Annotated in this window: 54 protein-coding genes (2 of these 54 running past the window's edge); 25 read left to right on the top strand and 29 right to left on the bottom strand. The window is 55.3% G+C overall.

The window, feature by feature from the left end:
- From umuC to FCL49_RS01400, 3 genes are all read left to right on the top strand, one after another.
- On the top strand, positions 1-851 hold the 3' portion of the coding sequence (gene umuC, locus FCL49_RS01410) for a translesion error-prone DNA polymerase V subunit UmuC (RefSeq protein WP_174352102.1). 418 nt of this gene lie to the left of the window's left edge; only the last 851 of its 1269 coding nucleotides appear in the window; its start codon lies off the left edge, out of view; it ends in the stop codon at positions 849-851.
- Positions 852-978: 127 nt separating this feature from the next.
- A complete protein-coding gene (gene ttcA, locus FCL49_RS01405; RefSeq protein ID WP_174352101.1) occupies positions 979-1911 on the top strand; it encodes a tRNA 2-thiocytidine(32) synthetase TtcA in 933 nt (310 codons plus the stop codon).
- A 139-nt stretch (positions 1912-2050) separates the two neighbouring features.
- Positions 2051-2449: a VOC family protein gene (locus FCL49_RS01400; RefSeq protein ID WP_174352100.1), complete on the top strand. Its 399-nt coding sequence runs from the start codon at positions 2051-2053 to the stop codon at positions 2447-2449.
- Between the two features lie 216 nt (positions 2450-2665).
- Here FCL49_RS01400 and zntB read toward each other — a convergent pair whose 3' ends face one another.
- Positions 2666-3649: a zinc transporter ZntB gene (gene zntB / locus FCL49_RS01395; protein WP_174352099.1), complete on the bottom strand. Its 984-nt coding sequence runs from the start codon at positions 3647-3649 to the stop codon at positions 2666-2668.
- 145 nt (positions 3650-3794) lie between these two features.
- Between zntB and FCL49_RS01390 the strand changes: the two genes are divergently transcribed.
- Positions 3795-4871, top strand: coding sequence for a hypothetical protein (locus FCL49_RS01390; RefSeq protein ID WP_174352098.1), 1077 nt, complete (start codon positions 3795-3797; stop codon positions 4869-4871).
- Between the two features lie 69 nt (positions 4872-4940).
- On the opposite strand, the gene FCL49_RS01385 is transcribed toward FCL49_RS01390, so the two are convergent.
- The 3 genes from FCL49_RS01385 to FCL49_RS01375 form a co-directional block, all read right to left on the bottom strand.
- Positions 4941-6575, bottom strand: coding sequence for a peptide ABC transporter substrate-binding protein (locus FCL49_RS01385; protein WP_174352097.1), 1635 nt, complete (start codon positions 6573-6575; stop codon positions 4941-4943).
- A 160-nt stretch (positions 6576-6735) separates the two neighbouring features.
- On the bottom strand, positions 6736-7086 hold the full coding sequence (locus FCL49_RS01380; protein WP_012145340.1) for a hypothetical protein: 351 nt from the start codon (positions 7084-7086) through the stop codon (positions 6736-6738).
- 85 nt (positions 7087-7171) lie between these two features.
- Positions 7172-8122, bottom strand: a complete 951-nt coding sequence (locus tag FCL49_RS01375; protein WP_174352096.1) for an NADP-dependent oxidoreductase — start codon at positions 8120-8122, stop codon at positions 7172-7174.
- Positions 8123-8332: 210 nt separating this feature from the next.
- Here FCL49_RS01375 and mpaA point away from each other — a divergent pair, with 210 nt between their 5' ends.
- Positions 8333-9040, top strand: a complete 708-nt coding sequence (gene mpaA, locus FCL49_RS01370; protein WP_174352095.1) for a murein tripeptide amidase MpaA — start codon at positions 8333-8335, stop codon at positions 9038-9040.
- Between the two features lie 5 nt (positions 9041-9045).
- Here mpaA and ycjG read toward each other — a convergent pair whose 3' ends face one another.
- Positions 9046-10017, bottom strand: coding sequence for an L-Ala-D/L-Glu epimerase (ycjG, locus tag FCL49_RS01365; RefSeq protein ID WP_174352094.1), 972 nt, complete (start codon positions 10015-10017; stop codon positions 9046-9048).
- Positions 10018-10240: 223 nt separating this feature from the next.
- Between ycjG and tpx the strand changes: the two genes are divergently transcribed.
- The gene (gene tpx / locus FCL49_RS01360) at positions 10241-10744 is read left to right on the top strand and encodes a thiol peroxidase (protein ID WP_174352093.1); all 504 of its coding nucleotides are present in this window, start codon (positions 10241-10243) and stop codon (positions 10742-10744) included.
- Positions 10745-10808: 64 nt separating this feature from the next.
- Here tpx and tyrR read toward each other — a convergent pair whose 3' ends face one another.
- The 7 genes from tyrR to pspA form a co-directional block, all read right to left on the bottom strand.
- Positions 10809-12380: a transcriptional regulator TyrR gene (gene tyrR / locus FCL49_RS01355; RefSeq protein WP_174352092.1), complete on the bottom strand. Its 1572-nt coding sequence runs from the start codon at positions 12378-12380 to the stop codon at positions 10809-10811.
- Positions 12381-12709: 329 nt separating this feature from the next.
- Positions 12710-13771, bottom strand: a complete 1062-nt coding sequence (locus FCL49_RS01350) for a YcjF family protein (RefSeq protein WP_012145346.1) — start codon at positions 13769-13771, stop codon at positions 12710-12712.
- On the bottom strand, positions 13768-15165 hold the full coding sequence (locus tag FCL49_RS01345) for a YcjX family protein (RefSeq protein WP_153860273.1): 1398 nt from the start codon (positions 15163-15165) through the stop codon (positions 13768-13770). The genes FCL49_RS01350 and FCL49_RS01345 overlap by 4 nt, the downstream gene beginning before the upstream one ends.
- Positions 15146-15412 carry a phage shock protein PspD gene (gene pspD / locus FCL49_RS01340; RefSeq protein ID WP_017892999.1) on the bottom strand — a complete coding sequence of 89 codons (267 nt, stop codon included), beginning with the start codon at positions 15410-15412 and terminating at the stop codon, positions 15146-15148. Before pspD ends, FCL49_RS01345 begins: the two co-directional genes overlap by 20 nt.
- Before the next feature lie 96 nt (positions 15413-15508).
- On the bottom strand, positions 15509-15868 hold the full coding sequence (gene pspC, locus FCL49_RS01335; RefSeq protein ID WP_012145350.1) for an envelope stress response membrane protein PspC: 360 nt from the start codon (positions 15866-15868) through the stop codon (positions 15509-15511).
- The gene (gene pspB / locus FCL49_RS01330) at positions 15868-16095 is read right to left on the bottom strand and encodes an envelope stress response membrane protein PspB (RefSeq protein ID WP_174352091.1); all 228 of its coding nucleotides are present in this window, start codon (positions 16093-16095) and stop codon (positions 15868-15870) included. The genes pspC and pspB overlap by 1 nt, the downstream gene beginning before the upstream one ends.
- Positions 16096-16152: 57 nt before the next feature.
- Positions 16153-16818 (bottom strand): phage shock protein PspA, encoded by a 666-nt coding sequence (gene pspA, locus FCL49_RS01325; protein WP_115184563.1) that lies wholly within the window; start codon positions 16816-16818, stop codon positions 16153-16155.
- A 184-nt stretch (positions 16819-17002) separates the two neighbouring features.
- Between pspA and pspF the strand changes: the two genes are divergently transcribed.
- A complete protein-coding gene (gene pspF / locus FCL49_RS01320; protein WP_174352090.1) occupies positions 17003-18010 on the top strand; it encodes a phage shock protein operon transcriptional activator in 1008 nt (335 codons plus the stop codon).
- Between the two features lie 193 nt (positions 18011-18203).
- Here the strand turns inward: pspF and zigA are convergent, their stop codons facing one another.
- The 3 genes from zigA to folE2 are packed head-to-tail and all read right to left on the bottom strand — an operon-like array spanning position 18204 to position 20883.
- The gene (gene zigA / locus FCL49_RS01315; RefSeq protein WP_135316763.1) at positions 18204-19391 is read right to left on the bottom strand and encodes a zinc metallochaperone GTPase ZigA; all 1188 of its coding nucleotides are present in this window, start codon (positions 19389-19391) and stop codon (positions 18204-18206) included.
- 12 nt (positions 19392-19403) lie between these two features.
- Entirely contained in the window at positions 19404-19964 is a 561-nt protein-coding gene (locus tag FCL49_RS01310) for a carbonate dehydratase (RefSeq protein ID WP_174352089.1), read from the bottom strand.
- Complete coding sequence (gene folE2, locus FCL49_RS01305) at positions 19954-20883, bottom strand: GTP cyclohydrolase FolE2 (protein WP_174352088.1); 930 nt, start codon at positions 20881-20883, stop codon at positions 19954-19956. The genes FCL49_RS01310 and folE2 overlap by 11 nt, the downstream gene beginning before the upstream one ends.
- A gap of 205 nt (positions 20884-21088) precedes the next feature.
- Between folE2 and sapA the strand changes: the two genes are divergently transcribed.
- The 6 genes from sapA to FCL49_RS01275 all read left to right on the top strand — a co-directional run bounded on the left by sapA (position 21089) and on the right by FCL49_RS01275 (position 28050).
- Entirely contained in the window at positions 21089-22741 is a 1653-nt protein-coding gene (gene sapA / locus FCL49_RS01300; RefSeq protein WP_174352087.1) for an ABC transporter substrate-binding protein SapA, read from the top strand.
- Positions 22738-23703 (top strand): putrescine export ABC transporter permease SapB, encoded by a 966-nt coding sequence (gene sapB, locus FCL49_RS01295; RefSeq protein ID WP_135316767.1) that lies wholly within the window; start codon positions 22738-22740, stop codon positions 23701-23703. The genes sapA and sapB overlap by 4 nt, the downstream gene beginning before the upstream one ends.
- Complete coding sequence (gene sapC, locus FCL49_RS01290; RefSeq protein ID WP_012145359.1) at positions 23690-24580, top strand: putrescine export ABC transporter permease SapC; 891 nt, start codon at positions 23690-23692, stop codon at positions 24578-24580. Before sapB ends, sapC begins: the two co-directional genes overlap by 14 nt.
- The gene (gene sapD / locus FCL49_RS01285) at positions 24580-25572 is read left to right on the top strand and encodes a putrescine export ABC transporter ATP-binding protein SapD (RefSeq protein WP_012145360.1); all 993 of its coding nucleotides are present in this window, start codon (positions 24580-24582) and stop codon (positions 25570-25572) included. Before sapC ends, sapD begins: the two co-directional genes overlap by 1 nt.
- A 1-nt stretch (position 25573) precedes the next feature.
- Entirely contained in the window at positions 25574-26386 is an 813-nt protein-coding gene (gene sapF / locus FCL49_RS01280) for a putrescine export ABC transporter ATP-binding protein SapF (RefSeq protein ID WP_099062884.1), read from the top strand.
- Between the two features lie 473 nt (positions 26387-26859).
- Positions 26860-28050 carry a CMD domain-containing protein gene (locus FCL49_RS01275; RefSeq protein WP_174352086.1) on the top strand — a complete coding sequence of 397 codons (1191 nt, stop codon included), beginning with the start codon at positions 26860-26862 and terminating at the stop codon, positions 28048-28050.
- Here FCL49_RS01275 and FCL49_RS01270 read toward each other — a convergent pair whose 3' ends face one another.
- The 3 genes from FCL49_RS01270 to dacD form a co-directional block, all read right to left on the bottom strand.
- The gene (locus tag FCL49_RS01270) at positions 28051-28947 is read right to left on the bottom strand and encodes a LysR family transcriptional regulator (RefSeq protein WP_174353427.1); all 897 of its coding nucleotides are present in this window, start codon (positions 28945-28947) and stop codon (positions 28051-28053) included.
- A 218-nt stretch (positions 28948-29165) separates the two neighbouring features.
- Positions 29166-29975 carry a DUF6694 family lipoprotein gene (locus FCL49_RS01265; protein ID WP_174352085.1) on the bottom strand — a complete coding sequence of 270 codons (810 nt, stop codon included), beginning with the start codon at positions 29973-29975 and terminating at the stop codon, positions 29166-29168.
- Between the two features lie 251 nt (positions 29976-30226).
- The gene (gene dacD / locus FCL49_RS01260; RefSeq protein WP_174352084.1) at positions 30227-31396 is read right to left on the bottom strand and encodes a serine-type D-Ala-D-Ala carboxypeptidase DacD; all 1170 of its coding nucleotides are present in this window, start codon (positions 31394-31396) and stop codon (positions 30227-30229) included.
- Between the two features lie 281 nt (positions 31397-31677).
- Between dacD and FCL49_RS01255 the strand changes: the two genes are divergently transcribed.
- Positions 31678-33984 carry an FdhF/YdeP family oxidoreductase gene (locus tag FCL49_RS01255; protein WP_174352083.1) on the top strand — a complete coding sequence of 769 codons (2307 nt, stop codon included), beginning with the start codon at positions 31678-31680 and terminating at the stop codon, positions 33982-33984.
- A 15-nt stretch (positions 33985-33999) separates the two neighbouring features.
- Here the strand turns inward: FCL49_RS01255 and FCL49_RS01250 are convergent, their stop codons facing one another.
- On the bottom strand, positions 34000-34854 hold the full coding sequence (locus tag FCL49_RS01250; protein WP_174352082.1) for a LysR family transcriptional regulator: 855 nt from the start codon (positions 34852-34854) through the stop codon (positions 34000-34002).
- 99 nt (positions 34855-34953) lie between these two features.
- Here FCL49_RS01250 and gloA point away from each other — a divergent pair, with 99 nt between their 5' ends.
- From gloA to FCL49_RS01235, 3 genes are all read left to right on the top strand, one after another.
- Positions 34954-35481, top strand: a complete 528-nt coding sequence (gene gloA / locus FCL49_RS01245) for a lactoylglutathione lyase (RefSeq protein WP_174352081.1) — start codon at positions 34954-34956, stop codon at positions 35479-35481.
- A gap of 185 nt (positions 35482-35666) precedes the next feature.
- Positions 35667-37601, top strand: coding sequence for an exoribonuclease II (locus FCL49_RS01240; protein WP_174352080.1), 1935 nt, complete (start codon positions 35667-35669; stop codon positions 37599-37601).
- A gap of 275 nt (positions 37602-37876) precedes the next feature.
- The gene (locus tag FCL49_RS01235) at positions 37877-39934 is read left to right on the top strand and encodes a carbon starvation CstA family protein (protein ID WP_174352079.1); all 2058 of its coding nucleotides are present in this window, start codon (positions 37877-37879) and stop codon (positions 39932-39934) included.
- A gap of 82 nt (positions 39935-40016) precedes the next feature.
- On the opposite strand, the gene fsa is transcribed toward FCL49_RS01235, so the two are convergent.
- Complete coding sequence (gene fsa, locus FCL49_RS01230) at positions 40017-40682, bottom strand: fructose-6-phosphate aldolase (protein ID WP_174352078.1); 666 nt, start codon at positions 40680-40682, stop codon at positions 40017-40019.
- 146 nt (positions 40683-40828) lie between these two features.
- Here fsa and FCL49_RS01225 point away from each other — a divergent pair, with 146 nt between their 5' ends.
- The 3 genes from FCL49_RS01225 to FCL49_RS01215 are packed head-to-tail and all read left to right on the top strand — an operon-like array spanning position 40829 to position 44960.
- Positions 40829-41728, top strand: coding sequence for a glycyl-radical enzyme activating protein (locus FCL49_RS01225; protein ID WP_174352077.1), 900 nt, complete (start codon positions 40829-40831; stop codon positions 41726-41728).
- Positions 41729-41732: 4 nt separating this feature from the next.
- A complete protein-coding gene (locus tag FCL49_RS01220; RefSeq protein ID WP_174352076.1) occupies positions 41733-44165 on the top strand; it encodes a formate C-acetyltransferase/glycerol dehydratase family glycyl radical enzyme in 2433 nt (810 codons plus the stop codon).
- A 48-nt stretch (positions 44166-44213) separates the two neighbouring features.
- Complete coding sequence (locus FCL49_RS01215; protein ID WP_135316781.1) at positions 44214-44960, top strand: DeoR/GlpR family DNA-binding transcription regulator; 747 nt, start codon at positions 44214-44216, stop codon at positions 44958-44960.
- A gap of 48 nt (positions 44961-45008) precedes the next feature.
- Here the strand turns inward: FCL49_RS01215 and araD are convergent, their stop codons facing one another.
- The gene (gene araD, locus FCL49_RS01210; RefSeq protein WP_174352075.1) at positions 45009-45704 is read right to left on the bottom strand and encodes an L-ribulose-5-phosphate 4-epimerase; all 696 of its coding nucleotides are present in this window, start codon (positions 45702-45704) and stop codon (positions 45009-45011) included.
- Between the two features lie 363 nt (positions 45705-46067).
- Here araD and osmB point away from each other — a divergent pair, with 363 nt between their 5' ends.
- The gene (gene osmB, locus FCL49_RS01205) at positions 46068-46286 is read left to right on the top strand and encodes an osmotically-inducible lipoprotein OsmB (protein WP_004945176.1); all 219 of its coding nucleotides are present in this window, start codon (positions 46068-46070) and stop codon (positions 46284-46286) included.
- Positions 46287-46476: 190 nt separating this feature from the next.
- Here osmB and yciH read toward each other — a convergent pair whose 3' ends face one another.
- Entirely contained in the window at positions 46477-46803 is a 327-nt protein-coding gene (gene yciH / locus FCL49_RS01200; RefSeq protein ID WP_099062873.1) for a stress response translation initiation inhibitor YciH, read from the bottom strand.
- A 10-nt stretch (positions 46804-46813) separates the two neighbouring features.
- Positions 46814-47542, bottom strand: coding sequence for an orotidine-5'-phosphate decarboxylase (gene pyrF, locus FCL49_RS01195; RefSeq protein WP_174352074.1), 729 nt, complete (start codon positions 47540-47542; stop codon positions 46814-46816).
- A gap of 328 nt (positions 47543-47870) precedes the next feature.
- On the opposite strand from pyrF, the gene bhsA reads away from it, so the two are divergent.
- Complete coding sequence (gene bhsA, locus FCL49_RS01190; protein ID WP_135316785.1) at positions 47871-48131, top strand: multiple stress resistance protein BhsA; 261 nt, start codon at positions 47871-47873, stop codon at positions 48129-48131.
- A 173-nt stretch (positions 48132-48304) separates the two neighbouring features.
- Complete coding sequence (locus FCL49_RS01185; protein WP_174352073.1) at positions 48305-48592, top strand: Arc family DNA-binding protein; 288 nt, start codon at positions 48305-48307, stop codon at positions 48590-48592.
- Between the two features lie 54 nt (positions 48593-48646).
- Here FCL49_RS01185 and lapB read toward each other — a convergent pair whose 3' ends face one another.
- The 3 genes from lapB to pgpB form a co-directional block, all read right to left on the bottom strand.
- A complete protein-coding gene (gene lapB / locus FCL49_RS01180) occupies positions 48647-49816 on the bottom strand; it encodes a lipopolysaccharide assembly protein LapB (protein ID WP_112362439.1) in 1170 nt (389 codons plus the stop codon).
- A gap of 6 nt (positions 49817-49822) precedes the next feature.
- Positions 49823-50125, bottom strand: a complete 303-nt coding sequence (locus FCL49_RS01175; protein WP_174352072.1) for a LapA family protein — start codon at positions 50123-50125, stop codon at positions 49823-49825.
- A 413-nt stretch (positions 50126-50538) separates the two neighbouring features.
- Positions 50539-51309 (bottom strand): phosphatidylglycerophosphatase B, encoded by a 771-nt coding sequence (gene pgpB, locus FCL49_RS01170; protein ID WP_174352071.1) that lies wholly within the window; start codon positions 51307-51309, stop codon positions 50539-50541.
- A gap of 277 nt (positions 51310-51586) precedes the next feature.
- Here pgpB and ribA point away from each other — a divergent pair, with 277 nt between their 5' ends.
- Positions 51587-52180, top strand: a complete 594-nt coding sequence (ribA, locus tag FCL49_RS01165; protein WP_012145380.1) for a GTP cyclohydrolase II — start codon at positions 51587-51589, stop codon at positions 52178-52180.
- A 51-nt stretch (positions 52181-52231) separates the two neighbouring features.
- Here the strand turns inward: ribA and acnA are convergent, their stop codons facing one another.
- Positions 52232-54904, bottom strand: a complete 2673-nt coding sequence (acnA, locus tag FCL49_RS01160) for an aconitate hydratase AcnA (RefSeq protein WP_174352070.1) — start codon at positions 54902-54904, stop codon at positions 52232-52234.
- A gap of 321 nt (positions 54905-55225) precedes the next feature.
- Between acnA and FCL49_RS01155 the strand changes: the two genes are divergently transcribed.
- A complete protein-coding gene (locus FCL49_RS01155) occupies positions 55226-55825 on the top strand; it encodes a hypothetical protein (protein WP_174352069.1) in 600 nt (199 codons plus the stop codon).
- A gap of 116 nt (positions 55826-55941) precedes the next feature.
- Here FCL49_RS01155 and cysB read toward each other — a convergent pair whose 3' ends face one another.
- Both cysB and topA read right to left on the bottom strand, forming a co-directional pair.
- Positions 55942-56916, bottom strand: coding sequence for an HTH-type transcriptional regulator CysB (cysB, locus tag FCL49_RS01150; protein WP_174352068.1), 975 nt, complete (start codon positions 56914-56916; stop codon positions 55942-55944).
- A 359-nt stretch (positions 56917-57275) separates the two neighbouring features.
- A protein-coding gene (gene topA, locus FCL49_RS01145) for a type I DNA topoisomerase (protein WP_135316793.1) crosses the window boundary here: on the bottom strand, positions 57276-57671 show its end. 2202 nt of this gene lie beyond the right edge of the window; 396 of the gene's 2598 nt are visible here — the last part of the coding sequence; its start codon lies beyond the right edge, outside the window — the gene reads right to left on this strand; its stop codon occupies positions 57276-57278.

Raw genomic sequence — 57671 nt, 5'->3', positions numbered from 1 at the left:
CCCAGACCAAGACGCTGGCAAAGCTGGCGAACTACGCGGCGAAAAAATGGAGTCAGACCCAAGGCGTGGTTGACCTTTCCAACCTGGAGCGGCAGCGAAAATTAATGGATAAAGTACCGGTAGCAGAAGTCTGGGGCATCGGTCGGCGCATAACCAAAGAATTGCAAAATATGGGGATCGAAAGCGCACTGCAGTTGGCGGATGCAAGTACCACGATGATCCGCAAGCATTTCAGCGTGGTGGTTGAACGCACGGTTCGTGAACTGCGCGGTGAACCCTGTTTGTCACTCGAGGAGTTTGCCCCCAGCAAACAGCAGATCATTTGCAGCAGGTCTTTTGGCGAACGCGTCACTGAATACCAGGATATGCATCAGGCGATCTGTATGCACGCTTCCCGTGCGGCAGAGAAACTGCGTGCGGAACACCAGTATTGCCGAAATATCAATGCATGGGTTAAAACCAGTCCCTTCTCGGCCAATGAAAAGTATTACGGCAACACCGCGAGCATCAGGCTCAATACGCCGACGCAGGATACGCGCGACATCATCGCCGCTGCGATTCGATGCCTTGACAAGATTTGGCAGCCCGGTCACCGTTATCTAAAAGCCGGCGTTATGCTACAAGACTTTTACTCGCAAGGCGTCGCTCAGTTGGACCTGTTCGATGAGTATCAGCCACGGCCTAACAGCGCACGCTTAATGGCCGCTTTGGATAAAATCAATCAGTCAGGCCATGCCGGGATCTGGTTTGCCGGGCAAGGAAACCAACAGACATGGTCGATGAAGCGTGAGTTTCTCTCTCCCGCTTACACCACGCGGGTGGCCGATTTGCCGCGTGCCCGCGTGTACTGAGGCAAGCAAACCGCCTTTGCGGCCTGGGGTGTATGGATGAAATACCCAAGCAGCCCATAGAATGCTAAACTCGCTGCCTAAAACTTTATGCCCATAGTGCCCCCAATTGAGAACGAGCACGATTTAAATGTCAGAACAACAAACAGTTAGTCAAAAAGAACAGTACAATCTGAACAAATTGCAAAAGCGCCTGCGTCGTAACGTGGGCCAGGCGATCGCCGATTTCAACATGATTGAGGAAGGCGACCGCATCATGGTTTGCCTGTCCGGCGGCAAAGACAGCTACACCATGCTGGAGATTTTGCGCAACCTGCAGCAGAGCGCACCGGTCAATTTCTCGCTGATTGCGGTCAACCTCGATCAAAAACAACCTGGTTTCCCCGAGCATATTCTGCCGGCCTATCTGGAAAGCCTGGGGGTGGAATACCAGATTGTTGAGGAAAACACCTACAGCATCGTCAAGGACAAGATCCCTGAGGGCAAAACCACCTGCTCACTGTGTTCACGCCTGCGCCGCGGTATCCTTTACCGCACCGCTACCGAGCTGGGGGCCACCAAAATTGCCCTTGGCCACCACCGTGACGACATTCTGCAGACGCTGTTCCTCAACATGTTCTACGGCGGCAAGCTGAAAGGTATGCCACCCAAGTTGATGAGCGACGATGGCAAACACGTGGTGATTCGCCCGCTGGCTTATTGCCGTGAAAAAGACATTGAGCGTTTCTCGGTTGCCAAAGGCTTCCCGATTATCCCGTGCAACCTGTGCGGCTCGCAGCCTAATCTGCAACGCCAGGTCATTGGCGACATGCTGCGCGACTGGGATAAACGTTATCCTGGCCGCCTGGAAACCATGTTCAGCGCGATGCAAAACGTCGTGCCTTCGCACCTGAGCGACTACAACCTGTTTGATTTCAAAGGGATTCAGCACGGCAGCGAAGTGGTTGACGGTGGCGATCTGGCCTTTGACCGTGAAGATATTCCGATGCAACCGATCGGCTGGCAACCGGAGGATGCGGATGACGCCGTCCCGGTGCGCTTAGACGTACTCGAAATCAAGTAAGTCGTTATTCCGCCCGCACGCTGTGGGCGGAAATTTCCCTTCATCAGTTTTCGATCCCGCTCGCAATTTCAGCAGAATTCATCGGACAGTGCCGTTTTTATTCTATACTGTGTTTTTATACAGTCACTGGAGATTACCGATGAACATTACTCCCTGCTTGTCTCACGTTTCGCTCGGCAGCAACAATTTTGACGCCGCAGCCGACTTCTACGATCGAACCCTTGCCGCACTAGGTTGCCGACGGGTATTGGAACACCCAGGTGCCATTGGTTATGGGCGTGACTATCCGGAATTCTGGTTGCAGGTACCGATCGACGGTAAACCGGCCACTACCGGCAATGGCCTGCACGTGGGGTTTTTCGCCACCAGCAAACAGCAGGTCGATGATTTCTACCGCCAGGCGTTGCAGGCCGGTGCGACAGATGAAGGTGCTCCCGGTTCACGACCACACTATGGCGAAGCCTATTACGGCTGTTTTGTTCGGGATCTGGACGGACACAAGATCGAGGCCAGTTTCTGGGATGAGAGTGCGGCCTGACGGGCAAATTGCAGACAAAAAAATGCCGGTGATTAAACCGGCATCGTATGAATCAATGTGCTATGCAGTAATTCTAAATATAAGAAAGTAAGACAATTATGGAGCACAACGCCCATCGCTTGACGTTGTATTCACCTGCGAGATAGATCATGCCCCATTTCCCCCCGGCAAAAGTTGATATCGCTCAATGTTAACCGGGTTATCAGCGCTTTTTGGCTACAGCCAGCGGCGTCGCTTCAGCCACCAGCCCAGACCGAACACCAATCCGGTCAGCGTCAGGCAAAACGCAGCAAAACCAAAAGGGTTACCGCCGCCCGGAATGCCACCCAGGTTGACGCCGAACAACCCGGTCAAAAAGGTCGTCGGCAAAAACACCATCGCCAATAATGACATGGTGTAGGTGCGGCGGTTCATGGCATCGGCCATCACGGTGGTGATTTCGTCAGAAAGGATCGCGGTACGGGCAATGCTGCCGTCCAGATCATCCAGGCCGCGCCCTAACCGATCGGCAATATCCTGCATGCGACGACGGTCGTCATCATTCATCCAGGGCAGACGATCGCTGGCCAGCCGGGAGAATACATCACGCTGCGGTGCCATATAGCGGCGCAGTACGATCAGTTGTTTGCGGATCAGCGCCAGTTGCCCGCGTTCGGGAACCTGCTGCTCCAACAGCGAATCCTCCAGATCGATGATCTTGTCATGCAGATCCTCGATAAACTCACTGGCGTGATCGGTCAGCGCATCCGATATTTCCACCAGCCAATTACCGCTGTTGGTCGGCCCGCTACCGCTTTGCAGGTCATTCACCACCTGGTCAATGGAATAAACTTTGCGATGGCGGGTGGAAACAATCAGTTTATCCGTCATGTAGACGCGAATGGTCACCAACTGATCCGGCCGCGAGTTGGCGTTAAAATTAATGCTGCGCAGTGTGATCATGGTGCCATCGCCCACCTTGCTGACGCGCGGCCGCGAACTTTCGCCAGACAACGCCTCTCTGACCGCATCCGGCAGCAGTGGCGTGGTGGCCAGCCATTCGGCGCTGGCAGGGTGCGCATAATCGAGATGCAGCCAGCAAGGCTCATCGCAGGTGACTTTGTCATCGTAATCAATCGATGTTACCCCGCCCTTGCCATCAAGCTGGTAGGCATACACTGCGTCAGGAACCTGTAACTCGCGCCCCTCAATGACTTCCATTCCTCATCCCCCTCTGCTTTCAGTTATCCCAGAGTCTAGCGTTAATGCCAGGCGGATCAAAGATGAAGCCGTGCGAATGCTGCACCAGGAAGAGCCTTATGCGCTAACATGGATAAATAACGCACAATGCGCGGCCGGGCATCCAATGAAATCCACTTCGACATTCTTGTTAGCCTCTGTTTTGGCGTTTGCTCCAGCACCGTTTCATTTGCTGTTTGCCGCCGATAACTCACTCAACACTATCGCTGATGCATACCGGGTCAAACTAGCGGACTCAGCGGGTGATTTGCCTTACTTCGTCGCAAAATCTCATGGCCCCACACCACACAGCGCGTTAATCGTTATGCACGGGCATCCCAGAGATGCAGGCAAAACGCTGGCCGCTGCCTTAACGGCGGCCCAGCGTACCGCCAAAACCAATAACCGGCTGCTGGTTGCCCCGCTGTTCCCGGTTAGCGATGCGCAAGCCGCACACTGTCATTCCCCCGGAGTGCCCCCCGCGCAGGCAGGTGACGCACTCTGGAGCTGCAGTTCCTGGATCGAAGGGGGGCTGGACAGCCAGGGGAATACCGGCTCATTTGCTGCACTGGATAGTCTGCTTACCGAGCTGAAAACAAAATGGCCAACGGTACAGTCAGTGACCATCGCCGGCTTCTCCGCCGGGGCACAGTTTGTGCAGCACTATGTCGGGTTCGCCCATCCGCCGGCCGGCGTGAAGCTGCGTTACGTCATCGCCGACCCCGGCAGTTGGCTCTATTTCGATAGTCGACGGCCGCAGCCGGTAAAGAATGGTCGCCCTGCCGACTGGCGCGACTGTAATCAACAAGGTGACTGTAGCTTTGATTGGGTTGAGGTCAGGAACGATGCCTGCCCGAACGTCGATCGTTGGAAATACGGTATTGAAACGGTTCCGACCTTTCTCGACCAAAACCGTGCAAGGGTGCGCCAGCGCTATGCAACGGCGGATATCACCTATCTTGAAGGCGAGAAGGATACCGGCAGCGCACCCGGCACTTTCTACAAAATACTCGATAAGTCTTGCGCAGCGCAGGCGCAAGGCCCCTACCGACTGCAGCGCGGTATCGCCTATGCCGCTTACGACCGTCACTTTATTGCGCCGCACGCCAAACGTGATTTACTGATCGTTCCCAGCTGTGCCCACGACGTCGCTTGCGTATTTCCATCGACGACAGGCCGCAGCGCATTGTTTGATGCCCCCTAATCCTGCCACCTAAGTAAAAACCCCGCTGATGCGGGGTTTGATAGCAACACATGGGATTACCGCGATAGATCAATGCTTCAAAATATACATCGTCTGGCTGTAAGCCACGTCTTCCGGATTGGTGATCGGGTAGCCTTTCACCCAGGGTTTGATCAGTCGGCCATTGGTGTACTGATAAATTGGCGCGATCGGTGCCTGTTCGGCGATGATCTGCTCAAGTTTGTTGTAGTCAGTGGTCAAGGCTGCCGGACTGGTTTCACGGCTGGCCTGCGCTAGCAGCTTGTCGTAATCTGCACTCTTGAATTTGGCAATATTACCGCTGTGAGTGGAGCTTAACAGCGACAGGAAGGTCGAAGCTTCATTGTAATCGCCGACCCAGGAAGCACGCACCACGTCGAAATTGCCGGTGTTACGGCTATCGATATAGGTTTTCCATTCCTGGTTTTGCAGCTTGACGTCAATACCGAGCGTTTTCTTCCACATGGAAGCCACGGCAATCGCAATTTTCTGATGACTTTCCGAAGTATTGTACAACAGCGTCAGTTTCAGCGGATTGTTCGGGCCATAGCCGGCCGCCTGCATCAACGCCTTGGCCTGCGCATCCAGTTCCGCCTGTGATTGCTGTTGTAACAGGCTCACTTCCGGCTTAAACCCGGCGGTGACATCCGGAGTGAAGTGGTACGCCGGTTTTTCACCGGTCCCCAACACTTTTTCGGCGATAATTTTGCGATCGATAGCGTAAGACAATGCCTTGCGCACCCGCACATCGTTAGTCGGCGCACGTTGGGTATTAAAAGCATAATAATAGGTGCCGAGCTGATCCGGGGTATAGACCTGGTCCGGGATGTCTTTCAGCAGCTTTTGGTACATGTTTTTCGGGAAGGACTCGGTGATGTCGATATCGCCGGCCAGATAACGCTTGGTGGCGTTGGATTCCTGGTTGATCGGCACAAAGGTCACTTTGGTCAGCACCGTGTGCGCATGATCCCAATAGTGATCGTTTGGTGTCAGCACCAGCTTCTCGTTAACGACCCGCTCCTGCAGTTTAAACGCCCCGTTACCGACCAAATTGCCGACCTTGGTCCAGTCGTTGCCAAATTTCTCTACCACTGCCTTGTTGGCCGGGAACAGGCTGAAGTTAGCCGTCAGGCTGACAAAATACGGCACCGGTTTATTCAACTGTACTTTGAAGGTGTAATCATCCAGCGCGGTTACGCCAAGCTTATCGGCGGGCAGTTTGCCGGTAATAATCTCATCGGCGTTTTGGATGCCGGCCAGTTGGGCAAACCAGGCAAAAGGTGACAAGTTCTTTGGCTCAACCAAGCGTTGCCAGCTATAAACAAAATCTTTCGCCGTGACAGGGTCACCATTAGACCAGCGTGCATCTTTACGCAGGGTGAAAATATAGGTTTGGTTATCCGTGGTTTGCCAGCGGGTGGCGACGCCTGGGATCACCTTGCCGTTGGCATCCTGGTTTACCAGCCCTTCAAACAGATCACGCGCCAATTGCGCTTCCGGCAGGCCCACCGCTTTGATGGGATCAAGTGAGGCCGGCTCATCTTTGATATGGCGAACAATTTCCTGTTTCTCCGCCAGCGTGGTACCTGGGGGAACCTGAGCCGCCATTGCGCTGCTCAACCCTGCGCCAATCGCCACGGCACACAGCGCCAAACGAAAACCCTGTTGAATTTTTTTTCTCGTCATTCTGATCCATCCCCCGTTAACCATCTGAATTTTTTATCTTATAGCACAAGATTAGTCTCACCTAGAGTTCCCGGCGGACAAGATGTAAAAACTGGGGGCCAGGCAATAAAAATGCCCGCACGACGGTGTCGATACGGGCATTTTCTGTTAGCCGACTTTATTAGTCGTAAAGGTGAATGCTATTGATGCGGTAGCTAAATTCCTCACCCTCTTCTTCATCAAAAATGGTGAAGAAGCCTTTCTCGGCCAACGGTTTGGCATGAATATCGGTTTTCTGCATCTGGCGCGACTCGGCATCGTCAAAACCATAGTCGAGATAGAAGCTGTTTTTCTGGTAATCGACGTGCAGGGTAAACGGATAGTTGGACTCATCGCCACGCCCGTCGTCGTTTTTCACCACGCCAAACCATTCCCCCTGACGGATCTGGTTTTCTTCGTCCACGCCGCACAACAGCGTGATGGTATCCTTATCATTTTCGCTATAGCTGGCAACTATTCTGGCTACTGGCATGTTAAATCCCCTGTTTGGTTATTGGGTTAGCTTTGCCGATAGTATAACAACAGCGAACAAAATAGCTGGCGTGGTTTTATTGGCTTCACCAATCAATGTTCAGCACGGTTTTGCCGCGTGAGCCACCGGCTTTGCTCTGCGCCAGCATTTCCGGTGCCTGTTTGATCGATACCAGACGTTCCACAGGCACCTGCAACTCACCGCGCGCTACGCTCTGCAACAGCTGCTCCAGCTCATCCGCGCTGATTTGCGCCTCAAGATTGCCGCCACGCAGGCCTTGTTGCAGCATCTGCTCCGGTGCTGCCGACCAAATGGTGCTCAGCGCCACGCCGCCCTTACGCAGAATCACCAGCAAGGCGCTGAATGCTTCGGCATTGCTGACCAGATCGATCATACCGTCAATGCCCTGCGGATACTGTTGTTGAACCTGCTGCAGCACGGGTGCCTGGTGATGATCAATCACCTTCTCCGCCCCCAACTCACGCAATGCTGCCTCGGCATCAGCACCACCGGTGGCGATCACTTTCAGCCCCTGGCGCTTGGCCAATTGGATAACGAAGCGCCCAACGCCGCCGGTCGCCCCCACCACCAGCAGCGTCGCCCCCGCGGTCAGTTGCAGTTTCTCAACCAGTTTCAGCGCGGTACCGGCCGCAATCGGCAGGGCCGCTGCCTTGGTCAAACTCACCTCATCGGGCACCTTTGCCAACACCGCACGTTGGTCGATCGCCGCATACTGGGCGTAGCTGCCGGCACCGACAACGCCGAACATAAACTTGCCGGCCACCCGTTCGTTGACGCTGAAGCCGGTGACATCATCGGCGACCGCCTCCACTACGCCTGCACCGTCAGTACCGATCACCAAGGGGAAAACGTGGGGCAATTTCCCCTGCAGCATGCCGTCGGCAATCCGCCAGTCAACCGGGTTTAGCCCGGCAGCGGCCATTTTGACCAGGATCTGGCCGGGTTGTAGCGAAGGTTTGGCGATCTCTACCTGTTCTGGCGTAGCACCGAGTTGTTTGACTGCAATGGCTTTCATGAGGAACTCCAGTTTATCTGTTCATAATAGGAGTCAGTGTAGCGAACCCAAGATCGTCCGCCAGCCATCAATAATCGGATTCACTGTTCAGAAATTTATGACAATCAATTTTGTCACCGGGTGAGAAATTGCTCTGGGAAAGTTAAGTGAAAGCGTAATACACTGAATAAAATGATAATCACTCTCGACCTTTAAATCAGGGACTACATCATGATCCAGCATCGACCGCGCAGTGAACGTGGCCAATTGGCCGTTGCAGGAGAGAATTACGGCAGTTCGCTGTTGGGTGCACCACTGCTCTATTTCCCGGCGGCCGTCAGCAGCCCGGAAACCGGGTTGATTATTGCCGGTACCCACGGCGATGAGAGCGCCGCTATCGTCACCCTATCCTGCGCGCTGCGCAGCATTGCGCCAAACCAACTGCGCCACCACGTGGTACTGGCGGTCAATCCCGACGGTTGCCAGCTCGGGTTACGTGCCAACGCTAACGGGGTAGATTTGAACCGTAACTTCCCGGCGGCCAACTGGCGTTCGAGGGATACGGTTTATCGTTGGAACAGCGCCGCAGAGGCGCGGGATGTAAAACTCTCTACCGGCGGCCGCCCAGGCTCCGAACCGGAAACCCAGGGGCTGTGTCATCTGATCCATCGGTTGAAACCACACTGGGTGGTGTCGTTCCACGAGCCATTGGCCTGCATTGAAGACCCGGCCAGTTCACAGCTTGGCGTCTGGCTTTCGCATAAGTTTGCTCTGCCGCTGGTCACCAGCGTCGGTTACGAGACACCGGGATCATTCGGCAGTTGGTGCGCCGATTTGTCACTGCCTTGTATTACCGCAGAGTTCCCGCCGATCTCGGCCGATGCGGCCAGCGAAAAATACCTCAACGCGATGGTAGAATTGCTGACTTACCCAGGCTAAACCGGCTATGGGGCGAGATTAATCGCCCCACATTCAAAATTCAGCCCCGGTTCAACGTCATTCGCCAGCCAGGTCGGGCCGTCCAAATCGACGAATCGCGCGCCCGGTGCCAGCGGCAATGCGGCGTTTATCGCCCGCGAAGTGCACAACATGCAGCCGAGCATAATAGCGAACCCTTGTTGTCGCGCTTCCTGCGCCAGCGCCAACCCTTCAGTCAGGCCGCCGGTTTTATCCAGCTTGATATTGACCATCTGATAACGACCGGCCAGCTTGGGTAAATCGCCGCGGGTGTGGCAACTTTCATCGGCGCAAATAGGCAACGGGTGAATAAAGTTTTCCAGTGCGCTGTCATCCGTCGCCGGCAGCGGTTGCTCCAGCATCGCCACGCCCAAATCAGCCAACAGTTGGCAGCGCGCCGCCAGCCCTTCCGCCTGCCAGGACTCATTGGCATCGACAATCAACGTGGTATCCGGCACCGCCGCACGGATCGCCACCAGCCGTTCGCTGATCAGATGGTTGTCCAGTTTGATTTTCAGCAAGCGTGCCCCTTGCTGCTCAAGTTCACGCGCGGCGAAGGCCATGGCTTCCGGAGAACCTATGCTAACGGTTTGCGCCATCAGAATGCGTTCCGGCTCGGCAACAGCGCTGCGTTGCCAGCGACTCTGGCCGCTCAGTTGACACTCCAAATCCCACAAGGCGGAATCTACTGCATTACGTGCCGCGCCGGCCGGCATCAGCTGTTGCAATTGTTCACGCGTCACGCCCTGTTCGACCGCCGCCGCCACTTCAGCCAGCAGTTCCATCACCGAAGTTTCGCTTTCACCGTAGCGCGGATAAGGCGTGCATTCACCAATGCCCCGCACACCCTGCTGCTCAATTTCGACCACCACTACTTTGGCTTCGGTGCGGCTGCCGCGAGCAATAACAAAGGCGGTATGCAGCGGCCAGGCTTCTGGGTAAAAACGCATGCTTCTCATAACGGCTCCTGAGCGGAAATTACGTAGAAAATCGGGCTGACGCGTGGGTGTTTTTTTGGACACACTCTAATATATACAACTATTTAGCAAACTTTATCTATTCAACCCACAATTGTTGACATAAACTGAGGCCAGGGTGTGAACCTAATGTTAAAAGCGGCCCAAAGGCCCTCTTATTAGGCTCATGCCCTTTGTATAAACACCTGTAAAAGGAATCAAGCTAATGACTCAGACAGTACATTTTCAAGGCAACCCGGTTAGCGTTGCAGGCCACCTGCCACAGTCCGGCGAACAAGCCAAAGCCTTCTCACTGGTTGCCAAAGACTTGTCAGACGTGGCGCTGAGCAGCTTCGCGGGTCAACGCAAAGTTCTGAACATTTTCCCAAGTATCGATACCGGCGTTTGCGCGACTTCGGTACGTACCTTCAACCAACTGGCCAGCGGCCTGGATAACACCGTAGTGCTGTGCATCTCGGCCGACCTGCCGTTCGCCCAATCACGTTTCTGCGGTGCAGAAGGCCTGGACAACGTAGTCACCCTGTCCACCCTGCGTGGCGCTGAATTCAAACAGGCCTACGGCGTTGAAATCGCTGAAGGCCCACTGGCAGGCCTGACCGCACGCGCGGTTGTGGTGCTGGATGGCCAGGACAACGTGTTGTACAGCGAGTTGGTGAATGAAATCACCACCGAGCCGAACTACGATGCGGCGCTGGCTGCACTGAAGTAATGCCAGGAGGCCGACGAATGCCGGCCTCTAAAAGTTGAAACGGGCGCTTATGGCGCCCGTTTTTTTATTCTTCGCTTTCCCCACCAGGCTTACGGCTACTGAGCCCATATTCGCGCAACTTATTGGCGATCGCGGTATGCGAAACCCCCAGGCGTTTCGCCAGTTTTCTGGTGCTCGGGTAGGTACGGTACAAACGGGTCAGCACCGAACGTTCGAAACGCTTGCTGATGTCGTCAAGCGAGCCGTCCATCACCTCATCACCCAGCGACATTTCAACCTCGAACTCCGGCAGTACAATGTCCTGCGGACGAAGTTCGAAACCTTCGGTTTGCGTCAACGCCCGGTAAATGGCGTTTTTTAACTGTCGTACGTTGCCAGGCCAGCCATATTTGCTGAGGAAACTGCCCAGATCACTGGCCAGCTTCGGTCGCGCTACTCCCTGCTCATCGGCAAAACGCGCCACAAACAGTTCGGTCAGCGGCATGATGTCCTGTGGACGCTCACGCAGCGGCGGAATGGTGATGGTCAACACGTTAAGGCGATAGTAGAGATCTTCACGGAACTCACCACGCTGCACCAGTTCGGTCAGGTTTTTCTGCGTCGCGCAAATTACCCGCACATCCACATGGACCTCGTGTTCTTCACCTACGCGGCGGAAAGTGCCATCGTTAATGAAACGCAGCAGTTTGGTCTGCATGCGCGGCGACATCTCACCGATTTCATCCAGCAGCACCGAACCACCGTGCGCCTGTTCGAAGAAGCCCTTCTTGCCTTCCAGCGCATTCGGGTAAGCTCCCGGCGCATGGCCGAACAGCTCACTTTCCGCGACGTCATCCGGCAATGCGGCACAGTTCAGCGCCAGGAACGGCTGCTTGCCACGCGGGCTGCGTAAATGGCAGGCCCGGGCCAGAATATCTTTGCCAGTGCCGGTGTCGCCCACGATCAACAGTGGCGCATCCAGCATCGCCAATTTGCGCGCTTGCTCCAGCACGTGGCGCATTTTCGGGCTGGCGGCAACGATATGATCAAACTCGGTATCATCGTTTACCGACAGATTCTGTAGCTGACGCCCCATCCGGGCCGTGGATTTCAGCATCACTACCGCGCCTACGGCGGCGTTCTGCTGGTTTTCGTCTTCCAGGTAGATGGGCGTGATATCCATCAGGAAGTCCTGACTGCGGATCACCACCCGCTCCGATTGTGGCGCCGTCTGTTCGCTTTCCAGCCAGCGGTTGAAGTTATAACCGCCAATCAATGCGGTGGCCGTCTGGTTGCGGATTTTGTCTTCGCTAAGCCCGAACAGCGCCTGTGCAGCCGGGTTGGCCAGTTCGACTTTGCCTTTCATATCGATCGAGAACACCGGCTCAGGCATCGACTCCAACAGCGCGCGCAGTGCGCGGTGTTCGCGTTCAGACGGCATGAAATTCACGGTGCGCACATCGGTCACGCCAGCAATGCGGCGGATTTCCACCATCAGCGCACGGAAGGTGTCAAAATCCAGTTGGGAAAAATTGAGGTAAATGCGGCCGATGGGATCGATTTCGATGCCACGTAAATCTATGCTGCGCAATACCAAAAGATCGAGTAACTCTCGAGTCAGACCGATCCGGTCTTCGCAAAAAACTTCCAAACGCATCAGTATTGGCCTTATCTCTGCAGGTGCGGGGATGACTGAAGATGATGATACTCTCTCACCCCAAGCGGTAGAAGTAATCTGTCAGCAAAAGTTGACAGAACTCTGATTTATCGCTGTTGTTGATGATTTTAAACGCAAGTGAATAACACCATCGGCGTCATTTTAGCTTATCAGCAGAGAGTTATCACAACCGCCAGTAAATTTGCAGATAAATATAATGTATTTACAGGGGGATCGTCTTTCGTCAAGTGCGGGTTACGTATTGGCGTTAGCAGGGTGTAATTGCGGCAAGAAAGAACAATGGCGCCCGAGTGAGCGCCATTGGCGAATTATTTGGCTTTGTTATCACTCTTTTTCATGGTGTCTTTCAACTGGCCAATCAGTTGGCTGCGGAAATCACCCAGTTTCGGTTTTTCCCCTTCCAGCCAGGGCAGCGGACGGCACAGCTCCATCGCCTTGATACCGAGTCGGGCGGTCAGCAAACCGGCACCGATGCCCTGCGCCGCTCGGGCGGACAGTCGGGCGGCCAGGTCTTGCGACATCCAGTCCATGCCCACTTCGCGTACCAGTTCAGAGGCTCCGGCAAAGGCGATATTCAACAGCACCAGGCGGAACAAGCGCAGACGGCTGAAGTAACCCAGTTCAATGCCATACAGCGCGGCGATACGGTTGATCAGCCGAATATTACGCCAGGCGATAAACGCCATATCCACCACCGCCAACGGGCTGACGGCGATCATTAAGGTAGACTCCGCCGCCGAACGGCTGATTTCACGCCGCGCCTGGTTATCCAGCACCGGTTGCACCAGCTTGGCGTACAGCGCTACCACTTCGCGATCGTTCTGAGTTTCATGCAGTGAAGCCTGCCAGCGTTGCAACGCCGGGTGCCCCTGATCGAGACCGGCCTGACGCGCCAGCTTTTCGCAGAATTCACGCCCTTTGCCCAATCCGTGGCTATGCAACAGTTCCCGTGCCACATCTCGTTCTTCTGCACGCTGGCGCAGACGATACAGCCGACGCCATTCGGTCACTACCGAACCCACCCCGGCGAAGACAATCAACCCACCGGCCACGCCACCGCCCATGGCGATCCAATCCTGCTGTACCCAGGCGGTATGCACCCACTGCACGCCCTGCGCCACCACGCTGACACCGAACAGCGTCAGCCCGGCGGTCACCATTTTGCGCCACAGGCTGCGTTTGGGTTTCAGGGCTGCGTTGATAATGCCTTCGGCACGCCCTTCTTCCTCTTCCTGCTGCAGCTCCGGTGCCGCCGGGAAAAAGTGTTCCGCCTGCTGTTCGTCGAAGGCAACGTTGGCACGCAGCACCGGCTCCTGCGGCGGCTCCAACGGCTGTTCGAAATCGATACGCGGTTTTATCGGCTCGCTCATCGCAATTTATCTCCCAGTAAAAACTCCATTACCGCGTCCAGACGGATATGCGGCAACGGACTGTCCACACTCATCGCGCGTGGACGAAACTCATCAAAATGGAAGCCCTGATTTTGCCAGAACGTCGGCCCCGGCAAACGGGCCGGTACTTCGCCTGGGAATACCGTCAGAGGTGCGCCATCGTCCAGACGATTGCCTTTCAGCGCCGGGATGCGCTGCCCCTGATGGTCGACGATACCGCTCTCGGTCGCCTGTACCGAAGCCAGCCCGACGCAGTCCATGCTGATGCCCTCAAACGCCGCGTTTTGCCAGGCTTCCTGCACCAATTGCTGCAGCAACGACACTAAATTGGCATGTTGATCGGCGGTGATGTGATCGGCCTTGGTGGCGGCAAACATCAGTTTATCGATGGTCGGTGAAAATAAGCGGCGGAATAGTGTGCGCTTCCCATAGTGGAAACTCTGCATCAGTTGGGTCAGCGCCAGCCGCATATCGTTGAACGCCTGCGGGCCGCTATTGAGGGGCTGCAGGCAATCCACCAGCACAATCTGGCGATCGAAACGGACAAAATGCTCTTTATAAAAGTTTTTGACGATGGTCTGACAGTAATAGTTGAAGCGCGCACGCAGCATGCCGATGTTGCTGTGTTTATCCGCCTGCGCCAGTTTTGACTCGCCAAGGCTGTCGACGTTTGGCCACGGGAAGAACTGCAATGCCGGCGCACCGGCCAGATCGCCCGGCAACACAAAGCGGCCCGGCTGAATAAAATGCAGCCCTTCACTTTTGCAGCGCAGCAGATAATCGGTATAGGCCTGGGCAATAGCCGCCAACTTGTTTTCATCGGCAGGTGCCAGCGGATCGCAGCTTTTGCACAGTTCCAGCCAGGGTCTGGCCCACTCGGCGCGATCGCCCTGCAGCAAACCGGCCATTTGTCGCGACCAGGCCAGATAGTCCTGTTCCAGCATCGGCAAGTCCAACAACCATTCGCCGGGGTAATCGACAATCTCGAGATACAGCGTTGAAGTGTCTTTGAAATGACGCAGCAGTGAATCGTTGGAGCGATAACGCAACGCCAGGCGAATTTCACTGACGCCACGCGTCGGGGTCGGCCAGCTCGGCGGAGTGCCATAAAGCTGCGCCAGCCCTTCATCATAGGTAAAACGCTGAATGCCGAGATCGCGCTGCGGAATGCGCTTCACGCCCAGCAGACGTTCTTCACGCACCGGCGAGAACAGCGGCATGCGGGCACCGCTGTGAACATGCAGCAATTGGTTGACGAAAGCAGTGATAAAGGCGGTTTTGCCGCTGCGGCTCAGGCCGGTCACCGCCAGACGAAGATGGCGATCCATCCCGCGGTTGACCAGCGACGTTAACTCATTTTGCAGTCGTTTCATTGTTCTCCTTGGCATAACGCCCAAATACCTTGTTCAGCCCTTTGCGGAACAACGGTTCCAGCACCAGCGCCAGGACAAAGCGAATCGGTTTGCGACCTACGGTGCGCAGCAGCCAGCCGGCCGCCCCTGCCGGGCCGTAATTGAGTAACGCTATGATGATGACTTTAGACAATGTCTTCAACATTGCACCTGCTCCTTGTTTAAATCCACCGGATTTAACGGCGTTTACGGCATAGGTTTTTTTCATTATCAATGCCCTCCGGCACAATTTTGTTCAAAAGGATGATGTCAGGTGCGATGCCTGACCTGCGCCATGCGCAGGCCATTGCGCGCCAAGGCGGGGTTATAACTTGCGGAAGCGACTCTGTACGCCGAAGGTGTCCGACGTCACGTAACGTTCAACCTGTCGCAGTTGCTGTTCGCCGCTGCCCAGTTCGTACTCTAACTGGTCGAGCAACTGGCGCGGTGTTTTTTGCTGCTCGCCCTCAAATCGGCTGGCCGGTGCTTCATCCAGCACAAATACCAGCGCGAAATAAGCGATCAGGGTGAAGAAGAACAGTCCGAAGAACATCGACAACACCACGATCACTCGGATCAGGCGTACCGGCACGTCAAAATAATGGGCCAGACCGGCGCAGACGCCCTTCAGCATGCCTTCTTCAGGTACGCGATAAAGCTTTTTACTGCCCAGAGTGTTGTTCATCAAGACTGTCTCCAGTTCGGGTGTTCTGCATCGAGGATCTCTTCCAGCGCCTGAATGCGTTCACGCATGCGCTTGGCATCTTCGGCCAACTGCGCCATACGCTGCATCTCCTGATGGCTCAGTTGAATGCCGTTTTGTTGCCGATTGCTGTAATGCAGCCAAAGCCAAATCGGTGCGACAAACAACACAAAGATTGTCAACGGAATGGCAAGTAATAGAGCACTCATTTCTTTTCCTTCTTAATGCGTCTTGGTGGGCGGCCACAAACCGTGGCCGCTGTCGCCTTACTCAGAGCGGTTCATTTTGGCTTTCAGCGCCGCCAGTTGCTCACTGATGGCGTCGTCGGCTTTCAGCTCGGCAAACTCTTGATCCAGAGACTTCTTTTTACCGATGATGACGCTTTCCGCCTCGGCTTCCATATGGTCGATGCGGCGTTCGAACTGCTCGAAACGCGCCATCGCCTCATCCAGTTTACCGCTGTCGAGCTGACGGCGCACATCACGAGAAGAGGACGCCGCCTGGTGACGCAAGGTCAACGCCTGCTGGCGAGCGCGGGTTTCGGTCAGCTTGTTTTCCAGCTCGCCAATTTCGCTCTTCATACGCGCCAGCGTTTCTTCTACGGTGGACACTTCATGCGTCAGCGTAGTGATCAGGTCGGCCACTTTTTGTTTTTCGATCAGTGCCGCACGGGCCAGATCTTCTTTCTCTTTACGCAGTGCCAGTTCGGCTTTGTCCTGCCAGTCACTAAGCTGGTTTTCACCCTGCTCAATGCGACGCAGTAACTGTTTTTTCTCCGCCAGCGCACGAGCTGAGGTAGAACGGACTTCAACCAGCGTGTCTTCCATTTCCTGGATCATCAAACGCACCAGCTTTTGCGGATCTTCCGCCTTATCCAGCAGCGTATTGATGTTGGCGTTCACGATGTCGGCAAAACGAGAAAAAATACCCATAATTCACTTCCTCTTGGTTCTGATGGCGTCTGAAGCGCCGCGTTGGGTCATACAGATTTCCCTAAGACTTAATCAAAACCCGTGCCAACTTTTATTTAATTGAATAATAAAGATTATTTATTTTTGACTCTCTGTGAGCATACTGTAGAGTGATTATTTTCACCAAACATTGGCGAAATTCATCATGAGCGAACAGTTAGAAAACCTGTTGGGCGAAGCGAATGCCTTTGTCGAAGTATTGGAGCAAGTCTCGCAACTGGCAAAGTTGAACAAACCGGTGTTGGTGATCGGTGAGCGCGGCACCGGTAAAGAACTGATTGCCCACCGCTTGCATTACCTGTCCAACCGCTGGCAGGGGCCGTTTATCTCGCTTAACTGCGCGGCCCTGAATGAAAACCTGCTGGATTCCGAGCTGTTCGGACACGAGGCCGGGGCCTTTACCGGCGCGCAGAAGCGCCATCTGGGCCGCTTTGAACGGGCCGACGGCGGCACGCTGTTTCTCGACGAACTGGCCACCGCACCGATGCTGGTGCAGGAAAAACTGCTGCGGGTGATTGAATACGGCCACCTGGAGCGCGTCGGTGGCAGCCAGCCGCTGCAGGTTGACGTGCGGCTGGTGTGTGCCACCAACGACGATCTGCCCGCACTGGCGGCGGCGGGCAAATTCCGCGCCGACCTGTTGGATCGGCTGGCATTCGACGTGGTGCAGTTACCGCCGCTGCGCCAGCGACAGCAAGACATCATGTTGCTGGCCGAGCACTTTGCGATTCAGATGTGCCGCGAGTTGTCGCTGCCGCTGTTCCCTGGCTTTACCGAACGTGCCAGAGACACCCTGCTCGGCTATCACTGGCCGGGCAACGTGCGTGAATTGAAAAACGTAGTGGAGCGCTCGGTGTATCGGCACGGTACCAGTGACAGCGCGTTGGATCAGATAATCATCAACCCCTTCGCTCAACGGGAAACTATGCCATTGCCCATGGCGCGCGAAACGCCAACTGAGCGGCCAACCCTGCCGCTGGATTTGAAAGCCTGGCAGTTGGCGCAGGAAAAATCACTAATCGAAGCCGCGCTGCAACAGGGAAGATTTAATCAGCGTAAGGCGGCAGAGCTGCTGGGGCTGACCTATCACCAGTTGCGCGGCATGCTGAAAAAGCACGCGCTGTTGCAAAATGGCGAGGCAGAAGAAGAATAACGGGCAAAAAAAAAGCCAGCACCCGAGCTGGCTTAAAAAACACTGGAAGCAATGTGAGCAATGTCGTGCCTTTCACAGCAGAGCCACAAGCTGTGGCCTTCCGTGAACTGCCAGGCGATGATAATAGTTATCAGTATCACCTGTAAAGCACTTTGTTGAGAATCTTTCTCATTACCACACTGTCATTGTGCAATTACCACTCAGGGAAGGGATCGGCCATCTCATGCCAGTAGTCGACCCCCGCCGCCATTTCCTCATCGTTTAGCAGGCAGGCATCCAGCAAACGGGTTATTTCGGCCTGCGGCAGGTTCTGCCCGATAAATACCAGTTCCTGGCGCATATCGCCAAAAGGCTCCACCCACTTCTCCATAATCTGTGCCTGGGTCTCTTCATCCTGCGGCCAGTTTTCCTGTGCGATAGCGCGCCAGAAAGTCCCCGCCAACCCATAATGGGCGATGCCACCGGCCTGGCTCCACTGCCCAGCCTGACGCGGACGCGTCGCCAGCCAGTAGAACCCTTTGGAGCGCAACAGTTTGCCACCGCCCCAGTCGCCGTTGATCACCCGATAGAATTTATCTGGTGCAAAAGGTCGACGCGCCCGATAAACAAAACTGCTGATGCCATAGTTCTCGGTTTCAGGCAGGTGCTCACCCCGCAGTTCCTTAAGCCAGCCCGGAGCCTGCTGCGCTTTGTCAAAGCTGAAGCTGCCGGTGTTTAATACCGCCTCCAGCGGCAGTTTGCCGGGAGAGATAGCGATGATTTTGGCATCCGGGTTCAGGCTGGCGAGCAGCGCCATCACTTCGCCCTGTTGCTCGGGGGTCAGCAAATCAGTTTTACTCACCAGCATCACGTCGCAGAACTCAATCTGTTCGATCAGCAAATCGGCCACGCTGCGCAAATCATCCTCGCCCAGGCTTTGACCCGCCTCCTGCAGTGACTGCGCCTGCTGGTACTGCTGGATAAAGTTGACCCCGTCTACCACGGTGACCAGAGTATCCAGACGGGCGAAGTGCGACAGGCTTTCGCCCTGCTCGTCCTCAAAGGTGAAGGTTTCTGCCACCGGCAAGGGTTCGGAGATACCGCTGGACTCGATCAGCAGATAATCAAACCGACCGGCCTGCGCCAGTTCGCGCACTGAAATCAGCAGGTCTTCACGCAGCGTGCAGCAAATGCAGCCATTGCTCATCTCCACCAGCTTTTCCTGCTGGCGATCGAGCTGGACTTCGTTCTCGACCAGCGCGGCGTCGATGTTCACTTCACTCATGTCGTTGACGATCACCGCCACGCGCATGCCCTGACGATTATTCAGAATATGGTTCAACACCGTGGTTTTACCGGCGCCGAGAAAGCCGGAAAGTACGGTTACGGGTAATGGATTCATGGGGGTCCTCACTCAAAACTCATTGCGTAATGCCTGGTAACCGCGCACCAGTTCAACGTTAGTGGCGGCCACTTCTTCAGAAAATTGCAGTGCGCCGCGATCGACCTGCGGGTAAAGCGACAGATCGCTGTCGGCACCGACACGTTCGGTTGACGGGATATACAGGTTTTCCGGCAGCGTCACGCCATCCACCACCGCGTTGTAGCGCACCACACAGCCGGAACCGATATGGCAATTGAACAGCACGCTGTTAAAACCGATAAACACCCGATCTTCAATGCGACACGGGCCGTGGACAATGGCGCGATGGGCAATGGAGCTGAAGCGGCCGATGGTGACCGCAGCGCCACTTTTCGAGTGGATCACCACGCCGTCCTGAATATTGGAATGGGAACCGATAATGATCGGCTCCATGTCCCCGGCCGCATTCAGTTCGTCCGCACGGATCACGGCATAGGGGCCAACGTAGACAAAATCTTCGACAATCACCCGGCCGCAAATAATGGCGGTAGGATCGATGTAGGCATTCGCTGAAACCTGTGGCAGATGGCCACTGGGGTTTTTACGCAGCATTTTCAGCCTCCTGCCAGCTTAACTCCGCCACCGCATTGTGGGCGTGCAGGCTTTCCTGATGCTCCACACGCAATGAAAAAGCGCGGTGGTTGCACTGGCTGCGCAGCATCCGATACAGGCGGCGCGCGGCATCCTCACAGAACATCAGGTTCTGGCCATTAGCCAGGGCAAATGCTTGCTCGTCCTGACGTTTCACCAGCGTCTGCAGCGGTGTGCCCAGCGCATGCTCGATGCGATCGATTAAATTGACCACCGGCAATTCGGCCTCGTCCTCATTGAGCGTGACCGTCACCCAGGCCCAACTGCGCTGGCTATGCGGCGTGCCAGGCATGCCCTGTTCACCCAGCCAGTCAATGACCTGCTGCTGATCGACTTTGTCCGCTGACTGTTCGAAATCAAACTGAAACTGCTGCTGCGCCAGTTGGCGACTAAGCGCTGCCGAGCTCGGACAGGTGGAGGAATAGGGCACGCCCACCGTCAACGACAGGGTTAACCCGGCGGTTAGCCTGGCATCAATTTTCAGTGGGTAAGCTTTCCAGCCGCGATGTGCCGACAGCAGCGCCGGGCGCGACAGCAGCAGTTCGCCACTGATACTCAGGCTGGCACTGTCACTGTGTTCCGGCTGCGACGCCAGAAAAGCCCGCAGCGAGTCAGCAATACGTTGCGGCGTCAGTTCGCCCTGAGTCAATTCATCCAGCGTCAGGTACAGGCGCGACATATGTATTCCACGTGCACCATGGCGACTGGCACGCAGATTGATCCCAGCATTAACTTTTGCCATCAGCGGCTTGCCCGCCAACTCCAGCGGCAGTGCGATCCCTTGCATCCCTACCCAATCGAGTCCGACATCACTCATTGCCCCCTGCCAGGCCTGTGCATCTGGCAGCGGCTGGGTTGGTGGAAGTGCAACCTTGTTCATACATCCCCTTGCGATTATTGATACATTGCCAGAGAAAGGTAACATTATTTTGTTATGTTATAACATATCAATTGAAACTTTTTTGCCCATGACGGCGAATTGTTCAATCAAGTAGCAGAAAACTCAGCCATTTTGCTCAATGGATTGGGCTGTTCGTCAGAGTGCGATACACTAAGGCTATTGCTTATTAACCCATGAAGCCTCTATGCGTGGTTTACCCCTTTGGATTTTGTCGCTGAGTTGCCTGGCGAGCACCGCCCTGGCCTCAACACCTCCTGCGCCCGCCGTGGCCCCTCCGCTGCCGGACATCCGCCAAAGCGGCTTTGTCTATTGTGTCAGCGGCATACTGAACACCTTTAACCCGCAGATGGCCAGCAGCGGCCTGACGGTCGATACCCTGGCCGCACAGCTGTACGATCGTCTGCTGGATGTTGACCCCTATACTTATCGGCTGATCCCCGAACTGGCGCAAAGCTGGGAAGTGCTGGATAACGGCGCGACCTACCGTTTCCATCTGCGTAAGGATGTGCCCTTCCAGACCACCGCCTGGTTCACACCGACCCGGAAACTGAACGCCGACGACGTGGTATTCAGCTTCGAGCGCGTGTTTAACCAGAAGCACCCATACCATGACGTCAACGGCGGCGAGTATCCGTACTTCGACAGCCTGCAGTTTGGCGACTCGGTGCAAAGCGTGAAAAAGCTCGACGAATACACGGTCGAAATCCGCCTGCAAGCACCGGACGCCTCCTTCCTGTGGCATATCGCGACCCACTATGCGCCGGTGCTGTCGGCTGAATACGCTGACAACCTGACACGTGAAGGGCGCCAGGAAATGATCGACCGCGAACCTGTCGGTAGCGGGCCCTTCCTGCTGAATGAATATCGCTCCGGGCAATACATTCGTCTGGCACGCAACGATCTGTACTGGAAAGGTAAACCGCGTATGCCGCAGGTGGTGATCGACCTGGGTGCCGGTGGCACCGGTCGGTTGTCGAAGCTGCTGACCGGCGAGTGCGATGTACTGGCCTATCCGGCCGCCAGCCAGCTTTCTATTCTGCGTGATGACCCGCGTCTGCGCCTGACGCTGCGCCCGGGGATGAATATCGCCTATCTGGCGTTCAACACCCGCAAACCGCCGCTGGATAACCTGAAAGTTCGTCAGGCGATTTCGCTGGCAATCAATAACCAGCGTCTGATGCAGTCGATTTACTACGGCACGGCAGAAACCGCCGCTTCTATTTTGCCGCGCGCTTCGTGGGCATACGACAATGATGCGCACGTCACCGAGTTTAATCCGGCTAAATCACGCGAAATGCTGAAACAGGCAGGTATTGAGTCACTCAACCTGCGCTTGTGGGTGCCTACCGCTTCACAATCCTACAACCCCAGCCCGCTGAAGACCGCCGAACTGATCCAGGCCGATTTGGCCCAGGTGGGGATCAAAGTCACCATCGTGCCGGTTGAAGGCCGCTTCCAGGAAGCCCGGTTGATGGAGATGAATCACGACCTGACCCTGACCGGTTGGGCCACCGACAGTAACGACCCGGACAGCTTCTTCCGGCCACTGCTGAGCTGCGCGGCAATCCGCTCACAAACCAACTATGCTCACTGGTGTGACCCAAGTTTTGACGAAGTGCTGCAAAATGCCCTGCTGTCACAGCAGTTGGCGCAGCGAATCGAAAACTATCAGAAGGCGCAGAAAATTCTCGAACAACAACTGCCGGTGTTGCCGCTGGCGTCTTCATTGCGCCTGCAGGCCTATCGTTACGACATCAAGGGATTGGTACTGAGCCCGTTTGGCAATGCGTCATTTGCCGGCGTGTTCCGTGAATCTGCGGAGGGGCCGAAAAAGTGATTATCTTTACCTTACGCCGTTGCCTGCTGCTGCTGATCACGCTGTTCTTCCTGACGCTGGTCAGCTTTAGCCTGAGTTATTTCACACCGCGTGCCCCGCTGAACGGTGCCGCCCTGCTGGATGCCTATCAGTTTTACTTTGTCAGTCTATTGCACTGGGATTTTGGCGTTTCCAGCATTAACGGCCAGGCCATCAGCGAGCAACTCCGTGAAGTGTTCCCGGCGACCATGGAACTGTGCATTCTGGCTTTCACCCTGGCGTTATTTATCGGTATTCCGCTGGGGATTATTGCCGGCGTGATGCGCGGTAAATGGCAGGACACCGCCATCAGCACCTTTGCGCTGCTCGGTTTCTCGATGCCGGTGTTCTGGCTGGCACTGCTGCTGATGCTGTTTTTCTCACTGCACCTCGGATGGCTACCGGTTTCCGGCCGTTTCGATCTGCTGTATCAGGTTAAACCGATCACCGGCTTTGCCCTGATTGACGCCTGGCTATCTGATTCGCCCTATCGCAGCGAAATGATTGGCAGCGCGCTACGCCATATGATCCTGCCAATTGCCGCACTGGCGGTAGCACCGACCACCGAGGTAGTGCGCCTGATGCGTATCAGCACCGACGACGTACTCAACCAGAACTACATCAAAGCCGCCGCGACCCGTGGGCTGTCCCGTTTCACCATTATCCGCCGCCACGTGCTGCATAATGCCCTGCCGCCGATCGTGCCCAAACTGGGCCTGCAGTTCTCTACCATGCTGACGCTGGCGATGATCACCGAAGTGGTGTTCAGCTGGCCGGGCCTCGGGCGCTGGATGATTAATGCCATCCGCCAGCAGGATTACGCGGCGATCTCCGCCGGAGTGATGGTGGTGGGCACGCTGGTGATCACCATTAACGTGCTGGCCGATATCTTGGGCGCTGCCACCAACCCACTGAAACATAAGGAATGGTATGCCCTTAGATAACGTATACCGCGAAAAGAAAATGCCGAGTCCGCTGCTCTACACCTGGCGGATTTTTTACGGTGATGCGCTGGCGATGATTGGCTTCTACGGCGTGATAGCGCTGCTGCTGCTTTCCCTGTTCGGCAGCCTGCTGGCACCTTATGCGCTCGATCAACAGTTCCTGGGCTATCAACTGTTGCCACCTTCCTGGTCGCGTTACGGCAACGTTTCCTTCTTCCTGGGCACTGACGACCTCGGTCGCGATATTCTCAGCCGTCTGCTGGCCGGTACCGCCGCCACTTACGGCGCCGCACTGCTGGTCACCGTGGCCGCTTCCGTGGTCGGGGTGATACTGGGGGTATTTGCCGGCGTCACCCGTGGTTTTCGCTCTGCGGTGCTCAATCATATTCTCGACACCCTGCTCTCCATCCCTTCGCTGCTGCTGGCGATTGTGGTGGTGGCGTTTCTCGGGCCCAAGCTCGAACACGCCATGCTGGCCGTTTGGCTGGCGTTATTGCCACGCATGGTGCGCACTATCTACAGCGCAGTACACGACGAGCTGGAAAAAGAATATGTGGTCGCGGTGCGTCTGGACGGTGCCTCTACGCTGCAGATCCTGTGGTATGCCGTGATGCCTAATATTGTGGCGGTGCTGGTGACGGAGTTCACCCGAGCGCTGTCGATGGCGATCCTGGATATTGCCGCACTCGGCTTCCTCGATCTCGGCGCACAGCTCCCGTCACCGGAATGGGGAGCCATGCTCGGCGATTCGCTGGAGCTGGTGTATGTCGCCCCCTGGACGGTAATGCTGCCCGGTGCCGCGATCCTGATCAGCGTGCTGCTGGTTAACCTGTTGGGCGACGGAATGCGCCGCGCAATCAATACAGGGGTGGAATAATGCCATTACTTGATATCCGCAACCTGACGATTGAATTTATGACCGCCGAAGGGCCGGTCAAGGCGGTTGATCGTGTCAGCATGACGTTGAGCGAAGGGGAAGTCCGTGGTTTGGTGGGCGAATCCGGTTCAGGCAAAAGCCTGATCGCAAAGGCAATTTGCGGCGTCACCAAAGACAACTGGCGCGTTACCGCCGACCGTTTCCGTTTTGACGATATCGACCTGCTGCAACTGACCCCGCGTGAACGACGCAAACTGGTCGGGCATAACGTTTCGATGATCTTCCAGGAACCGCAGTCTTGTCTGGATCCGTCCGAAAGCATTGGCCGCCAGTTGGCGCAGGCGATCCCTGGCTGGACCTATAAGGGCCGTTGGTGGCAACGTTTTAACTGGCGCAAACGCCGCGCGATTGAGCTACTGCACCGCGTGGGGATCAAGGATCACAAGGACATTATGGGCAGCTTCCCCTATGAGCTGACCGACGGCGAATGCCAGAAAGTGATGATCGCCATCGCCCTGGCCAATCAGCCGCGCCTGCTGATTGCCGACGAACCCACCAACGCCATGGAACCGACCACCCAGGCGCAGATTTTCCGCCTGCTGGCGCGCCTGAACCAAAACAACAACACCACCATTTTGCTGATCAGCCACGATTTGCAAATGATGAGTAAATGGGCGGATCGGGTCAACGTGCTGTACTGCGGCCAAACGGTGGAAAGCGCCCAGTGTGAAGACCTGCTGGCCGCGCCGCACCATCCTTACACCCAGGCGCTGATCCGCTCAATGCCGGACTTCGGCCGCGCCTTGCCGCATAAAAGCCGTCTCAACACCCTGCCGGGTGCCATTCCGTCGCTGGAGCATTTACCTATCGGTTGCCGCCTGGGGCCACGTTGCCCTTATGCCCAGAAAAAGTGCATTGAAACACCACGCCTGCGCCCGGTGAAAAACCACCTGTTCGCCTGCCACTTCCCGCTGAACATGGAGGAGCAATAACATGGAAACGCTGTTGGAAGTGCGTAATCTGAGCAAAACCTACCGCTACCGCACCGGGCTGTTTCGCCGCCAGCACGTTGAGGCAGTGAAATCGGTCAGCTTTACCCTGCGTGAGCGACAAACGCTGGCCATCATCGGCGAGAACGGCTCCGGTAAATCGACGTTGGCCAAGATGCTGTCCGGCATGGTGGAGCCTTCATCCGGCGAACTGCTGATCGACGATCATCGGCTCAACTATGGCGACTATCGCTATCGTAGCCAGCGCATTCGCATGATATTTCAGGATCCGAGCACTTCGCTCAATCCTCGCCAGCGTATTGGCCAACTGCTGGATGCCCCGCTGCGGCTGAATACCGAAATGGCGGCCCCGGAGCGCGAGCAGCACATCAACCAGACGCTACGCCAGGTAGGGATGTTGCCGGACCACGCCAATTATTATCCGCATATGCTGGCCTCAGGCCAGAAACAGCGAGTGGCATTGGCCCGTGCGCTGATCCTGCAACCCAAGGTGATCGTGGCCGATGAGGCGCTGGCCTCACTGGATATGTCGATGCGCTCGCAGATCATCAACCTGATGCTCGAATTGCAGGAGAAACACGGCATCTCCTATATCTACGTGACCCAGCATTTGGGGATGATGAAGCATATCAGCGATCAGGTGATGGTAATGCACGAAGGGGAAATCGTCGAACGCGGGAGTACCGCAGAAGTACTGGCTTCCCCGCTGCACGAACTGACCAAACGCCTGATCGCCAGCCACTTTGGTGAAGCCCTCACCGCGGACGCCTGGCGACGCGATGGCGGCAGATTCTGATCTTTCGGTCCTGAGATGCATGAGCCCCTCACCCCGGCCCTCTCCCTTTGGAGAGGGTGACGTCCGCTTTAGCCATGCCGGACAGACTTGTTGATCTACCCGGCACTGGCTTAGCCAATATCCTCAAATACAAATTACATTTTTGTTATATCTCATTATATTTTATTCCATTCAGTTATTGATTAGCACTTAACATTATTTTATCTCGTCAATCGAATCGGTGAGGATATCCCCTACGTTGAGCTTCTTAAACGACAGGATATCGCACTGATGAACAGCCCTCGCCATCGCCAACTCGCGCAGTTTTTGCTCGCTTTAGCCGCAGGTTTCTCTGTTTATGACCACGCACTGTGTTGCGACGGTCAGCGTTGATCCTGCCATTCCGTGCCCCTCTGCGGGCAGATTGCCTTTTTATCTTGCCGCCGTTGCCTTTTGCAGCGGTGGCTATTGTGCTTGATTAAGGACTATCCCCTATGGAACTACTACGTCGACAACATAATGCCCAGTGGTATCACGAAACCCAAAGCAGCGTGCGCGGTGACCAGCCGCTGGAACCCCAGGCGGCCGGTATCCGCGATCGCTTCCTGCTGGGGCTGGGCGCTTTTGCCGACGAAGCGCTGAACACGGCACTGACCGCACGCGCCGGGGTATTTAACGCCTCGCTGGCCAGTTACCACGTGCTGTTCCCGGATCGGGTCGAATTAACGCGATCAGTGACATTGTCACCTTACGATCGCCTCAGCACTGCGTTGACGGTGGCTCAGGTGACCGGCGTGCAATCCCTCTGTAGCCATTACGCTGCCCGCCTCGCCCCGCTGTACAGCCCTGATGCCTCACGTGAAAGCAATATCCGCCTGGCGCAAATCACCCAATATGCCCGCCAACTTGCCGGTCAGCCGACCCTGATTTGCCCGAAAGCATTGCAGCAGCTCAGCGACGTCGGGCTCAGCCCGGCGGATATTGTGACGTTTTCGCAGATTATCGGCTTTGTCAGCTATCAGGCACGGGTGGTGGCCGGCGTGGCCGCATTGGCCGGGCGGCCCACTGGCGTGGTGCCCGGTTTCCCGAACATAGCGGATGCTGAAAGTGTGGTCTTCACCACGGAAGAACTGGCATGGCAAGCACGGCTGCCATCGGTGGTGCTGGAAGAGGCATGCGCTGAACAGCTTGACGTGCTGGATCAAAGCCATCCCGACGCCCGCAGCGAGTCTTATTATCTGCTGCTGGCCCATGATGCCGCTGCACTACGTGAGCGCAACGGCGTATTTAACAGTATCAACGCCGACGGCTATGGCCTTTCGGCGCGGCTGAAAGCACTGGCGACGCTGGCGGTTTCCCGCATTAACGGCAGCCGCTACTGCACCTCCACCGTGGCGCAGGATATTGAGCATGACTTATTGGTGAGTGCTCTGTTAGACAATATTGATCATGGGCTGGAGAGCACCGATAACCCGGTTCATCAGGCGGTGATCCGCGTGGCTGCAGACCTGACCCGCACGCCGGAAAAATTCACTCCGCGTAGCGTGCAGGCGTTGTTTAACAGTGGGATGAATCAGGCACAGGCGCTGGACGTGATCCTCACCGGGGCACTCTACGCCTGGGAGAACCGCTTACGCCAAACCCTGGGTGACACGCAGCACTTCAGCGAAAGCCAGGCAGAATAGTTACCGCAACAGCCAACCGCGCGCGGCATCAAAAAAGTGCTGCGCCAATGGCGATGCACGCCCCGGCTCGGCGGTCACCACTGCGGCATGGCGTGACATGGCTGCGATGGCAATCTGCCGGTGCTGCAACTCCGGCATCATGCTCGGCAACAGGTTGCCTGGCGGAAATAATCCGCAGCCCAGACCAACAAAAATGCCCTGCAGCAATTGGAATATCGAGGTGGTTTCCATGCGGACATGCAGCGTCAAACCGGCTTCACGGAAGTTTTGATCAAGGTAGCGGCGGAAGTAGCGCGTCGGTTCCGCCAGACACAGCGGCAGTGCAGCCACCTCCTCCAGCGTCATTGGCGCGTCCCCTGTCAGCTCGGGGAAGTACTCTGGGTGGAACACCAACTCAACGCCGGCGTCCGCCAGCGGCTGTGACTGGAAATGCAGCTCCTGCAGCGTGGAAAGCTCAAAGAAGCCGATGCCGATATCCACGGTATGCGCCGTCAGCGCCTCCAGTAACTGATCGGCACTCAACACCGACACCCGGTAATCCAACTGCGGAAAACGCTCGCTGACCGCCTTTAACATTTGTGCCAGCGAAATACTGCATTGAGGAACGGCACCGATGCGCAGCGTGCCGTTAAGGCCGTGCTTAAGTGACTCCACCTCCAGCTTCAGCCCCTGATACACCGAGACAATCTCACGCGCCCACGACAGCACCCGCTCACCTTCGGCGGTAAAGCCTTCGAAATTGTTGCCGCGATTGATTAACGAGACACCCAGCTCTTTTTCCAAATTTTTCAGCCGCATGGATAGCGTTGGCTGGCTGACAAAGCTGACTTGCGCCGCACGACCAAAGTGGCGTTCACGTTCGAGATTGCATAGGTAAATCAGTTGCTTAATATCGATTTTATTTATTTCCAGCTATTACAGCAAAGGTTGCAGGAGGCCATTACGTATACACTGATGTACTGACTAAAACACTCCAGCGGGTTACAGCGCACTGTAACAATATTTTTTATGATAATCCTTATCTTGGCAAGTCTTGGATCGGTACGTCGTTCCTGTAAGCAGGACATAAAAAACCCAGCTCAGTGGCCGGGTTGGGAACATTTACCAGGATAGCTTCAATTCACCGAGTACTTTTCCTTCAGTCTGTCAAGACGTACGGCATCACGCTCTGTAAATTCCGCATTACCAAAAATAGGCTTGCCATCAGCATCGTCGACTCCCACTACCGTAACGGTAAATACAGCATCAGCCGGAAGCTTTAGTTTTCCCCAATCAGAAAACCGATTAGGGGCCAGAGCCCAATCCGCTTTTTCACCGGGCTCAAGACCACCGGCAATTTCATAATTGAATGAATCGCTAAACCACGGAACAGATCTGTCGGGACTTGCAATTACCCCCTTAAAGTGCGCACGAGATACTGCTTTAGGCGTGGCATTTTCTACACTTAACGCAATGATTGGCTGGTCGCTTCCATATTTCTCTTTTTGGAAGTAAAACCGAGAGCTCGTCACTTTAAAAGCTTTCAGTTGCTCAACACTTTCTGCGGAGGTTTTTTTTCTGTTTTCTAACTCAGTAATCTCTTGCAGAGCCTGTTCTTTTTCTCTTTTTTGACGCTCCAACTTGATTGTTTCTGCATAAGAGATAACTTCATCACCCGTTTTACCCGCCAGAGCAGTCTTCATTTTGTTTTGTACAAAATCTGCGTCTTTAGTCACTCCTGCCTGCATGAGATCCCGCATGCTGACCTGACTGAACGCGACCACTTTAAGCGCGTCATCAAATTGAGGCTGCTTTTCCTGGGGGAGTGCTTCCCTAATCTTCTGAATGGATTCTTTCATTGACTCGTCAGTAGACGCATCTATTTTGGGTTTGTCACATGCTGACAGTAAAAAGGCCAGCATTGTTACACCAATCAATTTTTTCACTTCCCTATCCCCATAGATAAATTTTTAACTATTGTTTAAGACAACCAAATAACGCCCACGCCTTAACCAGATCGCAATCACCTTGATTACAATCGGAAATATCCTAACATTTTAGTGGGATTGTTCAATGTGAAAAAAATTTGAGGACTGTTTGATTAGTAACTCTCATATTTAGATAAGATCGTCACCACCATCGTCAAGGATATATCATCGCTGCAGGATTTCGGGCGCAGAGCACTGCGCCCCGGGGGTCAGATTTTCAACTTCACATAGTCCATCAGGCGCGAGAACATGCCGCCCTGATTGACCGGCTGCAATGCCACCAGCGGCAAGGTTTTCACTACTTTGCCGTTGTCGCTGATGCGAATTTCGCCGACCGGCTGCCCCTGAGTCAGCGGAGCATCAAGACGCGGCGTATTGATCACATATTGCGCCTTCAGCTTGTCCGCTTCGCTTTTCGGCAGGCTGAGATATTGATCCTGCCGGCTGCCCACCGCAACCTCATGGCGATCGCCGTACCACACTTTCTCCTGCCCCAGGCTTTGCCCAGCGCTAAACAAATGTACGGTATCGAAATCGCGCAGGCCCCAGGTCAGCAGCTTACGCGCCTGTTCTTCGCGTCCTTTCGAACTTTTGCCGCCCATCACCACCGCAATCAGTCGGCGGTCACCTTCGGTCGCGGAGGCAATAATATTAAAGCCGGCCGAGGCGGTATGACCGGTTTTCAGGCCGTCGACCCGCAGGTTTTTGTCCCACAGCAGCCCGTTGCGATTCTGCTGGGTGATGCCATTCCAGGTCAGCGATTTCTCGCTGTACATATGGTATTCCGCCGGTTCGCTCATGATGATGGCGCGTGCAATCACCGCCAGATCGCCCGCCGTGGTGAATTGCCCTGGGGCATCCAGACCGTGAACGGTTTCAAAATGGGTGTTTTGCAGGCCAAGCTGAGCGCTGTTTTCATTCATCAGTTTGACGAAGGCGGCCTGACTGCCCGCTACGTAGTCCGCCATGGCTACGCAGGCGTCGTTACCGGAGTCAATAATAATGCCACGGCTGAGGTCACGAACCGTGACCCTGTCACCGGGTTTTAAAAACATCAACGACGAGCCCTTGAATACCGGATTACCTTCGGCCCAGGCATCTTTACCCACCGGTACCACGTCGTCCAGACCAATCTTGTGCTGATCGAGCGCGTGATCAATCACCAATCCGGTCATCAGCTTGGTCAGGCTGGCCGGATTACGTCTTTGATCGGCATTTTCCTGTGCCAGTACCTGGCCGGTGGTGTAATCCATCAACACGTAAGAGGCGGCGTCTATCGCCGGTGGTGTCATGAGGGGAAAGTTGAGTGGCGCATCTGCCGCCTGTACCGCCAAAGGCAGCAAAATTCCGGTTATCACCACCAATACTGAACGCTTCAATCGCTGTTCCTCAGGCCCTACGGGCAAAATAAAATACCAATATAATCCGAGGCATAGACTGCATTAATTGTGGCGAAAGCGGAATCATTACTCTTTTTCAGCACATGTCATTATGCAACCATTTGTTTGCCCGCTCCGAGCCTGCGATAAACCGGCTCTATGCCGCCATAGTCCCATTCGATTAGACGCTGAAGCCGCGCCCTCCTAAACTTGTGACATAAACACTGAAAGCGCTTAAAAAAGCGTTCACTTTTTAGCTACAACCACCTGCGAAGACCAATATGAAATTTAAACCGTCAATAAAGCCTTATACCGGCGCGGCGGGCGGCTGGGGTTCACTCGAAGCCACCACTCGCTATGTGCTCGACAGCAAACAGACGCTGAAAAACCTGCGTAACCTGATGCGCGTAAATAAGGCCCGCGGTTTCGACTGCCCAGGCTGTGCCTGGGGCGATGATAATCACAGCACCTTCAGCTTCTGCGAAAACGGCGCCAAAGCGGTCAGTTGGGAAGCCACGCGTAATGCGGTCGAACCGGAATTCTTTGCCGCCCACAGCGTCAGCACTCTACAGCAACAAAGCGATTACTTTCTTGAATATCAGGGCCGCCTCACCCACCCGATGCGCTATAACGCCGAAACCGACCATTATGAGCCGATCGGTTGGCCGGACGCGCTGGCGTTGATTTCCCAGCACATCAGGCAAATGGATAATCCGAACCAGATCGAGCTGTATACCTCGGGGCGCGCCAGTAACGAAGCCTCCTACCTGTATCAACTGTTTGGCCGCATGCTCGGTACCAGTAACTTTCCCGACTGTTCCAACATGTGCCACGAAGCCAGCGGCGTCGGGCTGAAACAGAGTATCGGCGTGGGTAAAGGCACCATCCGTATGGATGACTTTGAAAAGGCCGACGCCATCTTCGTATTTGGTCAGAACCCCGGCACCAACCACCCGCGCATGCTGCACAGCCTGAAAAACGCTGCCAGCCGTGGTGCACGCATCGTCAGCTTTAATACCCTGCGCGAACGTGGGCTGGAGCGCTTTGCCGATCCGCAGAGCCCAATTCAGATGCTGACGCCCAAGTCATCCCCGATCAGTTCGTCCTATTTCCAACCCAACCTCGGCGGAGATATGGCCGCGGTACGCGGTATGGTGAAAGCTTTGCTTGAGGGCCACCGTCAGAGCCTGGCTGCCGGTGAGCCAGGTCTGTTCGATCTGGCCTTTATTGAGCAGCACAGCGTCGGCGTGGAGAACTATCTGGCCCAGGTGGATGCCACCTCATGGGAGCAAATCACCCAGCAGTCCGGCCTCAGCGAAGCGCAACTGCGCCAGGCTGCTGCCATTTATCAGGGGGCTGAGCGCGTGATCTGCACCTGGGCAATGGGCGTGACCCAACATAAACACTCGGTGCCAACGGTGCGTGAAATCACCAACCTGCAACTGCTGTTCGGTCAGTTAGGCAAACCGGGGGCCGGTCTGTGCCCGGTACGCGGCCACAGCAACGTGCAGGGCAACCGCACCATGGGGATCGATGAGAAGTCACCCAAGGCGCTGCTAGACAGCCTGGAACAACATTTTAACTTCTCGCCGCGACGCGAGCCGGGCCATAACACCGTAGAGGCGATTGAAGCCATGCTGCGTGGCGAAGTGAAGGTGTTGCTGGCGCTGGGCGGTAACCTGGCCGCCGCCGCACCGGACACCGAACGCACCGCCCGCGCCCTGCGCTGCTGCGACCTGACGGTGCATATCAGTACCAAGCTTAACCGTAGCCATCTGGTGACCGGCAAGGACGCGCTGATCCTGCCGACGCTGGGCCGGACAGAGCAGGACTTGCAGGCCAGCGGCCCGCAGTACATCACGGTGGAAGACTCCTTCAGCATGGTGCATGCGTCTGAAGGCGTCGGCAAGCCGCTGGCGGAAACCCAACGCTCGGAAACCGCCATTGTCTGCGGTATCGCCGATGCGGTGCTGGGCAACCAGCAGCTCGACTGGCTGGAGTTGGCGGATGACTATTCATTGATCCGCAATCATATCGCCGCCACCATTCCGGGCTTCGAAGATTTTAACCAACGCTGCGATCAACCGGGTGGCTTCTATCTGGGTAATGCCGCCGCCGAACTGCGCTTCAATACGCCGAGCGGCAAGGCGGAATTCGGCGCAGCCCCGTTGCCGGATAGCCTGTTCCCGCAGTTGGACGGGCGTAAGGCCCCCTTCACATTGCAGACCCTGCGCTCGCACGATCAGTACAACACCACTATCTACGGGCTGGATGACCGCTATCGTGGCGTGTATGGCCAACGGGAAGTGCTGTTTATCAACCCGGAAGATCTGGCCGTTCTGGATATGCAGGACGGCGAATTGGTGGAGATCGAAACCCTGTGGAATGACGGCATCACCCGCAAGGTGAGCGGTTTCAAACTGGTGAGCTACGATATCCCACGCGGCAATCTGGCGGCTTATTATCCCGAGACCAACCCACTGGTGCCGCTGGCCAGCTTTGGGGACGGTACCGGCACGCCGACCTCCAAGTCGATACCGGTAGAAATACGCCGTTGCGTCACGCAGCCGACGCTACGTATCGCCTGACCTGCAGCGCCCGGTTTACGCCGGGCGCGCTAATATATCGATCACTGTTTGCAACTCATCAGAGAGTTGATGGCGGCGCCACACGAAGTACAAATTGCTTAGCCCTGCTTCCCCCATTTCCACCACTTTCAATTCCGCGTCCGGCAGGATCAACGGCAGCAATGACCCTGGAATACAGGCCACGCCGCAGCCCGCTTTCACACAGGCCGCCATCGCCATGTACGATTCCATCTCCAGCGTCATACGCGGCTTTAACTGACGTGAGGCTAACCAGCTATCGATCTTCAGACGAAAAGAACATTCGCGGCTGAAAGTATAAAACTCCAATTGCGCCAGCGTTGCCGCGTCCAACTGCGGCACTGAAACAGGCATCAGTAACACCAAACGCTCGTCAAACGCCGCTCGACTGGCCAGTAACGGATGTTCAATCGGCCCATCGGTTACCGCCAGATCGAGCTCACTGTCTATCAGCATCCGCTCCAGCACCAGTGAGTCCCGGCTCAATACATTCACCTGCATCTGCGGCTGGCTTCGGCGCAATTGGGCAATGCGCGCCGGTAGGTGGCTGACCAGTGAAAAATCCAGCGCCCCCAAATTGAGTAAGCCCTGTTGCAGCCGACCGGCGAACAATTGTTGACTGTGTTCTGCCAGTGCCAGAATTTCAACGGCCTGCAGATAAAACAACCGTCCTTTGGGAGTGACATACAGCCGGTTTTTATCGCGGAAAAACAGCTCACCGCCGAGTGACTCCTCCAACTCTTTGATACGCAAGGTCACGTTGGAGGGCACACAATGCAACTCCCGCGCAGCGGCGGCAATGGTCTTATACTCAACCACGGCACAGAAAAACCTTAGCTGGCTCAGCTTCATAGAGCATTCACTTTTTATTAGTGTTTTAGTTAAAAACAATCACTTTAGATTAGCATTGTTATGCCCTAGTGTCGTACCAACAAACCAAGAGGGATCCCTATGCCACTGAATGATTTACTGACGCTGCCAGGCGTTACGGCCCAACCGGAAGCGGTCACCAACGGCTACGTGTTCAATCACACCATGATCCGCGTTAAAGACCTGACCAAAGCGCTGGATTTTTATACTCGCGTACTGGGCTTCACCCCGGTGTATCTGGAAGAGTTTAAAGAAGCCGCGTTCACCATTTGCTATCTGACCCGTAGCTCACGCGATCAGATCCCTCAGGATGACGCCGAGCGCAAACGCTGGGTTCTGGGCCAACCCGGTATTCTGGAACTGACCCATAATCACGGCAGCGAACAACAGGCCGATTTCCACTACCACAACGGCAACAGTGAGCCGCGTGGCTTTGGTCACCTGTGTATCACGGTGCCGGACGTGCGCGCCGCCTGTGAACGTTTTGAACGGCTTGGTGTGAACTTCCAAAAGCGCCTGCATGAAGGCCGAATGAATTACGTGGCCTTTATCAAAGACCCTGACGACTACTGGATTGAAATACTGCAGCCAACGCCGCTGCAGGACTGATTTCCTCCCGCTTCTCCCCGGCCTTTCGAGCCGGGGTTTTTCTTTCCGACTAGTGAACACCCGATATTCCCTAAATTCACGCGCTAACGCGGTAAAACCGTGACGTTTGGCTTGCCCGCAGCGGGTGATTCGCGTAAAACTGTCAGCCGCAAATCTTGCCACTCACAACCCATTCACTGGACGATATGTTTCAAGATAACCCGCTGCTGGCGCAGCTTAAACAGCAACTTCACTCTCAGACCCCGCGTGTTGAAGGCGTAGTAAAAGGGACTGAGAAAGGCTTTGGCTTTCTTGAAGTAGACGGTCAAAAAAGTTATTTCATTCCGCCACCGTACATGAAGAAAGTCATGCACGGCGACCGGGTGAGCGCGACTCTGCACACCGAGAAAGATCGCGAAATCGCCGAGCCGGAAACTCTGATCGAGCCATTCCTGTCGCGCTTTGTTGGCCGAGTGCAAAAGCGCGATGACCGTTTGTCGATCGTGCCCGATCATCCGTTGCTGAAAGACGCGATTCAGTGTCGTCCCGCGCGTGGTCTGAACCACAATTTCCAGGCCGGTGACTGGGCAGTAGCAGAAATGTGTCGCCACCCGCTGAAAGGCGACCGTGGTTTCAACGCTGACCTGACCCAATTTATTACCGATGGTGAAGATCACCTGGCGCCATGGTGGGTCACGCTGGCCCGCCACAATCTGGAAAAAGAAGCGCCGGAGATGATTGCCATCAGCGAGCCGGATGCTTCACTGCCGCGTGAAGACCTGACTGCGCTGAACTTTGTCACCATTGACAGTGCCAGCACCGAAGATATGGACGATGCGTTGTTCGTCCAGGACAACGGTGACGGCTCACTGCAATTGACCATCGCCATTGCCGATCCGACCGCCTACGTCGAGCAAGGTAGCCCATTGGATGAAATCGCCCGCAAGCGCGCCTTCACCAACTACCTGCCAGGTTTCAACATTCCTATGTTGCCACGCGACCTGTCAGACAACCTGTGTTCACTGCGCCCGAACCAACGCCGTCCGGTATTGGCCTGCCGCGTGACCATCGGTGCCGACGGTGCCCTGGCTGACGACATTCGCTTCTTCGCCGCCGAGATCGAGTCAAAAGCCAAACTGGTTTATGACGAAGTGTCCGACTGGCTGGAAGGCATTGCCGGCTGGCAACCGCCAAGTGACGACATTGCACAGCAAATCACCCTGCTCAAGCGCGTGTGCGATGCGCGTAACTCCTGGCGCCACCAGCACGCTCTGGTATTCAAGGATCGCCCTGACTACCGCTTTGTTCTGGGCGAAAAAGGCGAAGTGCTGGAGATCGTCACCGAGCAGCGCCGCAGTGCCAACCGTATCGTTGAAGAGTGCATGATTGCTTCCAACGTTTGCGCCGCTATCGTGCTGCGCGACCGCCTCGGCTTCGGCATTTACAACGTGCATACCGGTTTCGATCCGCTGCTGGTTGAACAGGCGGTGACCGTGTTGCAGGCCAACGGCGTGGAAGCCGATGCCGAGAAACTGCTGACGCTGGAAGGGTTCTGCGAACTGCGCCGTCACCTGGATTCACAGCCGACCCAGTTCCTCGACAGCCGCATCCGTCGTTCCCAGACCTATGCCGAGATCAGCACCACACCGGGCCCGCATTATGGCCTGGGGCTGGAAGCCTACGCCACCTGGACCTCACCGATCCGTAAATACGGCGATATGGTTAACCACCGTCTGCTGAAAGCCATTATCGCCGAGCAATCCGCCGAAAAACCTCAGGACGAAGTCACCGTCCAGTTGGCAGAGCGCCGTCGTCTGAACCGCATGGCAGAGCGCGACGTGGGCGACTGGTTGTATGCCCGCTACCTGAAAGATAAAGCCGGCACCGATGAGCGCTTCAATGCAGAGATCATCGACGTGACTCGCGGCGGCCTGCGTGTACGCCTGCTGGACAACGGCGCAGTGGCCTTTATCCCGGCACCCTTTATTCACGCGGTGCGTGATGAAATGGTCTGCAGCCAGGAGACCGGCACCGTTCAGATCAAAGGCGAAGTCGTCTATCGCCAGGGGGATAACCTGCAGGTCACCATCGCCGAAGTGCGTATGGAAACCCGCAGCGTGATCGCCAGACCGGCGGTCTAAGCTCGCGAGATTAATCTCAGGTCAGACAAACACCGGACGGGTTAACCTCCGGTGTTTTTTTTCGTCGCTTGAATAACGACGCCGATGTCTTGGCGTCATAAAAGAGAGGCGGCGCCACAACACCATCACATTGTTTTTACGCTATTACTCAACCAGCTTCACATTTCTCATCCGGCCTGCTGTTCTTCACGCACAAAACTCCTACTTTTAATTTGTATCCATTCTCCAATAAGAGCTTCTCTTTTTTATTTCTGCGCACCAAGGAGTTGTTGATCATGAAAAACGTCAAGTCCGGGATCGTCTGGCTGGCGGTGGCGTTGGTGGGCGCATTTGCCTTCGCCATGCTGGCGCTAAGCCGTGGGGAGCATGTTAATGCGGTTTGGCTAGTGGTAGCGGCGGTCGCCTGCTACAGCATCGCTTACCGCTTCTACAGCCTGTTTATTGCCAAGAAAGTCTTTGAGCTAGACGATCGCCGCATGACGCCGGCGGAACGTCGCAACGACGGGCTGGACTACGTGCCCACCAACAAATGGGTGTTGTTTGGTCACCACTTTGCCGCTATCGCCGGTGCCGGGCCGTTGGTTGGCCCGATCCTGGCGGCACAAATGGGCTTTCTGCCCGGCACCATCTGGATCCTGGTTGGGGTGATGCTGGCCGGTGCCGTGCAGGACTTCCTGATCCTGTTTATCTCCACTCGCCGCGACGGCCGTTCGCTGGGTGAAATGGCCAAGCAGGAGCTGGGGGCCTTCGCCGGGGTGATCACCATGCTGGGTGCGCTGGGGGTGATGATTATCATTCTGTCTGCGCTGGCGCTGGTGGTGGTAAAAGCATTGGCCGATAGCCCATGGGGCCTGTTCACTATCGCCGCCACCATTCCTATCGCGCTGTTTATGGGCGTGTACATGCGTTTTATTCGGCCGGGTAAAATCGCCGAAATTTCGGTGGTGGGTTTTGCCCTGATGCTGCTGGCGATTATTTACGGCGGCAATGTGGCGCAAGACCCCTACTGGGGCCCGTTCTTCACGCTGCACGGCACTACGCTGACCTGGGTGCTGGTGGTCTACGGTTTTGTCGCCTCGGTGCTGCCGGTGTGGCTGCTGTTGGCGCCGCGTGACTATCTGTCCACCTTTATGAAGATTGGCGTCATTATCGGGCTGGCGATTGGTATCGTCTTCGCCATGCCGGAAATGAAAATGCCGGCGGTATCGCGCTTTATCGACGGTAGTGGCCCGGTGTTCGCCGGCTCGCTGTTCCCGTTCCTGTTTATTACCATCGCCTGCGGCTCGATTTCCGGCTTCCATGCGCTGGTGTCCAGCGGCACGACACCGAAACTGGTGGAGCGTGAAAGCCATATCCGCTTTATCGGCTACGGTGCCATGTTGATGGAGTCCTTCGTGGCCATCATGGCGCTGATCTGCGCGTCGGTCATCGATCCGGGCGTTTACTTCGCCATGAACTCACCGGCGGCGCTGATCGGCACCACGGTGGAAAATGCCTCGCAGGTGATCAACAGCTGGGGCTTTATGATCACCCCGGAAACCCTGACCATGATTGCCAAGGACGTCGGGGAGCACTCGATTCTGTCGCGGGCCGGTGGCGCACCAACCTTTGCGGTAGGTATGGCGCACATCATTACCGAGGTGTTTAACAGCCGCGCGATGATGGCGTTTTGGTATCACTTCGCCATTTTGTTCGAGGCCCTGTTTATTCTGACCGCCGTCGATGCCGGGACCCGCGCCTGCCGCTTTATGGTGCAGGATTTGGTTGGCGTGGCGATCCCACGGCTGGCCAACAACCGTTCGTGGTTCGGTAATCTGGCAGGGACGACGGTAGCGGTCGCCGGCTGGGGTTTCTTTGTCTATCAGGGGGTGGTCGATCCGCTCGGCGGCATCAACACCCTGTGGCCGCTGTTTGGTATCGGTAACCAGATGCTGGCGTCAATGGCGCTGATCCTCGGTACCGTGGTGCTGTTCAAAATGAAAAAACAGCGCTATGCCTGGGTCACTATCCTGCCCACCGTCTGGTTGTTTATCACCTCAATGACCGCCGGCTGGCAGAAGATCTTCCATGAAAAACCGAGTATCGGCTTCCTGGCACAGGCGAAGAAATTCTCTACCGGTATTGAGCAAGGTACGTTAATCGCACCGGCCAAGACCTTAAAGGATATGGAAACCATCGTGTTCAGCAACCAGATTAACGCCGCGCTCTGCGCCTTCTTTATGCTGGTGGCGGTAACCATGCTGGTCTCCGCCTTCTTTGTGATCCGCCGTGCGCTGAACTCCAGTCAGCCTACGGCGCAGGAGTCGCCGATCGTCCTGCGTGAGAATGGCTAAACCTGCTATTGAGCGCGGCATGCAGCGCCCCTACTTCTAAACAACCGGGCACTTGATCAGTGCCCTTTTCTTTGTTTACAACTCAGTTCAATAAGTTAGTCCCAAACGCCCCTTGCCAATCTTGCTCGAATTTCTCTACCGCCGCCTGTACCGCAGGTGCGGCAAGGAACTGCTCGGCCACGTCGACCGGCAAGGTGATGGCCTGGCAACCGGCCAGTAAACACTCCAGTGCCTGACGCGGCGTTTTAAAACTGGCGGCCAGCACCCTGGCTCCTGGTGCATGCAACGTCAGCAACTGTTGCAGCTCTTGTACCATCTTGATGCCATCACCGCCCTGCGCATCCAAACGGTTAATGTAAGGGGCGACATACTCTGCCCCGGCCAACGCCGCCAGCAATCCCTGACCCGCGCCGTAGACCGCCGTCCCCAGCGTAGGGATCGACATCGTTTTCAGTTTCTTAATCGCTGCCAGCCCTTCAGCGGTCGCCGGCACCTTCACCACCAGCCCTGGCACTCGCTGATGAAGCAGCGCCGCTTCAGCCACCATAAGTTCGGCATCGTTGGCCATCACCTGAGCAAACAGCTTGCCAGTGCCCCCCATCGCATCACGCAGCGCCGGTAGCACCTCCCAAATCGGTTTCCCCTCTTTGGCAACAATACTTGGATTGGTGGTCACACCATGCAACGGAAGGATGCGCGCCAGGCGTTTCACGGCGTTCACATCAGCGGTATCGAGATATAGCTCCATTACGGACTCCTGAATCTTCTGTGGGCGAATTCAAACTCTGGTCATAGTAGGACATGCAATACGTTTATATTTGATCGAAATCAAATCAACTTTCATTCGAAACAACTTTAATGAAAACAGAAAAGCAACCGAATGACAGGTGACTCGTGATTTTCAATCTGCAGCGCTATTCCACCCATGATGGCCCAGGCATTCGCAGCGTAGTGTTTCTGAAGGGCTGCTCACTTGGCTGCCGCTGGTGCCAGAACCCCGAAAGCCGGGCGCGAAACGCAGACCTGTTGTTCGACCCACGCCTGTGTCTTGGTGGCTGCACGCTGTGTATCGAAGAGGATCCGCAGGCCGTCCGGCGGATAGACGATAATCTGGTGATCCAGCGCGATTTACTCAGCCATGAAGATTATGCCGCATTGGCTGCCCGTTGCCCAACCGGCGCGCTCAGCCTGTGCGGCAGCGCGATAAATATCGACGCTATCATGGCCGAGGTCCTGCGCGACCGCCCCTTTTATTTACGGACCGGCGGTGGACTGACGCTGTCCGGCGGTGAACCCTTTATGCAACCGACCGTGGCGGCAGAACTGCTGCGCCGCAGTCGTGAGGCCGGTATTCATACCGCGGTGGAGTCCTGTCTGCATACCCCGTGGTCGTACATCGCCCCTTCACTGCCCTGGCTTGACCTGATGCTGGCGGATCTGAAACACGTCGATGAGCGGCGCTTCAAACAGTGGACCGGCGGATCCGCCAAACGGGTGATGGACAATTTTCGTCGGCTGGCTGAACGCGGTACCCAAACCATTGTGCGTGTGCCGCTGATCCCGGAGTTTAACGCCGATCGCCACTCTGTCCGCGCGATTGTCGATTTCGCCGCCGATGACGCCGGTGCCAAAGAGATTCATTTTTTGCCGTATCACACACTGGGCATCAACAAATACCACCTGCTCGGCGAACCCTATCACGCTGCCCGTACCCCACTGGATGCGCCCGACCTGCTGGCCTATGCCGAGCAGTACGCCAAAACCAAAGGGCTGGCCGCTATTTTGCGAGGATAACATTATGACCACGCTGGACTTGACCACCCTGACCGAACGCACCCTGGCCCACAAGAACGCGCTGATCCATATCGTCAAACCGCCGGTTTGCACCGAACGCGCACAGCATTATACCGAAGCCTATCAGCAGCACCTGGACAAACCCTTGCCGGTGCGTCGGGCGCTGGCGTTAGCTAACCATCTGGCCAAACGCACCCTGAGAATCGACAACGATGAGCTGATTATCGGTAACCAGGCCAGTGAATTGCGCGCTGCGCCGATCTTCCCGGAATATACCGTCAATTGGATCGAAGACGAGATTGACCAGCTGGCCGACCGCCCAGGCGCCGGTTTTTCCATCAGCGAAGAGAACAAAGCCATCCTGCACCGGATATGCCCGTGGTGGCGCGGCCAGACGGTACAAGACCGCTGCTACGGCATGTTCACCGATGAACAACAGGCGCTGCTGGCCACCGGTATCATCAAGGCCGAAGGCAATATGACTTCGGGCGATGCCCACCTGGCGGTGAATTTCCCACTGCTGCTGGAAAAAGGCCTCGACGGGCTACGCGAGAAGGTGGACGAGCGCCGCAGCCGCATTCACCTCACCGACTGGCAAGAGTTACAGCAGGAACAATTCCTGAAGGCTATCGACCTGACCCTGGAGGCACTGAGTGCCCATATTCTGCGCTTTGCCGCACTGGCCCGCAGCATGGCACAGGCAGAAAGTCGCCGCTGGCGAAGTGAAGAACTGCTGGCCATGGCGGAAAACTGCGAGTTGATAGCTCACCGCCCACCGCAGACCTTCTGGCAGGCACTGCAACTGTGTTACTTCATTCAGTTAACGCTACAAATTGAATCCAACGGCCATTCGGTGTCCTTTGGCCGTCTCGACCAATATCTGTACCCCTGGTATCGCCGCGATGTCGAGCTGGAGCAGACTCTGCCGCGCGAGCGCGCGATCGAAATGCTGCACAGCTGCTGGTTGAAACTGCTGGAGATCAACAAGATCCGTTCTGGCTCGCACTCCAAAGCCTCGGCAGGCAGCCCGCTGTATCAGAACGTCACTATCGGCGGACAACGGCTGATAGAGGGTAAACCCTGCGACGCGGTGAATCCTTTGTCCTATACCATTCTGGAGTCCTGCGGCCGTCTGCGTTCGACCCAACCCAACCTCAGCGTTCGCTACCATGCCGGGATGAGCAGCGACTTTCTCGATGCCTGCGTGCAGGTGATCCGCTGTGGGTTTGGTATGCCAGCCTTCAACAACGATGAGATAGTGATTACGGAGTTTATCAAGCTGGGAGTGGAACCTCAGGATGCCTATGACTATGCGGCAATCGGCTGCATCGAAACCGCCGTCGGCGGAAAATGGGGTTATCGCTGCACCGGCATGAGTTTTATCAACTTCGCCCGAGTCTTGCTGGCGGCGCTGGAGCAAGGGCGTGATGCCACCTCCGGCAAGGTGTTCCTGCCCCAGGAGTTGGCGTTGTCGCGAGGCAACTTCAGCCATTTCGATCAGGTGCTTGACGCCTGGGACAGCCAGATCCGCTACTACACCCGTAAGTCGATTGAAATTGAGTGCGTGGTCGATAGCGTGCTGGAAGAAAATGCTCACGACATCCTGTGCTCTGCGCTGGTGGACGACTGCATCGAACGCGGCAAAAGCATTAAGCAAGGCGGTGCAAAATACGACTGGGTTTCGGGCCTGCAGGTCGGTATCGCCAACCTGGGCAACAGTCTGGCGGCAGTGCGTAAACTGGTGTTCGAACAGGGTGCGATCGGCCAGCAGCAGTTGGCGACAGCGCTGGCTAATGACTTTGACGGGCTGAGCGGCGAGCAGTTACGTCAGCGGCTGCTCAACGCCGCACCAAAATACGGCAATGACGTGGATGAGGTCGACCAATTACTGGTGCGCGCTTATCAGACCTACATTGACGAACTCGGGCAGTATCACAATACCCGCTTTGGTCGTGGCCCGATCGGCGGCACTTACTACGCCGGCACTTCGTCCATTTCGGCTAATGTGCCCTTTGGCGCGGCTACCCTGGCAACCCCTGATGGGCGCAAAGCGCATACGCCGCTGGCGGAAGGTGCCAGCCCGGCATCAGGTACCGACCATCTGGGGCCAACTGCCGTGTTCAATTCGCTGTCCAAGTTGCCCACCGCCTCAATTCTTGGTGGCGTGCTGCTGAATCAGAAACTCAACCCGGCCACGCTGGAAAACCCGGCCGATCGTGAAAAGCTGATGTTGATGCTGCGCACCTTCTTTGAGGCCTATCAGGGATGGCACGTGCAGTACAACATTGTGTCGCGGGAAACCCTGCTGGAAGCGAAGCAACATCCTGACCAATATCGTGATTTAGTGGTTCGCGTTGCTGGATATTCCGCGTTCTTTACCGCATTATCCCCTGACGCGCAGGATGATATTATTGCGCGAACAGAACATACTATTTAAACAACAAATATTAGCGGCCGCACCTTGGTGGCCGCACATCAGGCTGATATGAATTCAAGACAACAGACAATATTGCAATTGGTTAACGACCGTCGGCGCATCAGCGTCAGCGATTTAGCTGCTGCTACCGGCGTTTCTGAGGTGACAATCCGTCAGGATTTGAACCTGCTGGAGAAGCGCAGCTACTTGAAGCGGGTGCATGGTTCCGCGCTGGCGCTGGAAAGTGATGACGTCGATGCTCGCATGATGTCCAACTTCACCCTCAAGCAAAAGCTGGCGCAATATGCCGCATCGCTGGTTAACGACGATGAAACCATCTTTATCGAAAGCGGCAGTGCCAACGCGCTGTTGGCTCGCTACATTGCCGAACGCAAGCGCATCACGCTGATCACCGTCAGCCACTATATCGCCAACCTGCTGAAAGAGACTGACTGCGAAGTGATCGTGCTGGGCGGCATGTATCAGAAAAAAAGCGAAACCGTGGTCGGGCCGTTAACGCGACAGTGCATTCAGCAGGTGCATTTCAGCAAGGCGTTTATCGGCATTGACGGCTACCATGCGGACACCGGCTTTACCGGTCGCGATATGATGCGCGCCGATGTGGTTAATGCCGTACTGGCCAAGGGCGTAGAAAATATTGTCCTGACCGACTCGTCCAAGTTTGGACAAATCCAGCCCAATCCGCTGACTCAGCAGGGAAAAGTGCATCGGGTGATCACCGATTCCCGGTTGTCGCTGGACTATCAGCACCAGTTGAAACGTCAGGGAATACAGTTGGATATAGTGAACGATTAGGCGTCAGGCCGGATAACGGTGGCCGTCACACGACGGCCCACCTGAGGATTACTGGCCGTAATAGGCATTTTTACCGTGCTTGCGCAGGTAATGTTTATCGAGCAGCGTTTGCTGCATGTTCGCCAGCCCCGGTGTCAGTTGGCTCGAAAAGATCCCCATGTAGGCAATCTCTTCCAGCACCACCGCATTGTGCACTGCGTTTTCCGCATCCTTTCCCCAGGTAAAGGGGCCGTGTGAGTGCACCAGCACCGCCGGTATCGCCGCCGGATCCAACTGGCGTTCTGCAAAGGTTTCGACGATCACCCGGCCGGTTTCCCACTCGTAGCGGCCATTGATTTCCTCATTGTGCATCTGGCGGGTACAGGGGATGTCGCCATAAAAATAATCGGCGTGGGTGGTGCCCCAGGCAGGAATATCCAGTCCCGCCTGCGCCCAGATGGTGGCATGCCGCGAATGAGTGTGAACAATCCCTCCGGCAGCGGCAAACTCCAGGTACAACGCCCGGTGGGTATCGCTGTCCGATGACGGTTTTTTAGTCCCCTCCACCACTTTGCCGCTTTCCAGCTCCACCACCACCATATCGTCACGGGTCATCAATGCATACTCTACCCCCGACGGCTTGATCACCATCAGCCCCTCGCGGCGATCGACAGCACTGACATTACCCCAGGTGAATGTCACCAGATGATGGCGTGGCAAGGCCAGGTTGGCCTCTAATACCTGCTGCTTGAGATCGTTAAGCATTTGTCTTTCCCGGTTAAGCCTGTTGGGAATATTGTCGGCAGGCTGTCCCTGAGAGGGTATGGCGTAAATCGCTAAAGACCGCGTAGCCTTCTGCTGGAAACCGAGAACTGTGGGGCACAGAGGAAATAGCCTGCAAAAGGCGGGAAAATGGACTTTAGGACTATTTACCTGTTTATCGTCAGGCAGAGGCTTATAGTGGATATTGGCAGAGAGAGTGCTTTTAGCTTTTCAATTGTTCTGCCTTTAACAAAAAATGCCATTTTTTATATCGATACGCTTTGGGAGCCAATAGCAGGCCGAATTTAGGGTTCATGCCTATACTTATAGGGCACTCCCATAAGCCAATGCTAAGGAGAAGTCACTATGATGATTATCAATAAACGTTTCGCCACCGCCGCTCTGGCGCTTACGCTGGCGTTTTCACTCAGCGCTTGTTCCAACATGTCCAAACGTGACCGTAACACCGCTATCGGTGCCGGTGCAGGGGCTGTAGGCGGCGCGGTGTTGACCGATGGTAGCGCACTGGGTACGCTCGGCGGAGCCGCCGTTGGGGGCATCATTGGTCATCAGGTAGGTAAATAACCTGACCGGCCACTAGCCGACAGGCTGGCAAAAGCGTTTACGCTTTGACGTATTAACCATAATAAAGAATATTTCAGGTCTGTTTTGCTTTTAGTCAATGGCATCATTGCCATTAACGGGTTAACGCCCGGCAGCATCACCCACTGCCATGCCGCAGCATTACACCGCGGCATGGCAATTCCCCCAGCGATTAACCGCCCGCCAGTTTGACCTTCATCCCTTTGGCTTCCAGCAGCTGTTTTAGCAAATCACGCTTATCGCCCTGGATCTCAATCACGCCGTCCTTGAGCGAACCACCACAGCCACACTTCTTCTTCAGTTCAGCCGCCAGTTTTTCCAGCGCCGCATCGTCCAGATCTACACCAGAAATCAGGCATACGCCCTTCCCCTTGCGCCCGCTGGTCTGGCGCTGAATGCGCACGATGCCATCACCCTTGTCGCGCTGTGGCTTAACTTCTTCCTGCTTGATACGCCCACTGTCGGTGGAATAAACCAGACGGCTGTTATCGTCCTTCATCAGTATCTCCTCAGGCCAGTGAAGCGCGAATGGCGCTCAGCGTAGCGGCAGGATCAGCAGATTGGGTGATCGGGCGCCCAATCACCATGTAGTCAACACCCGCCGCCTGTGCCTGTACCGGTGTCATGATACGGCGCTGATCGCCGGCATCGCTGCCTGCAGGACGGATACCTGGCGTAACCAGTTGGAACTGCTGGCCACAGGCCGCTTTCAGGCGCTCGGCTTCATGCGCAGAACAGACCACGCCGTCCAGTCCACAATCACGGGTCAGACGCGCCAGACGTTCCGCCTGCTCAGCCGGAGAAAGGTCGATACCGATAGCCTGCAGATCCTCCGCCTCCATGCTGGTCAGCACTGTAACGGCGATCAACAACGGCGCCTGCGCGCCATAAGACAGCAACGCCTCTTTGGCTGCAGTCATCATACGCGCACCGCCGCTGGCGTGGACGTTGACCATCCATACGCCCAGCTCAGCGGCCGCCGCTACCGCACGGGCGGTGGTATTGGGAATATCGTGGAATTTCAAATCCAGGAATACGTCGAAACCGCGGGCGTGCAAGTCGCGCACCAGTTGCGGTCCAAACAGGGTGAACATTTCCTTGCCCACTTTTAGCCGGCAGTCCTGCGGATCGATACGATCGGCAAATGCCAATGCTGCGCCAATATCGGCGTAATCAAGTGCAACGATGATCGGAGATGATTTTAAGTCATTGTTATTAATGTTATTTTCAGACTTCATTTCTTCTACCTTCTGTAAAGTGGACATAACCAGGTAACAACCCGCCAAACTGACCGCCGCATTCTACATGCCAGCCGAAAGAAATCCCAGCCGCAGCGCACCCTGCAGTTAAGTAATCTTAGCCACAGGTTCGTCATCAAGCGTCAATATAGCCCCGACGCCATTAACCCAGGCTGCGTAAAGCGCCGTAAAGATGCGTAAATTGTTAATCAGATATTTTGAACAACATGCTCAGCATTATCAGATTTTAAATCTACGTGGATGCTTTATTATTCAACACATCGGAAGCGAACGGCTTCCAACCTAAATAAACAGACTGGAGTTCCTTATGAAAAGCATCAAATATTTTGCAGCAGCCGCCGCTATCGCCATGACTTCTTTCGCTACCTTCGCCGCTGAACCGGTGGATCTGCAGCAGGCCACCAGCCTGACCGCATCCGGCGTCGTTTCTGCAGGCCATGCCACCACGCTGAGCGGCCTGGAAGCCAAACTGGCCGCCAAAGCCGAAGCCCAGGGCGCCAGCAGCTACCGCATTATCTCTGCCGGTGGTAATAACATGCTAAGTGGCAGCGCAGTCATCTACAAATAAGCACTTCGGTATAGGGCCCGGCACGCCGGGCTCTACCCCTCTTCCTCCCGCCAGATCGTTCATTATTATTCCCCCGCCCAATGTTACAGAAATATTAAATTTTTATTACACACTAGACTCTCACTCCCGACTGGCTTAGCTTGAAGGCAATCTTCCCGCAGAAAGGCTTCAAAATGAGCGAGATATCTACACTAACGATTAAAATCCCTCTGGAACTCAAAGAGAAAATTCGTGCCATTGCCGCCGATAACCAACTTTCTCTGAGCGCCGAGGTCTGTCAACGCCTTGAAAATAGCTTCGACTTACCGACTAAAGCCGCTAAAAAGTCGACGGAGTTGCATCACGGTGAAATCGATAATCAGGAAGTTGAAGAAGAAATTGAGCAGCCGCTGAACCAGAAAGAATTGAAGAAGCTGCGTCAACTGCTGAAAGGCGGCGCCAAAGCCGGCAAGAAAAAATAAATCGCTAACATCATTAAAAAAACGGGGCTATTTTAGCCCCGTTTTTATTGCCACTTATTGTCCATCCAGCCCACGGATCGGTTTAACCGATGACCAGGCCCGGCATGAAGGGCAATGCCAATACAGCGAGTGTGCGGTAAACCCGCATTTATGGCAGCGATAGCGCGGCTTGGTACGTATTTGTTCGCCGACCATATCACGCAGTAACAACAGACTTTCTTTCGCACGGCCGTCTTCCGCATCTGCCAGGTGATAATCCATCAGGCGATAGAATACACGCATCGTCGGGTGACGCTGGAGCTGACGGTTGATATAGACCTGCACCACGTCACGGCCTTCATTCTGCTCAATAATCTCCGCCAGCATCAGCTCAGCGGTGGCACCGGTATTTTCTTCGACACAGCGTTTGAGGAAGTCAGCCCAATCCTGTTGCTGTTCCAGATGCTGGTAACACTCATGCAGCATCGGCAAGGTTTCGCTCACCAGCTCTTTATCCTGGTTCAGCACCCGCGTGAGTGACTCAACCGCCTTGGCGTATTCGCCCTGCGCCATATAAATGCGCCCCACCATTATAGATACCCGGGCGCACTGTTTATCTGCCGAGGCCGCTTTTTTCAGCAAGCCCATTGCCTTATCGAGATCGTCACTGCCCATCGCCTGCAATGCCAGTTCGCAGTAGAAATGGGCGATCTCGATACGTTGTTTATCTTTACCCAACTTGACCAGTTTTTCCGCCACGTCGATGGCTTTTTGCCAGTCGCTGGTTGCCTGATGGATCACCAACAGTTGCTGCAACGCGGAAATGCGGAAATCTTCTTCGCCGATTAATTGGCCGAACATATCTTCGGCGCGATCGTACATGCCGGCAGCCATATAATCGCGTCCCAGCTGTTGCACGGCCAACAGGCGTTGTTCGAAGGTCAGAGAGGCGCTTTCCATCAGTGCCTGATGGATACGGATTGCGCGGTCGACTTCGCCGCGCGAACGGAACAGGTTGCCCAGCGTCAGGTGGGCTTCTACGGTGTTGCTGTCCTCTTTCAACATATCAAGGAACAGATCGACCGCTTTATCCTGCTGGTTGGAAAGCAGGAAGTTAACCCCGGCCACATACTCACGCGACAGACGGTTAGCTTCCTGTTGTTTGTCCTGTTGAGCACTTCTGCGCCCCATGTACCAGCCGTACGCGGCAGCCACGGGCAACAACAGAAACAGCAGCTCTAACATAGAAGGTTATTCCTTGCTGACAACGGACGGAACTGCCGATTCAGCAGGTTGTTCAAGCTGCAGTTCCAGCCTTTTGATTTTGCGTTCGGCTCGCCCCAGCGCAATACGGGTACGCAGATAAAACAGGCCACAAATGACCCAGCCGAGAACGAAACCGGCGCCAAACAACGCCGCCAACAGGGTCGATACGCGATAGTCGCCCTGCGCAACCAGATAGTTAAAACTCACAACCTGATCGTTATGCGCGCCCAACGTGACAGAAATCACGAAAATCACCAGAACCAACAAAAAAATCAGCAAATATTTCACATTCTTTCCCGCGATGCCGAGTTAATCGGATGAATTCTACCCTATAGCTTTCAAGTTGTAGCCAGGCGGCCAGCTCGCTCATCTCCAGGCGCTTACTCAAGTAAGTCACTGGTGTGAGCGAGTGCAGATAACAACGCTGCGACTTGAAAGATGACGGGTATATGCCAATACGTGGCTTCCCTAACCTTTAAGTTAGCATTTCCCATCGTGGCAGGGAAACCCTGCGGCACGATAAAACCACATATCTGCTGGCATATTCGACAGTAAACGACGCTCCCGAACAAATTAATGAGAAAGCTTCTCAAAATAATAGATTAATAAGGATGTGGGGGCATTAATGAGAATTGCAATGACGGGAAATGTAAGCGGTTAATGCGGTGCCATAACGGCCCCGCATTAAGTGACGGCGTCACCTATCTTTTGTCCACCGAGGTTCTTTCCGCAATTTCCTGCTGCTCTTGCGGCGGTGGCGTTAAAGGGCCAAACCAGCGTTGGGCCAACCAGCAAGCTATTGTCACCAGCAGCCAACTGATCAGGGTCGCCACCGCCAGATCCCGTGGCCAGTGCATGCCCAGCAGCAAACGGCTGCCCATGACACCTATTGCCCACACCATCAAGACCGCTACGGTCTTGTAGTGCCGTCTTGGCCACAACAGCCCTACGCCCAGTAGCGCCCAACTGGCGGCAAACATCGTATGGCCGGAAGGGAACGCAAAGCCGGTCTCAAACTGCCAGTGCTCACGTAGCCATACCGGTACCAGCGCTTGATCCTGAAGTTGCTCTTTCACCAATGCGCCCCGCTCTTTACGTTTGAGCGAGTAAAAGTACTTTTCATCAATCTGGTGGGCCGACTCTAACCACAGCACAAATGGCCGTGGCTCCTGCACGCGATCCTTGATCAAGGACTTCACGCCCTGTCCGATCAGAATCGACGCGCTGAGCAGCACCAACAACCCAATGGCCGGTCTGATACGAAAACGCAGGCACCACAAAAACCAGGCGCCAAGAATAATACTGGTGAGGATCCCCCAGGGCGAAGTGACTGTTTCAGTCATCCAGTACAGACCTTTCAACAACCTGCCATCGCCACCTGGTTGCCATTGCCAGCCGGAAATCCATACCGCCAGCGGCATCAGCAACAGCACTAGTGCGCCTGCCGCCGTACGTTTTGCAATCTCAAACATTCCCATTGTCCTTTGCATAAGCCAATTCGCAGTGTAACAATCTTGCAATATTGATAACACTCGAAAAATTAAACAGATAAACGGCCTATTGCAATAATAGTTGGCTGAAAACGCCGGATGCTGATTTGCTAAGCACCTCAGGGCAAGAAGTTATGGCAAAATAGCCGATAATTAATGAAATGCCGATCGTCGTTGTGCATTTAATACTGGTCAGCTCACTGGGCCGGAAGTAGGATGCGCAACCATGGTTGAATCGGAAGTATTTGTGGAGAGCAACATGCAGCTTAAACGGGTGGCAGAGGCCAAATTGCCAACACCTTGGGGCGATTTCCTGATGGTAGGATTCGAAGAACTGGCAACCGGACACGATCATCTGGCGCTGGTGTTCGGGGATATTTCTGGCGCAACACCGGTACTCTCACGGGTACATTCTGAGTGTCTGACTGGTGATGCCTTATTCAGCCTGCGCTGCGACTGCGGTTTTCAGCTGGAAGCCGCACTGGAGCATATCGCGGAAGAAGGTCGCGGTATCCTGCTCTACCATCGCCAGGAAGGTCGTAATATCGGTTTGCTGAACAAGATCCGCGCTTATGCGCTGCAGGACAAGGGGGCTGATACGGTAGAAGCCAACCACCAGTTGGGTTTTGCTGCGGATGAACGTGATTTCACCCTGTGTGCGGACATGTTCAAACTGCTGGGCGTGGATGCGGTGCGTTTACTGACCAACAACCCGAAAAAGGTCGAGATCCTGACCGAAGCCGGTATCAACATTACCGAGCGTGTGCCACTGATCGTCGGTCGCAACCCGAAGAACGAGCGTTATCTGGCCACCAAGGCCGCAAAAATGGGCCATTTGCTGGACCAAGAGTAATTTCCTCGCGAGGAAAAATCAGGGCGCCATGAATGAAAGGCGCCCTTTTTATTACAGCATTTTCCTGATCACGTAGTGCAGGATGCCGTCATTTTCATAGTAGGTCAGCTCATTGCCGGTATCGATTCGGCAACGGGTATTGACCACTTCCTTGCGCCCATCGGCATAAGTGATCAGCACCGGCACCACTTGCCCTGGTTTCAGCGTTTGTAACCCGCTGACGCTGATCTGCTCATCACCACTCAGCCCCAGGGTTTTACGCGTCACACCTACCGGGAACTCCAGCGGCAAAATACCCATACCAATCAGGTTAGAACGGTGAATACGTTCAAAGGATTCGGCAATCACCACGCGAACCCCCAACAGACGTGGCCCTTTCGCAGCCCAGTCACGGCTGGAGCCGGAACCGTATTCTTTACCGGCGATCACCGCCAGCGGTACCTGCTCCTGCTGATACTGCATCGCAGCATCGTAGATCGATAACTGATTCTGTGACGGGATATGGCGGGTATAACCCCCTTCAACCCCCGGCACCATTTCGTTACGGATGCGGATGTTGGCAAAGGTGCCACGCATCATGACTTCATGGTTACCACGGCGTGAACCGTAGGAGTTGAAATCCAGCGCCGCAACGCCATGATCGCTCAGATAGCGGCCTGCCGGGCTGTCGCGTTTGATGTTCCCTGCCGGAGAGATATGGTCGGTGGTCACCGAGTCAGCCAGGATTGCCAGGATGCGGGCGTCCTTGATGTCCTGCACCGGATCCGGCTGCACTTTCATGCTGCTGAAGAACGGCGGATGGCGAATATAGGTGGAGTCCGCCTGCCATGGATAGGTGGCCGAACCGGCAACCTGAATCGACTGCCAGTTGGCGTCACCGTCAAACACCGCGCCGTATTCCTTATGGAACATCTCGGTACGCACTTCCTCAACGGCCTGGGCAATGTCCTGGCTGCTCGGCCAAATATCCTTCAGATACACCGGCTGGCCGTCACGGCCTTCACCCAGCGGCTCTTTGGTCAGATCAATCTTCATACTGCCGGCAAGCGCATAGGCAACCACCAAGGGTGGCGAGGCCAGCCAGTTGGTCTTCACCAGCGGATGAATACGGCCCTCGAAGTTACGGTTACCTGACAACACCGCACCTACGGTCAGATCGCCCTCTTTAATCGCCTGCTCAATAGGCTCAGGCAATGGCCCGGAGTTACCGATACAGGTAGTACAGCCGTAACCCACCAGGTTAAACCCAAGTTCTTCCAGGTAGGACGTCAGCTTGGCGCTGTCGAAATAGTCGGTCACCACTTTGGATCCCGGCGCCAGGGAGGTTTTCACCCAGGGTTTGGTTCTCAGCCCTTTTTTCACCGCATTTTTCGCCAGCAGGCCGGCTGCCATCATTACGCTGGGGTTAGAGGTGTTGGTACAGGAGGTAATGGCGGCGATCACCACCGCACCGTTATGCAGGTCGTGCTGCTGCCCGTTAAGGGTGAAGGGTTTAAATTCGGATTTTCGTTGCTGGTTACCGATCTCCAGCTCGGTAGCGGCATTGAAAGCCTTGGGCACCTCTGGCAGTGCCACTCGATCCTGCGGGCGCTTCGGCCCGGCCAGGCTGGCTACCACCGTCGACATATCCAGTGCCAGAGTGCTGGTAAACACCGGCTCGTCGCCAGGGTTGCGCCACATGCCCTGCGCTTTGGCATAGGCTTCCACCAGCGCGATTTGCTCATCGCTGCGGCCACTCAGCTTCATATACCCCAGCGTCACTTCGTCCACCGGGAAGAAGCCACAGGTAGCACCAAACTCCGGTGACATGTTGGCAATGGTCGCTCGGTCAGCCAGCGGTAGATCCGCCAAGCCGTCACCGTAGAACTCAACAAACTTGCCCACGACGCCGTGCTTACGCAGCATCTGGGTGACGGTCAACACCAGGTCGGTAGCGGTAATGCCTTCACTGAGTTTACCGGTGAGTTTAAAGCCCACCACGTCCGGGATCAGCATCGATACCGGCTGACCAAGCATCGCCGCTTCGGCTTCGATACCACCCACGCCCCAACCAAGAATGCCCAGGCCGTTGATCATGGTGGTGTGGGAGTCGGTGCCCACCAGCGTGTCCGGATAGGCAATGCGCTGACCGCTTTCGTCGGTGTGCCACACGGTTTGGCCAAGATACTCCAGGTTAACCTGGTGACAGATACCGGTGCCCGGCGGCACTACGCGGAAGCGGTTGAAGGCTTTCTGCCCCCAACGCAGGAAGGTATAGCGCTCGTGGTTACGCTCCATTTCGATACGCACGTTTTCTTCAAACGCTTCGTCATCGCCGAACTCATCAACGGTGACCGAGTGGTCAATCACCAGATCGACCGGTGACAACGGGTTAACCTGGTCAACATTGCCGCCCAATCGCTGCACTGCTTCACGCATCGCGGCCAGGTCCACCACCGCAGGCACGCCGGTAAAATCCTGCATCAATACACGGGCCGGGCGGTAGGCAATCTCGCGGTCGGCATGGCCGGTTTGTAACCAGCCAACGATAGCTTTCAGGTCGTCAACCAGCACGGTGTCGCCATCCACATGGCGCAGCAGGTTTTCCAACAGCACTTTCATTGATTTTGGCAGCCGGTCGATATCACCCAGCTGTCTCGCGGCCAGTGGCAGACTGTAATAGCGATACTCACTATTGAGCGCAACCAGCTTATCCATACTCGTTTCACGAAGATCGGACGACATAGCTCCTCCATTTCTTATTATGCATAAAACAGGGTAATCACTGAGGTCTTACTTAAAGATAACACAAAGATGATGTAACGTTTTGATAACAACACGTTTTGATCATAACGATAGGCAGAAGTAATCAAGAATGGAGAAGTTGTTTTTTCCCAACGGCTTAGGCATGGGTTGCACTGAGCACAGAATAACAAGTGGGTCATGTTCCCGCTTCGGTAGCTATCTGTTAAGGTTCCTTTCCAACCGTTCGAAGAACAACTTGCGACTTACCGCGCAGCATGGGCAGTGATGCCAAAGTCATATTTTAAATCCAAGGAGCGAGCAGTGGCATTTTTGGGATTCGTCAGAGAACGTGAGTGTCAGCGCTGGCAAGGCGCCCCGCCCTATATTCCTGCCTTCAGCTTTCATGAAAAACATCAGTCAGCCCCCATTAATGCCACACCTGAAGCCATTATTCAGGCGGTGCTTGCGCTGGATATGGCCGAGGACCCAATCATCAGTCGGTTACTGATGCTGCGTCAGTTACCCACGAAGCTGCGCCAATGGTTCACCAACACCAAGAACGTTGCGCCGGCCGCTGCATTTGGTTTCGACACTTTTACCCTGTTGCATCAGAGCAATAATGAAATTTCTCTTGGATTGGCCGGTCGTTTCTGGCGCCCGACCATGGGGGTGGCAAGTCTGGCCAATGCTGAAGAGTTTGACCATTACAACGATCCCGATGCGGCTAAACTGGTGTTGCGCTTCAACGTCACGCAGGACAGTGCGGGTTGGGCAACGCTAACTACGGAAACCTTTGTCTGGTGCCCTACGCCCCAGGTAAAAGCGCGTTTCGCCTGCTATTGGGGAGCCATTCGCCCGGCCAGCGGTTGGATAAGGCGCCGTACCCTGCTTGCCGTGCAGCAGAAACTGGCAATGAGATGACGAATTGGTGCCGTGCGATGGGTGTTCAAAGGGGATATCAGAGGTGAAAAAACCTGAAAAAGATAAAACAGGGAGGGGTTGGTTCCCCTCCTGCTATCAGCCATTAACCTGACGGCTTACTTCTCCGGCAGCTTGATGTCTTTAAACATCGCTTCAATCTCTTCGTTGGAACGCAGCGCAACGGCGCTATCGACCACGTCGCGCGTCAGATGCGGAGCAAAGCGCTGGATGAAATCGTACATATAACTGCGCAGGAAGGTGCTGCGGCGGAAACCGATTTTGGTGGTGCTGTATGTGAAGATATCACGCGCATCCACCGTCACCAGGTCGGGATCCTGAATCGGATCCACGGCCATGCTGGCAATCACCCCTACGCCAAGCCCCAGGCGCACGTAAGTTTTAATCACGTCGGCGTCGGTCGCGGTGAACACGATGCGTGGCGTCAGGCCGGCGCGGTTAAACGCGGTATCCAACTCGGAACGGCCGGTGAAACCGAAGGTATAGGTAACGATCGGGTAAGCCGCCAACTCTTCGATGGTGATGTGGCTTTTACCGGCTAATGGATGATCGGGCTTTACTACCACCGCGCGATTCCAGTGGTAGCACGGCAGCATGATTAAATCGTCATAGAGGTGCAGCGCTTCAGTGGCGATGGCAAAGTCTGCGGTGCCTTTGGATACGGCTTCTGCGATTTGCGTCGGCGACCCCTGATGCATATGCAGCGAAACTCGCGGATAACGCTCAATGAAGCCTTTAATAACGTTAGGCAGCGCGTAACGTGCCTGAGTGTGGGTAGTGGCTACATACAGTGAACCTTTGTCCGGGTAGGTATGCTCGCCGGCGACGGCTTTGATGGCATCTACCTTGGACAGGACTTCACGGGCGATCCGGATAATTTCCAGGCCTGCCGGGGTCACCTGAGTCAGGTGCTTACCGCTGCGGGCGAAAATCTGGATGCCCAGTTCATCTTCCAGCATCCGCACCTGCTTGCTGATACCGGGTTGTGAAGTGTAAAGCCCTTCTGCCGTCGAGGAGACATTCAGGTTGTGGTTAACCACTTCCACGATGTAACGAAGCTGCTGCAATTTCATATCTTATACCATCCTAGGTTAAACACTGCGTTGAGCCGCAGCCAGGTATATCGGTGTCGCCCCGGTATGCTGAAAAGTAACAAGCCCTAAACTCCGTGTTTCACCCAGACGCTGAAGAAACCGCCGTTGTTAATAAGCTTTAATCATAAAAAAACTTTTTATATAACCACTATATCACGCTACAGCTTCAAGTATAGATCCACGTCACACTGTGGTAACGATTATTTTGCATTGCGATCAAGGTGAAACCCTGGCCCCAGGAGGGAAAAAACAGTCAAGGATAGATCCGTTAGCCCTCTTTGGCCAATAAAAAACCAGCCACATGGGCTGGTTTTTAATGTTGCATTCAGGCTGCAAATTTACTTTTTGCCTTCAACCCATTTGCCATCAATGTAGAAAGCAGACCAGCCAGTGGCTTTGCCGTCTTTCTCTGCAGAGACGTACTGCTGCTTGGTCTTGCGGCTGAAACGCACCAAGGTTTTGTTGCCTTCCGCATCTGCCACTGGCGCATCCGCCAGATAACGCAGTTTCTCAGGCAGACGGTCCTTGAAACGGGCCAACTCTTCCACCAGCGGCGCACGGGTTTCGCGCGATTTAGGGAAGGTATTAGCCGCCAGGAACACACCGGCCGCGCCGTCACGCAGAACAAAGTAAGCGTCCGACTTTTCGCATGGCAGTTCCGGCAATGGAACCGGATCTTCCTTCGGCGGTGCAACATCACCGTTACGCAGGATCTTACGGGTATTTTTGCAGCT

The sequence above is a fragment of the Serratia proteamaculans genome, from assembly GCF_013337185.1.
Lineage (GTDB): Bacteria > Pseudomonadota > Gammaproteobacteria > Enterobacterales > Enterobacteriaceae > Serratia > Serratia proteamaculans_D.
The sequence above is the reverse complement of the archived record's forward strand: the minus strand, read 5'-3'. Positions and strand labels throughout refer to the sequence as shown.

Excerpts from the sequence above, each read along its gene's own strand:
- ttcA (WP_174352101.1), top strand. The coding sequence starts at position 979 with ATGTCAGAACAACAAACAGTTAGTCAAAAAGAACAGTACAATCTGAAC.
- FCL49_RS01400 (WP_174352100.1), top strand. The coding sequence starts at position 2,051 with ATGAACATTACTCCCTGCTTGTCTCACGTTTCGCTCGGCAGCAACAAT.
- zntB (WP_174352099.1), bottom strand. The coding sequence starts at position 3,649 with ATGGAAGTCATTGAGGGGCGCGAGTTACAGGTTCCTGACGCAGTGTAT.
- FCL49_RS01390 (WP_174352098.1), top strand. The coding sequence starts at position 3,795 with ATGAAATCCACTTCGACATTCTTGTTAGCCTCTGTTTTGGCGTTTGCT.
- FCL49_RS01385 (WP_174352097.1), bottom strand. The coding sequence starts at position 6,575 with ATGACGAGAAAAAAAATTCAACAGGGTTTTCGTTTGGCGCTGTGTGCC.
- FCL49_RS01380 (WP_012145340.1), bottom strand. The coding sequence starts at position 7,086 with ATGCCAGTAGCCAGAATAGTTGCCAGCTATAGCGAAAATGATAAGGAT.
- FCL49_RS01375 (WP_174352096.1), bottom strand. The coding sequence starts at position 8,122 with ATGAAAGCCATTGCAGTCAAACAACTCGGTGCTACGCCAGAACAGGTA.
- mpaA (WP_174352095.1), top strand. The coding sequence starts at position 8,333 with ATGATCCAGCATCGACCGCGCAGTGAACGTGGCCAATTGGCCGTTGCA.
- ycjG (WP_174352094.1), bottom strand. The coding sequence starts at position 10,017 with ATGAGAAGCATGCGTTTTTACCCAGAAGCCTGGCCGCTGCATACCGCC.
- tpx (WP_174352093.1), top strand. The coding sequence starts at position 10,241 with ATGACTCAGACAGTACATTTTCAAGGCAACCCGGTTAGCGTTGCAGGC.
- tyrR (WP_174352092.1), bottom strand. The coding sequence starts at position 12,380 with ATGCGTTTGGAAGTTTTTTGCGAAGACCGGATCGGTCTGACTCGAGAG.
- FCL49_RS01350 (WP_012145346.1), bottom strand. The coding sequence starts at position 13,771 with ATGAGCGAGCCGATAAAACCGCGTATCGATTTCGAACAGCCGTTGGAG.
- FCL49_RS01345 (WP_153860273.1), bottom strand. The coding sequence starts at position 15,165 with ATGAAACGACTGCAAAATGAGTTAACGTCGCTGGTCAACCGCGGGATG.
- pspD (WP_017892999.1), bottom strand. The coding sequence starts at position 15,412 with ATGAAAAAAACCTATGCCGTAAACGCCGTTAAATCCGGTGGATTTAAA.
- pspC (WP_012145350.1), bottom strand. The coding sequence starts at position 15,868 with ATGAACAACACTCTGGGCAGTAAAAAGCTTTATCGCGTACCTGAAGAA.
- pspB (WP_174352091.1), bottom strand. The coding sequence starts at position 16,095 with ATGAGTGCTCTATTACTTGCCATTCCGTTGACAATCTTTGTGTTGTTT.
- pspA (WP_115184563.1), bottom strand. The coding sequence starts at position 16,818 with ATGGGTATTTTTTCTCGTTTTGCCGACATCGTGAACGCCAACATCAAT.
- pspF (WP_174352090.1), top strand. The coding sequence starts at position 17,003 with ATGAGCGAACAGTTAGAAAACCTGTTGGGCGAAGCGAATGCCTTTGTC.
- zigA (WP_135316763.1), bottom strand. The coding sequence starts at position 19,391 with ATGAATCCATTACCCGTAACCGTACTTTCCGGCTTTCTCGGCGCCGGT.
- FCL49_RS01310 (WP_174352089.1), bottom strand. The coding sequence starts at position 19,964 with ATGCTGCGTAAAAACCCCAGTGGCCATCTGCCACAGGTTTCAGCGAAT.
- folE2 (WP_174352088.1), bottom strand. The coding sequence starts at position 20,883 with ATGAACAAGGTTGCACTTCCACCAACCCAGCCGCTGCCAGATGCACAG.
- sapA (WP_174352087.1), top strand. The coding sequence starts at position 21,089 with ATGCGTGGTTTACCCCTTTGGATTTTGTCGCTGAGTTGCCTGGCGAGC.
- sapC (WP_012145359.1), top strand. The coding sequence starts at position 23,690 with ATGCCCTTAGATAACGTATACCGCGAAAAGAAAATGCCGAGTCCGCTG.
- sapD (WP_012145360.1), top strand. The coding sequence starts at position 24,580 with ATGCCATTACTTGATATCCGCAACCTGACGATTGAATTTATGACCGCC.
- sapF (WP_099062884.1), top strand. The coding sequence starts at position 25,574 with ATGGAAACGCTGTTGGAAGTGCGTAATCTGAGCAAAACCTACCGCTAC.
- FCL49_RS01275 (WP_174352086.1), top strand. The coding sequence starts at position 26,860 with ATGGAACTACTACGTCGACAACATAATGCCCAGTGGTATCACGAAACC.
- FCL49_RS01255 (WP_174352083.1), top strand. The coding sequence starts at position 31,678 with ATGAAATTTAAACCGTCAATAAAGCCTTATACCGGCGCGGCGGGCGGC.
- FCL49_RS01250 (WP_174352082.1), bottom strand. The coding sequence starts at position 34,854 with ATGAAGCTGAGCCAGCTAAGGTTTTTCTGTGCCGTGGTTGAGTATAAG.
- gloA (WP_174352081.1), top strand. The coding sequence starts at position 34,954 with ATGCCACTGAATGATTTACTGACGCTGCCAGGCGTTACGGCCCAACCG.
- FCL49_RS01240 (WP_174352080.1), top strand. The coding sequence starts at position 35,667 with ATGTTTCAAGATAACCCGCTGCTGGCGCAGCTTAAACAGCAACTTCAC.
- FCL49_RS01235 (WP_174352079.1), top strand. The coding sequence starts at position 37,877 with ATGAAAAACGTCAAGTCCGGGATCGTCTGGCTGGCGGTGGCGTTGGTG.
- fsa (WP_174352078.1), bottom strand. The coding sequence starts at position 40,682 with ATGGAGCTATATCTCGATACCGCTGATGTGAACGCCGTGAAACGCCTG.
- FCL49_RS01220 (WP_174352076.1), top strand. The coding sequence starts at position 41,733 with ATGACCACGCTGGACTTGACCACCCTGACCGAACGCACCCTGGCCCAC.
- FCL49_RS01215 (WP_135316781.1), top strand. The coding sequence starts at position 44,214 with ATGAATTCAAGACAACAGACAATATTGCAATTGGTTAACGACCGTCGG.
- araD (WP_174352075.1), bottom strand. The coding sequence starts at position 45,704 with ATGCTTAACGATCTCAAGCAGCAGGTATTAGAGGCCAACCTGGCCTTG.
- osmB (WP_004945176.1), top strand. The coding sequence starts at position 46,068 with ATGATGATTATCAATAAACGTTTCGCCACCGCCGCTCTGGCGCTTACG.
- yciH (WP_099062873.1), bottom strand. The coding sequence starts at position 46,803 with ATGAAGGACGATAACAGCCGTCTGGTTTATTCCACCGACAGTGGGCGT.
- pyrF (WP_174352074.1), bottom strand. The coding sequence starts at position 47,542 with ATGAAGTCTGAAAATAACATTAATAACAATGACTTAAAATCATCTCCG.
- bhsA (WP_135316785.1), top strand. The coding sequence starts at position 47,871 with ATGAAAAGCATCAAATATTTTGCAGCAGCCGCCGCTATCGCCATGACT.
- FCL49_RS01185 (WP_174352073.1), top strand. The coding sequence starts at position 48,305 with ATGAGCGAGATATCTACACTAACGATTAAAATCCCTCTGGAACTCAAA.
- lapB (WP_112362439.1), bottom strand. The coding sequence starts at position 49,816 with ATGTTAGAGCTGCTGTTTCTGTTGTTGCCCGTGGCTGCCGCGTACGGC.
- pgpB (WP_174352071.1), bottom strand. The coding sequence starts at position 51,309 with ATGTTTGAGATTGCAAAACGTACGGCGGCAGGCGCACTAGTGCTGTTG.
- ribA (WP_012145380.1), top strand. The coding sequence starts at position 51,587 with ATGCAGCTTAAACGGGTGGCAGAGGCCAAATTGCCAACACCTTGGGGC.
- acnA (WP_174352070.1), bottom strand. The coding sequence starts at position 54,904 with ATGTCGTCCGATCTTCGTGAAACGAGTATGGATAAGCTGGTTGCGCTC.
- cysB (WP_174352068.1), bottom strand. The coding sequence starts at position 56,916 with ATGAAATTGCAGCAGCTTCGTTACATCGTGGAAGTGGTTAACCACAAC.